A 56,832-nucleotide genomic window follows, 5' to 3' on the forward strand; every position below is an offset into this window, starting at 1 on the left:
GTTACCTAGGTCCGGTCGGAAATCGGACTGATAGTGCAATGGCAAAAGGTAGCTTAACTGCGAGACCAACAAGTCGAGCAGGTGCGAAAGCAGGACATAGTGATCCGGTGGTTCTGTATGGAAGGGCCATCGCTCAACGGATAAAAGGTACTCCGGGGATAACAGGCTGATTCCGCCCAAGAGTTCATATCGACGGCGGAGTTTGGCACCTCGATGTCGGCTCATCACATCCTGGGGCTGTAGTCGGTCCCAAGGGTATGGCTGTTCGCCATTTAAAGTGGTACGTGAGCTGGGTTTAAAACGTCGTGAGACAGTTTGGTCCCTATCTGCAGTGGGCGTTGGAAATTTGACGGGGGCTGCTCCTAGTACGAGAGGACCGGAGTGGACGAACCTCTGGTGTACCGGTTGTCACGCCAGTGGCATAGCCGGGTAGCTAAGTTCGGAAGAGATAAACGCTGAAAGCATCTAAGCGTGAAACTCGCCTGAAGATGAGATTTCCCTTGTGGTTTAACCACACTAAAGAGTCGTTCGAGACCAGGACGTTGATAGGTGGGGTGTGGAAGAGCGGTAACGCTTGAAGCTAACCCATACTAATTGCTCGTGAGGCTTGACTCTATCATTTGAAGAACTTCAATGATAATGCTTACTACATAAAGCATACAATTATTACCCAGTTGATTAAGATTGAAATAGACAGTATAATACAGCCCTATTTCAAAGCTCTGTAATACAGACGGCTTTCTGATTTTAAAGTTTATGTTTGACGACCATAGCGAGTTGGTCCCACGCCTTCCCATCCCGAACAGGACCGTGAAACGACTTAGCGCCGATGATAGTGTGGATTACCCATGTGAAAGTAGGTCATCGTCAAACGCCCCATTCTAAAGCCCTGATGCAAACGCATCAGGGCTTTATTCATTCTTAAAGATAGTTTTAAATATAATACACATTCATATAAACAAGCGTCCTGTAAACTTTACAGGACGCTTTTAATCATCAACGCTGGATTATTCAATCACAATTTTTGGAAAAGCATTGCTGAAATCTTTGCCCATGTCTGAGATTTTTAAGATGATTTGCCATGTTGCTTGTTGGTACAAATTGGCAATGGCCGTTTCAGTTTGCTGTAACTCTACGCCTTGACCTTGGTCCATGGCTTGGCGAATTGGCAAGCTGAGTGGTAATTGAGCCAATAATGGGACATTCAAGTTTTCAGACAACATTTTGCCACCATCTGAGCCAAAAATGGCTTCGGCATGACCGCACTGAGAACAAATATGGGTTGCCATATTTTCGATGATACCCAAAATAGGAATATTGACTTTGGCAAACATGTCGACTGCTTTTCTAGCATCCAGTAATGCAATGTCTTGCGGCGTGGTGACGATGACAGAGGCGGTCACTGGAATTTTTTGGGATAGCGTCAATTGGACATCACCTGTGCCTGGAGGCAAGTCTATGAACAAATAATCCACATCATCCCATTGGCTTTGGAATAATAATTGTTGCAAAGCTTGGCTAACCATGGGGCCGCGCCACACAACCGCTTGATCGGTATTGACCAAGAAGCCAATCGACATGGTTTGAATGCCAGCTGCATTGGTTACAGGAATGAATTTGCCATCTTTTTGTTCAGGTTGTAAATCAGAGACGCCTAACATGGTTGGTTGGCTTGGACCATAAATATCAGCATCCAAGACACCAACACGCGCACCCATTTTGCTTAAAGCGATGGCTAAGTTGGTAGTGGTCGTGGATTTGCCTACACCGCCTTTGCCTGAAGCAATGGCAATGATGTTTTTGACGCCTTTAATGGTATTCACGCCTTGCTGCACTTTGTGTGTGACAATTTTGTTTTCTAGCGTCAGATGAATATTGGAGGCAGGAGTATCTGTTGCTTGAGCAATGGCTTGAATGAAAGCGTCCTGTAAGTGTGCAACAGGGTAGGCAAAGCGCAATGTCACATGAATGTTACCGTCTTGTTGTGTGAGTTTGGTAAGGGCTTTTTCTGATGCAATGGTACGGTTGCTATTGGGCAAGACAATGGCTTCAATCGCGGTTTGAATCTGTTCCACGGAAAATCCTTTTTTGGGTTGCTGTTTGAGTTTGGGTTGCTGTTTGAGTGGGATATTGTTGGAATAAATGGGGTCAGATGTGGCAGATGCAATCTTTTGCCATTGTAAACTTTTTAGGATGCTTTTTCCTGTTTCTTCAAAAGTTTGGTATGCTTACGCCTTGTAAGAAGGAAAATGAATGATGAGTAATATTTTGGTTGTCGGTAGTATCAATATGGATTTAATCACAGTTTTGGATCGTTTTCCAAAAGTGGGTGAAACTTTGTTAGGTCAGACATTTACGACAGCTTTAGGTGGCAAAGGTGCCAATCAAGCCGTTGCAGCTGCTCGTTTGGGCGCTGATGTGGCGATGATTGGTGCGGTGGGTGATGATGCCAATGGTACTTCGGCTTTGAATATTTTAAAGCAAGAAGGCATAGACATCAGTGGGATTAGTGTTAAGCAAAGTATGAGTTCGGGTATTGCCAGTATTACCGTTGCCGAAAGTGACAATCATATTATTGTTGTGCCAGGTGCGAATTTTGCTTTGAGTATTGAGGACATTGATGCTCATACAGCTTTGTTTGAACAGGCTGATGTGGTTTTGTGTCAGTTGGAAATTCCAATGGATTGCGTATTACATGCGGCAAAATTGGCTAAAAAACATCAGGCGACATTTGTCTTGAATCCAGCACCAGCACAAAAATTATCCGCAGAATTATTGTCTTTGGTTGATGTGATGACGCCTAATCATACTGAATTGAAATTGGCATTTGCATTAGATGATACAGCTAGCGATGAGGAAATTGCTCAAATATTGCCTGTACACATGCAATTGGTGATGACTGAAGGTGCCAATGGCGCCAGTCATTATGGTATTGATGGTAAACGTCATTGGAATGCATTTAAGGTAGAAGCGGTTGATACCACAGGTGCCGGTGACACGTTTAATGCAGGCTTAGCAGTCTATTGGTCACAAGGATTGGATGTGGCTGTAGAGCGTGCCCAAGCTGCAGCAGCGTTAGCTGTGCAGCAATTGGGTGCACAAACAGCGATGCCTACCGCAGAAGCTGTGAGTGTGTTTATTCAGGCTCAAGCTTAGCTTATAAGCGAGCCAATTCGGCTTGCATGGCAGAAATATTGGCGCGTCTATCCGCAACTTGCCTTTCCCATTTAGGAATGTTTTTGCCATTTTTCTTTGCTTGGCTTAATTGATTCTCAGCCGCACGCAGTGCGGCTTTTTCACGTTGTAATTCTTGCTTCACAATGTCAGAGCGTGACAATTTTGGCTTATAAACTGCTTTGCTTGGTGCTGCTGTACGCTGATGGGTATTTTTTACCTTGCTGGTAATGGGTGCTGGGGCTTGATTGCGTAATGAAACCTGCGTATTAGGTATTGGCGTAATTGGTTTTGAGACTATTAAAATGTCATTGCGTAAGGAACCCAAAGCTTGGTCGATTGCCAAATTGTAATGAGGTGTGTTAGTTGCCGTAATCACTGAGGCTTGTGAGCGCATACAAACAGATGTCTGATGGCTAGTCCAAACTGCACATGGTAATTTCGCAAGTGAAGAGGCGTGGGCATTGGTCAAAGAACCAATGAGTAGCAAAGGTAGTAGTACTATTGATGTATGGCGGCGTAGGTTAGGTATAAACATGTACGGATATCTTTTTAATGAAACCTTTGAATTATATGTGTTTTTTTGGTTTTTATAGTTTTATGCATGCAAAGCTAAGTTAAGAGCTGCTAGTGTTTTTGTTTAGAGGGTAACCTTGCTTCTAAGTTGCGTAAATTCCTATGTTAGAATCATTACTATTGTGCGGTTTGGATAAGCTATGAAGCGTGTGACCTTTTTGTTAAGTTTTCGAGCTGTGGCTTGGATGCCTCTGATTTTATGTCCTATGGCGTTGCTTCCCAGTTCGGTATTGGCATCTCAAATTGCATCAGACAATGCTTTGTCTGATGCTTTACAGTCTAATTGGTCTGAAGTGACCGTCAGCGTACGCCCTTTTTCTATCGCCGAGCAAGAATACTTGAATGAGCAAGCCAAGGAGCGAGGCAAGAATGTAAAAGATGTCACACCGCCGAATCCATCAGAATTACAGTATGCTGTTGTTGTGGAAGTGGATAATTCTGAAGCAAAAGATATGCTAGAAGAACATTTGCCACTGATTGTGCAACAACAAATGAATTCGGATATCGATGCTGAGCAAATTCAATTTTTGGTCGATGATACACCTCAAGATGCCAAAGACATGTTGGATACCTTAGGGTATTTTAATGCTGTCGTGCGTGTGAAAACGGATTCATTGCCTTATGTGGTTCAGGTGGATTTAGGAAAGCGGGTTTTTATTACGTCTGCTCAAGTTAATTTAGATGGCCCTGTTTTAGATGATGAAAAACTGGGTGAATATTTCGCGAATGTCATGTCGGGTTGGACGGCTAAAGAAGGTGAGCCTTTTTTACAAAGTACTTGGAGTGGTAGTAAAAGTGCCGCCGTGAGTGGTATGCGTCGCAAACAATATCCTTTGGCACAAATGACGCAATCGCAAGCATTGATTGACCCTGCGGCAGCAACAGCTGTCATGACTGCGACGATTGACAGCAAAAAGCCTATTTTTTTTGGTGCATTGGATGTCAGTATCAATGAAATATCGTTACCGAATGGCGAGAAAACCAATCAAAAGCCTCGTTATCCTGAAAATATTGTGAGAAATCTGGCACCATTTCAGCAAAGTGATGTGTATGACAGTGATAAGGTGGTCGATTTTCAAAATGCTTTAGAGCAAGACAGTCATTACAGTAGTGTGATGGTGACACCACAATTCAATCGCCTACAAGACGATCAAGTGCCTGTATTGGTGACAGTACAAGAGGTGCCACGTCAAAAATTTGATGCAGGCTTGAATTTCGATTCAGAAGATGGCCATGGTATTCGTTTGGGTTATGAGCATTACAACGTTTTGAATCGAGGTTATGTTGGCAGTAGTTTTGTGTCTTATAACAAATATGAGCAAAGCTTTGGTATTGGTTTAAGCCATCCGCGTGAGTTTGGCAGTTCGTACAATATGGCATCGTTGAATTATAAGAACGGTACTGTACAGCGTGTGAAGACTGAGTCTTGGAATGCAGGGCTTTGGAATGTGAAAGAATTTGATAACAGTGAGCGTCGACTAGGTTTAGAATTTTACCGTGATGACAGTCATGTAGAAAATGGCCCAGATTTTGGCGTAAATTATGCCACGATGTTGACTGCATCATGGCGATATAACCGAGTACAAACATCGATTCGACCACAAAATGGTTATTATGTTTATGGCAAAATTGGCGCTACTTTGGGATCGGTTTTATCGAGTGCTTCGATGCAAATGGTTCGTGCTGATACGGCTTATTATTACACGCCTGAGCAAAAAAAATATGGTACTTTCATTGTCAAAGGTCGAGCCGGTGTGGTGAACGTGTCGGATGAATTAAATGCACCACAAAGTTTGTTATTCCGTACAGGTGGTGCTACTTCTGTACGTGGTTATGAGCATGAAAGCATTGGTATTACAGGTTATCAAGATGCAGTGATTGGTGGCAAAGTGATGGGTGTTGCAAGCTTGGAATACCAATACCCAATTAAAGACAATTATGCATTGGCACTGTTTCATGATATGGGCGATGTGGCCAATCGATTTGATGAATTTAAAATTCAACACGGTACAGGCATAGGTGCCCGTTGGTTTAGTCCTTTCGCACCGATTGCTTTTGACTTGGCTTATGGTCATGAAGACCAAAAAATTCGTTGGTATATCGGCTTGGGAACATCGTTTTAATCCGCGATGTACTTATCTGACCTGAATCTTGTTTTATTAACTGCGAGTATTGTGTATGCATTCCCATAATGAGACAGACGCTGCTGTCGCATTGCCTGAAACGCCTTCTAAACCACCTAAAAAGCCCCGTCGTTGGTGGTTGCGTTTTTTGGTGGCTATTTTATTGGTCGTGGTTTTGGTTGTGTCGACTTTATTTTGGCTGACGCGTACAGAGTCGGGTTTGCGTTTTACTTTATTCCGTATTCCTGCTTGGTTTGGTGTAGAAATTGAAGCGGACAAGGTATCAGGTACCGTTTGGAATGGATTCAATGGTAATAACTGGGTAGTGAAAACGGAAAGCGCCAACATTCATTTGAATCATTTGGAGTTAGATTGGGCGAGCAATGCTTTGTTTTCTAAGACCATACATGTGCGCCGTTTGGATATCGGTGAAATGCACATTGAAGTATTTGAAACGGAGCCTAGACCCAAACAAGAGGCCAAATTTCCAGAAAAATTGCGTTTGCCAGTGAATGTGCATTTGGATGAAGTGAATATTCATGCCATTACTTTTGGTAAAGAACACAGTGTTATTTTAAATCAAGCACAATTAAGCTATCACTATGAGCAAGGTCAGCCACATCGCTTGAATATTCACAGCTTGGACAGCACGTTTGGTTTGGCTGATGGCTATGTTTCTCTTAACGAAAATAAACCTTTTGCAACCGATGCCAAGTTGAATGTGATGGGTAGTCGAGATGGCATCACGGTCAAAGGCAATGCTGCTGTGGGTGGTGATTTGGACAATCTGACGGTCAATGGCAAATTCAGTGGTGAAGGTGTGATATTGAATGTAGATGGTGCGTTGCATCCATTTGCCAAAACATTAAACCAACAATTTTCTTTTTTGAATGTCAATGGCAAAGGCTTAAACCCTAAAACCATCATTCCAAGCTTGCCCGAGGCGCAAATTGAACTGGAAGTGGGTATTGAACCTATTGCTGGCACCAATGAAATGCAAGGCGTCCTGAAAGTGTTGAACAGTAAGCCGATGCATATTGATGCAAATGGTATTCCTGTTCAATCCATTGATACGCAATTTAAATTAGATCGAGAAGGGAAAGTAATTTTATCCTCATCGAATATACGGACACTGCATCAAGGTCAAGTTGCGGTGAAAGGCGTGGTGGATGCGGCGCAGTCTGTATTGGATTTGGATGTGAATGTCAGTCAACTCACGCTGGCTGATATTGTGAACAATCCGATGAAAGGCACGTTGGCAGGCGACATTGAAGTCACAGGTCAATTCGATAGCCCGCAAGCAGATTGGCGTTTGAAGACCGAACGCTTGCGTTCTTCAGGCCGCTTTAATATGTTGGTTGATCGTCAAAATGGTCAACAAAGCTTGCAGATTTCTAAAGCACATATTGCCACGCCTGATGGCGGTAGTATTGGTCTTGCAGGACAAATGAATTTGTACAAAGACCAAGCTTTTAAAATTGCGGCTGTCAGTCATCGTTTTAATCCTGCTTCATTGTCCAAAGATTATCCGCAAGGCAATGTGAATTTGGATGTGCGTGCGTTGGGAACTTTGGCAGGTGAACCTGTGGTTAAGGCTTTATTGGATTTGGGTAACAGCAGTTTGTCGGGAGCCAAACTCAGTGGCACAGGTGATGTGGTTGTCAGCAATCAACATTTAAGTCGTGCCAATTTGAGTGTGTTGCTTGATGGCAATCGCATTAAAACCGATGGCAGCATAGGCAAAGCGGGCGACAAATTGAATGTGGATATTCATGCACCGCGTTTGGATCAATTTGGTTTCGGTTTAAGTGGCTTATTGACTGCCAAAGGTCATTTGGCAGGCGACCCTAAAAAACTGGACATTCAATTGGCAGGTCAAGCACAAAATCTGCGTTTTAAAGATGCTGTGGCAGTGCAACAAGCACGTTTCGATGTGAAAGCATCGCCCACCATGAGCGCGCCTTTGAATATCAGTGTCAATGGCAATGCTTTGAAGTTTGGTACGACTTTGGTTGACCAAATCAATGTCAATGTGGCGGGAACAGGTAACAATCACAATATCAAAGCCGATGGCAGCCTGAGCTTAGATAAGCAGCCTTATCGTTTGAATTTGGCGGCACAAGGCGGCCTGAATGATGAGATGCAGTGGAAAGGAACGGTTGCCACTTTGGATATTGGCGGTGCATTCAATGCCCGTTTGAACAACCGCATGGCTTTAGAAGCAGGGGCACAGAAAGTGGCGTTGAGCAGCGCTTCTTGGGGTTTAATGGGCGGCAGTTTGAATTTGAATCATTTTATTTGGGAAGCTGGCAAAGGTCTGCAAACCAAAGGTTCGGCTTCGGGCTTGGATATTCGTGAAATTAACAATTTGGTACAAATCCCAATTGAGCAAAATGTCATTATTGGCGGTGATTGGGACATGTCTTATGGCCAAAATATGAATGGCTTTTTGCGCTTGCAGCGTCAATCTGGCGACGTGACTTTGCCGCAGCGCAATCAAAAATTAGGTTTGAGTCGTTTGCAAACCGATACGCGTTTTCAAAATGGCAGCATCAATACCAAAATTGATTTGGTGACCCAATATGCGCGTGCCAATGGTCAAATCAACATTGGTCAAGCTTATGGCAATGTTTTTGCTAATGCGCCTTTGAGTGGTACGGTGAATGTGGTGGCTGATAATTTGGCGACGGTGCGCAATTTCTTACCTGTGGGCATGGAGGTTACAGGCCGCGCTGAAGCGAATGTGAAATTAAGTGGCTCGATAGGTAAACCGCAATTGTCTGGTCCGTTTAGCGGGACCAATTTAAGCTTTTTAGATCGTTCGAGTGGTGTGTATTTGAAAAATGGTTCATTGCAATCACATTTTTCAGGACAATCTTGGATGATTGATGCTTTGACTTTCCGCGAGGGTGCGGGTACTGCGACAGTGAAGGGTCAAGTTAATTTATTGGGTTCTGATCCTGATGTGAATTTGAAATTGATTTTGAGTCGTTTTGAAGCCTTATCGAAACCGACACAGCAATTAACCGTGAGTGGTGAAGCAGATTTAACGTATTTGCCCGCAAAAGGTTTGAGTTTGGTTGGTGGCGTGAAAGTGGACAGGGCACGTTTTGATTTTCCAAAATCCAGTGCACCTTCTTTGAGTGATGATGTGGTGGTATTGGGGCGTCCTGTAAAAGAAAAAAATGCCAGCACACCGATTCATTTGAATTTGTTGTTGGATTTGAACAATGCTTTCCGTTTTAATGGTCAAGGTTTGGATGTGTTGCTGGGCGGTCAAGTGCGTTTGTTGGCGCAGCCGCGACAAGATGTGACTGCCAATGGACAGATTCAAGTGGTGCGTGGCCGTTACAAATCTTATGGACAAGATTTGGTGATACAACGCGGTTACATTACTTTTGTCGATGAGCTTTCCAATCCGACATTGAATGTACGAGCAGAGCGCAGAGCTTCGCCTGTGGGTGCAGGCGTGGAAGTCACTGGCAGTTTGTCGCGCCCTAATACGGTGTTGGTGGCAGATGAGCCTATGAGCGACAAAGACAAACTGTCTTGGTTAATTTTAGGTCGCCCATCTAACAGCGAAAGCGATGATGCTGCGATTGCGGCAGCGGCGGGTGCATGGTTGGCAGGTGGCATTAATAATAAAATTGGGGTGGTGGACAATATTGGTTTGGAAACCCGCCGCACTCGCAATACCGAAACGGGTGAAATGAATGCAGCTGAGCAAGTCATCAATGTCAGCAAGCGTTTGACCAATCAGTTGAGCTTGGGCTATGAATATGGTTTAAGCAGTGCAGAATCATCGGTAAAATTGATTTATTATATTAGCCGCTCTTTGCAAATGATTGGTCGTGTGGGCAGCTATTCCAGCGGTGGTGAATTGCGTTATAGCAAGCGTTTTGATGGCTTCAGTCAGCAAACTCAGGCCACACGTGAAGCATATGAGAAAGCGCATACTCGTCCTGTTGAAAAACAGTGATGGATTTGGATGGATTTGTTTTATAAGCGTCCTGTAAATGTTTTACAGGACGCTTTCAAGATTAAAAGGGCACGCCATGTTATTGTCGGTGTATCAAGTGTTGTGGCGTATGGCGCCCAAAATCATTCAACGTTATTTGCGCAAACGTGCTCGTATGGCGCCTGCGTATTTGGCGCATTGGGACGAGCGTTTTGGCAAACCTTTGCCCAATCCTGTACGTCAACCGATTTGGATTCATGCCGTCTCGGTTGGTGAAACCCGTGCCGCTGCACCATTGATTGCCGCTTTACAACAATATTTTCCTGATGCGCCGTTGTTGCTTACGCAAATGACGCCGACAGGACGTGAAACAGCAGAACAATTGTATCCACATGCCCAATGTCGCTATTTGCCTTATGACCGCAAAGATTATGTGGCGCAGTTTTTACAAGAGCATCAGCCCATCATGGGCATTTTGATGGAAACGGAATTGTGGCCGAATTTGATGCATGCGTGCCATCACTCTCAGATACCTTTGTTTTTGGCCAATGCGCGTTTGTCGGAAAAGTCGTTGCAAGGCTATTTGAAAGCCGCTTCTTTGTTTCAACCTGCTGTATCTCAGTTGACGGCCATTTTTGCGCAAACTCAAGTCGATGCCGAGCGTTTAAAAAGCTTGGGTGCATCGACGGTGGAAGTGTGTGGTAACAGCAAATATGATATTGAGCCGCCACAAGCTGCGATTGACTTGGGTGTTGAATTCAAGCAAAAAATCGGTTCGCGTTTGGTTTTGGTGTGTGGCAGTACGCGTGTGGACAAGCAAGGCGTGGATGAGGCGCAATTGTTATTGCAAGCATGGGCGCAACAGCCAACCGATGCTTTATTGGTTATTGTGCCGCGCCATCCTGAGCGTTTTGAGGCGGTATTTGAAGCTGCCAAAGCATTGGGATTGAAAGCTCAAAAACGCAGCGATGGACACATTGTGCGTCCTGAAACCCAAGTTTGGATTGGTGACAGCATGGGTGAATTGTTTGCTTATTACCAATGTGCGGATGTGGTGTTTGTGGGCGGTAGTTTGGTCGATACAGGCTGCCAAAATGTGATTGAACCGATTGCTTGTGGCAAGCCGACTGTATTTGGTTTTTCTACTTATAATTTTACACAAGCGTGCAGCGCTGCTTTGGAAGCTGGTGTTGCGATACAAGTACAAACTGCATCACAATGGTTGGACGTGGTCACCCATTTGTTACAGGACGATAGCAATCGGCTGGAGATGCAACAACAAGCTCAACAGTTTATACGCCACCATCAAGGTGCTAGCGATGGTATGGCTCAGCGAATTGCTGCACAAGTAAAAGGGTTAAATCGTGGTTAATCGATAGTGGATGTGATGACGCCTGCTTAAAAATCACTGCCTTGATTGAATCCTTGTCACTATCACGGTAAACTCTAAACACTTAAAAAATCGTCGCTTCGACGCCAAACATGACATTGTAAATAGAATCAGCATGAATCCATTATTTGATGTGAAATCCGCGCGCTTAGACGTATTGTCTTTGCAATTGAAAAGCAATGACTTTGTGCAATTAGAAGCCGCTTTAGAACAACGCTTGAAGCAATTGGGTGATTTTGCTTCAATGCCTTTTGTATTGGACTTGGAACAATTAGATGATCTGAGTCAATTGCCTGTCGATCAATTTATTCGGCTGTTTCGTCGTCAAGGTCTTGAGTTAGTAGGCTTGCGTCACTTTGATGAAAATACGGCACAATTGGCTGCCAAACATGGTTTGTCATTCAGTATTTTGAATGCACCGCAAGTAGAACAAAAAGTGGCGCAAGGCGTAGAGCAAATGGCAGCCGCTTTGGCACCTGAAGCTGCCGCCGTTGTAGAAACTGTAGAGTCTGTTGTAATCAATGCACCTTTAAAACAAGAGGGTGAATTGGAATTGCTCAGTGATCGCTTGGCCAAAGAGGCCAATATCACCAGTTTTTATGATAAGCCTAGTTTGGCTGAGCCTATGTCTGATAATGAGGCGAAACCGACTTTGGTTATTCGTCAACCGATACGTACAGGTCAGCAAGTGTATGCAGAAAACGCCGATTTGATTGTATTGGCGATGGTGAGTGTGGGTGCAGAGATTATTGCCGATGGGAATATTCATGTGTATGCACCGATGCGTGGTCGTGCTTTAGCAGGAGCAACAGGCAATAAAAAAGCCCGCATTTTCATTCAAAACATGCAAGCTGAATTGGTTTCAGTCGCTGGCGTATACCGAACATTTGAACGTGATTTGCCAACCGATTTAAGTAACAAAGCGATACAAGTGTATTTGGAAGACGACAAATTGGTCGTGGGCGCATTGAACGCACAATAAAACAACAAATTAATTCAATTGAAACTCAGTAAGGATAGATGACTGTGGCAAAAATTATTGTCGTAACTTCAGGTAAGGGTGGCGTGGGTAAAACCACAACAAGCGCAAGCATTGCCAGTGGCTTAGCATTGAAAGGTCATAAAACAGCAGTCATTGACTTTGACGTTGGTTTGCGTAATTTGGATTTGATTATGGGTTGTGAGCGTCGTGTGGTTTACGATTTAATCAATGTGATTCAAGAAGAAGCGACCTTAAACCAAGCCTTAATCAAAGACAAACATTGTGATAACTTGTTTATTTTGCCTGCTTCTCAAACCCGTGACAAAGATGCTTTGAACCGTGATGGCGTCGGTCGTGTGCTTAAAGAATTGACTGAGAAAATGGGTTTTGAGTATGTGGTTTGCGATTCTCCTGCGGGTATTGAGCAAGGCGCATTGATGGCTTTGTATTATGCAGATGAGGCAATCGTCACCACCAATCCAGAAGTATCGAGCGTGCGAGACTCTGACCGTATTTTGGGTATTTTATCTAGCCGCAGCCGTCGCGCTGAAATGAGTGAAGAACCAGTTAGAGAACATTTGTTGATTACCCGTTATGTGCCTGCACGCGTGGCAGCAGGGGATATGTTATCTGTAGAAGACATTACCGATATTTTGCGTATTCCATTGGTTGGTGTGATTCCTGAGTCTGGTGCCGTATTGCAAGCTTCAAATTCAGGTTCTCCTGCCATTCATTTGAACCAAACCGATGTATCTGAAGCCTATAAAGATGTGGTGGCACGCTTATTGGGTGAAAGTCGTCCGATGCGTTTTTTACAAGAAGAGAAAAAGGGCTTGTTAAAGCGCTTGTTCGGAGGATAAGGCAATGTCACTAATCGATTTATTGCTCGGTCGCAAAAAAAAGACGGCAGAAACTGCCAAGGATCGGTTACAAATCATCATTGCTCAGGAGCGTGTACAATCTCAGGCGCCTGATTATTTACCGATGTTGAAAAAAGAGTTGTTGGAAGTATTGGCAAAATACGTCAATATCTCTCCTGAGGACATTCGTATTTCACAAGAGCAACAAGGGGATATGGAAATGTTGGAATTGAACATTACTTTACCCGAATCTAAGAAAGTTTCTTCATGACGTTAACTGAGTTACGCTATATCGTGGCTGTTGCGCAAGAGCACCATTTTGGTCGTGCTGCGCAGCGTTGTTTTGTGAGCCAGCCGACTTTATCTATCGCCATTAAAAAGTTGGAAGAGGAATTAGGCGTAGCCCTGTTTGACCGCAGTAGCAATGAAATTCGACCAACAGATGCAGGCTTGCGTATTTTGGATCAAGCCCAGCGCGTGTTGGAAGAAGCCGATATGATTAAGCAATTGGCCAAAGAAGAGCAAAATGAATTGGAAGGCTCATTTAAATTGGGTCTGATTTTCACGGTTGCACCTTATTTGTTACCTAAATTGATTGTGTCTTTGCGTGATTTGGCACCGAAAATGCCATTGATGCTAGAAGAAAATCATACGGGTGCTTTGACCGATATGTTGAAAAAAGGTGAGCTAGATGCCATTGTGGTGGCTGACCCTTATCAAGAAGCGGGCGTGGTCACTGTACCTTTATATGATGAGCCGTTTTTTGTCATCACGCCCAAAGGCCATGCATTTGAAGAAATGGATGAAATCACGACCAATGAGTTGGCAGATGAGCAAGTATTGTTATTGACTGAAGGCAATTGCATGCGTGACCAAGTCTTGGACAGTTGCGTGGAGTTGGCGAGCCGTCAGCGTATTAAAGGTTTGACCAATACTTTGCAAGGCAGCTCCATCAATACCGTTCGCCATATGGTGGCATCGGGTTTGGGTATCAGTGTGTTGCCAGCGACTTCTTTGACTGAAAATGATCACATGTTGTTCAGCATCATTCCTTTCAAATATCCAGCGCCAGAGCGCCGAGTAATGTTGGCAGCGCGCCGTCATTTTGTGCGCCAAAAAGCGCTTGAAACCATCAAAACAGCGATTTTCCATTCACAATTGGCAGGTGTGCGTTTTGTGAAGCCAGAAGAATCTACGGAAGATTGAAAATAATTGAATAAAGTACTTGGCGTAGGGGTATGAAAACGGTTATAGTTACACCTCTGACGCGGGGTGGAGCAGCATGGTAGCTCGTCGGGCTCATAACCCGAAGGTCGTAGGTTCAAATCCTGCCCCCGCAACCAAATACGAAAAACCAGCTTAATAGCTGGTTTTTTTGCATTTCAGGTCGCTTAAAAAGATTCAGTAAGCTTTAAAAATGGCAGAATCATTTGGTTGATGATTGGAGTATGGGCTGAATTTTTGAAAGATGAAGGCAATATTTTATTTCATTTTAGAAATGCTAAAACAGTATCGGTTAGAAGCGGTCTGAATGGGGAATTAGAAATAAGTTAACAAATGACTTGACGCAACAGCCTAGACGCGCTATAGTTACATTTCTGACGCGGGGTGGAGCAGCATGGTAGCTCGTCGGGCTCATAACCCGAAGGTCGTAGGTTCAAATCCTGCCCCCGCAACCAAATATGAAAAACCAGCTTAAATAGCTGGTTTTTTTACGTTTCAGGACGCTTTTATTGAATCACTCGGTTTACAATAGATTGATTAACCATGTTGGACAATAAAGGAGCGTTATGAATACCAGTGATCAAAATCCGTTTACTTTATGGCAGCAATTTTGGCAAAATGCCAACCCTCAAATGACCCCGTTTTTGCCGCCGATGTCGGCAGAAGATGTGCAAAAGAAAATCAGTGAGTTACAAAGCGTGGAGCTTTGGTTGAGTTTCAACTTGCAAATGGTGCAATCGCAATTGGCAGTGCTGGAACAGCAAAAACTGTTTTTTGCATCTTTAAGCCAAATGGGCGAAAATCTCGCTAGCAACAAAGATTAATCAAACTAGGCGACTTCAGGTCGCCTTTATTAGGTATCTCTCATGACATTCCCCCGTTATATCCCACTTCGTATGCACACAGAGTTTTCCATTGAAGATGGAATGATACGCATCAAAGAAGTGGTCAAACATGCTGCTGCGCAAGGTTTTGCGGCTTTAGGTGTGTCTGATTTGATGAATTTGTTTGGTATGGTCAAGTTTTACAAAGCTTGCCGTAGCAATGGCATTAAGCCGATTATTGGCGTGGATGTATGGGTGGAAGATGATGTCGGTGAGAGCAAAGATTACCGTTTGTTGTTGATTGCTCGCGATGCCGATGGTTTTCGTCGTTTGAGCGAATTGATCACGCGTGCTTATGTTGATGAAGAGCGCAATCGTATGGATTACCGTATCCAAGCATCGTGGTTGGCTGATGGTGACAATACGGGTTTGATTTGTTTGTCAGGCGCACATTTGGGCAATATTGGTCAAAGTTTGCTTACAGGCCGCTTGGAAGAGGCTAAAGCACAAGCACAAGCTTTGGCTGCTTTGTTTCCGAATCGTTTTTATTTGGAATTGCAACGTTTGCCTGAAAAGCCCGAATGGGAAGTGGCAGTGACAGGCAGTTTGCAATTGGCACAGGATTTGGATTTGCCGATTGTGGCGACCCATCCTGCCCAATTTTTGAACAAAGATGATTTTCAAGCCCACGAAGCGCGAGTGTGTATTTCTTCGGGTTATGTGTTGGCAGACACGCGCCGTCCTAAGAATTTTCAGCCTTCACAGTATTTTGTCGCAGCGGATGAATTTGAAGCACGTTTTGCTGATTTGCCTGAGGCTTTGCAAAACTCGGTAGCAATTGCCAAGCGTTGCAATGTGGAAATTGTATTGGGTAAAAACTTTTTGCCCCAGTTTCCAACGCCCGATAGCATGAGCTTGGATGATTATTTGGCACATTTGTCGAATGAGGGTTTGCAAGAGCGGATGGCAGTTTTGTATCCGAATGAAACCGATCGAGAAGCACGTTATCCTGAATATCAAGCACGTTTGGATTTTGAGCTTAAAACCATCATTAATATGGGTTTCCCGGGTTATTTTTTGATTGTTCAAGATTTCATCAATTGGGCGAAACAAAATGGTTGTCCTGTAGGTCCTGGTCGTGGTTCGGGTGCGGGTTCGTTGGTGGCGTATGCGCTGAAAATTACCGATTTGGATCCATTGAAATATGCTTTGCTGTTTGAACGTTTCTTAAATCCTGAACGTGTGTCTATGCCTGACTTTGACATTGACTTTTGTCAAGCCAACCGTGGTCGTGTGATTCATTATGTGCGTGACCATTATGGACATGAGGCGGTGAGTCAAATTGTCACTTTTGGCACTCTGTCATCCAAAGCAGTGATTCGAGATGTGGGTCGGGTATTGGATTTGCCGTTTGGTTTGTGTGACCGCTTGTCCAAATTGATTCCAGTGGAACAGAACAAACCTTTGGGCTTGAAAAAAGCGATGGAAGCCGAACCGCAAATTGGTGAGCTGATTGAAGCGGAAGAAGCCGAAGAGTTGATGGTTTTGGCACAAAAGCTGGAAGATTTGACTCGCGGTACGGGCATGCATGCAGGTGGTGTATTGATTGCACCGGGTAAAATCACCGATTTTTGCCCTGTCTACCAAGCGCAAGGCGATGATACGTCGCCTGTGTCGATGTTTGATAAAGACGATGTAGAGCAAGCAGGTTTGGTCAAATTTGACTTTTTGGGTCTGCGCAACTTGACCATCATCGAGATGGCACAAAATTTCATCAAAGATGGTGTGGGCGATATCGTGGATGTGAATCACATTCCATTAGACGATGCACCGACTTACAAGCATATTTTTGCGGAAGGCAATACCACAGCAGTATTTCAATTCGAGTCGGCAGGCATGCGCCGCATGTTAATGGAGGCGATGCCGAGTAAATTTGAGGAGATTATCGCCTTTGTCGCGTTGTATCGCCCAGGTCCAATGGATTTGATTCCCGATTTTATCCGCCGTATGCATGGTGAAAAATTCGAATACTTAGATCCTTTGCTTGCCAATGTTTTGGAACCAACCTACGGCATTATGGTTTACCAAGAACAAGTGATGCAGGCCGCTCAGGTTTGTGGTGGTTATACATTGGGCGGTGCAGATTTGTTGCGCCGAGCGATGGGTAAGAAAAAAGTCGAAGAAATGGTGCAACACCGTTCGATTTTTGTCGAAGGTGCTTCTAAAAATGGGATTGATGAGAAGAAAGCCAATGAAATTTTTGACTATATGGAAAAATTTGCAGGCTACGGTTTCAACAAATCTCATGCCGCAGCTTACGCCTTGGTGTCTTACCAAACCGCATGGCTCAAATACCATTATCCTGCTGAATTTATGGCAGCAACCATGTCATCGGAATTGGATAATACTGACCAATTAAAAGTGTTTTACGACGATGCTATCAGTAAAAGCAACGGCATTACTTTTTTAGCACCTTCGGTGAATCATTCGTTTTACCGTTTTCAGCCTTTGCCTCATCGCCAAATTCGTTATGCTTTGGGTGCGATTAAGGGAACGGGCGAGGCGGCTGTAAACGCCATCGTTGCCGCGCGCCAAAATGGCTTATTTACCAGTTTGTTTGATTTTTGTGAACGTGTCGGCAAACAGCATTTGAATAAGCGCACAGTAGAAGCGTTGATTCGAGGCGGTGCGTTTGATGAAATTGAACCCAATCGTGCGATGTTGCTAGCGAATGTGGGCTTGGCGATGGATTATGCTGAGCAAAAAGCCGTCAATGCCAATCAAGGTGGTTTGTTTGACATGATGGACGATGCGGCGATGCCTGAGGTTGAAATGGTATATGCTGCGCCTTGGAATGATTCTGAACAATTGGCTGAAGAGAAACAGGCCATTGGTTTTTACCTATCAGGTCACCCATTCAAGCCTTATCGTGATGTGATTCGTGGTTTTGCGAAAAAAGATTTGGCAGAATTAAAACCTGCCGATCATAAGCAATGGGTAGCGGGTTTTGTCACAGGCATTCGCATTATTATGGGTCGCCGTGGCAAAATGGCGATTGCGACAGTCGAAGATGAAACGGCTAAATTGGAAGTGGTGATTGCTGGTAACAGTTATGAGCGTTTCCAACATTTGCTCAAAGCTGACCAAGTATTGTTGTTTGAATGCAAAGTGGCACGAGATGAATACAATGGCGGCGGTGGTTTGCGTCTGAATTCGGATGGGATTTATGATTTTGATGGTGCTCGCAGTGCATTTGCTCGTAATTTGTCATTAATCACCACGCCACAAACCGATACGCATCGTTTACAAGCATTGCTACAAAGCCAGCGAGGTCAAGGCTATGTGGGTTTGCGTTTGGCTTATCAGCATCCGTTGGTGAGCGCAGAGTTGAAAACCAGCTCACAATGGCAAATTGGTTTGAACAGTGAATTATTACAACAATTAAGTCAATTATTGGGTCATGAAGCGGTCAATGTGATTTGGTAAAAACAATGGTGTTTAAAAGCGTCCTGTAAATGTTTACAGGACGCTTTTTTAGATTCAAACCATCAATCGTTTGCCCAATAAGACAATGTCTGCTTCGATGTCATCGAGTTCGCATACCCGTGGCAACAAGCCCCATTGGGCAAATCCAAATTTTTTAAACAATGCCAAGCTTGGTGTGTTGTGTCCAAAAATCACTGCCACCACATTTTTGATGTTCAATGATGGCGCAATGTCTAACATGTATTGCAACATGGTTTGTCCGAGTTTTTGACCGCGTTGGGTTTCAGACACATAAATACTGATTTCAGCCGTGATGTCGTAAGCGGCGCGAGCGTAATAATCGCTAAACGTCCCCCACGCCAAAATTTGATTGTCTGTATTGCAACATACAAGCATAGGACGATGTGGTTTTTGATGGGCTTGGAACCAATCCAATCGGAGTTATTGTCAAATCTGGTGTATGGCATTCAGGCCGCTTTCTCTGTTGATTGCTCGTCTTCCTGCTTGCCATCTTTGAAGATGACGTTGTTGACCACCAAGGTCAATAAGTTGAATCCTTGAATCCGGCGCCAACGCTTTTGGGCCGTTTCCAATAATTTGTACACCATCGCCAAAGTGGTTTCTCTGGAACCGCAGTTTTTAGCCCGCTTACTACGCAATCGTACGGTAGCAAACGTGGATTCAATCGGGTTGGTGGTGCGGATGTGCGTCCAATGCACATTTGGAAAGTCATAGAATGCCAATAACTCTTCTTCATCCTTCACCAGTTTGTTAATGGCTTTGGGGTATTTGTCACCAAAGCGAGCCACTGTTTGTTTGAAGGCTTGTTCTGCACTTTCTTTGGTTTCGGCCATCCAAATTTCTTTCAAAGCCTCTCGCAATTTGCCTTGTACCGATTTGGGTACGGCTGCCAACACATTGGCCGTTTTGTGCACCCAACAGCGCTGATGTTTGGTGTCTGGATAAGACTTGGCCATGGCATTCCAAAAGCCCAACGCACCATCGCCGACCGCCAATTTTGGACTGGTTTCCAAACCCCTCAAACGCAAGCCTATCAACACTTCTGACCAACTGACTTCAGATTCCCGATAACCATCTTCAACCGCCACCAACTCTTTATGTCCTTGATCAGTCACACCAATGATGACCAGCAAACACAGTCTATCGTCCAATCGCACATTGCTGTAAATGCCATCGGCCCACCAATACACATAGCGTTTGCCCTTTAAATCCCGCTGGCTCCATTGCCGATGTTCGTCCGTCCAATGTTGCTTCAAACGACTGATGGTATTGGCTGACAAGCCTTTGGCCTGCTCTCCCAATACAGCCGCCAAAGCTTGTTGGTGGTCACCTGTGGAAATGCCTTTCAAATACAGCCATGGCAGCAATTCTTCGATGCTTTTGGTACGTTTCAAATAAGGCGGCAACAATTGACTGTTGAAACACACACCGTCACCACTGCGATCTCGTACCTTCGGCACTTTCACCTGTACATCACCAATGCCAGTCTGCACTGTTCGTTCCGGCAAATAACCATTTCTGACCAATGCTTGGCGACCATCGGGAAGTTTCTTGGGTGAGTGTTGCTCCAGCAAAATCTGCAATTCGGTTTCAACTGCTTTGGCAATCAACTCCCTGGCTCCCTGACGCAGCAAATCGGTCAATGGGTCATTGAATGTTTGCTGTGGTTGTACGAATGCATTTGGGTTAGAATCAGTCATGGCGTATTCCTTTTGTTGGTTGAAATCTTTGGTCGGAAATCAATCAACAGGATACGCCTTCTTCATTTGTTCGTCATACACCAGAAATGACTATAGCTCATCCAATCGTTCTTCTACTGTGACTGGTTTTAAATCAGCAGTCACTTTTCGGCTGGCGATGGTGCTGTTATATATGTTAATAATTTCTTTGAGATCAGCTTCTTGAGCGATTCTGATAAGCATTTTGTATCCTTGTTACGACACTGAAGAGTGCTAAATGTGCTTAATATTTAAGATTCAGTATGGAATTTTAAAATTTCAAACACTTGTTTGAAAAAACGTGTTTCAATCAAACAGAGCCATCATATAACAAACCAATTAGGTGGTGACAATCTGAAATAGGAGTAGGAAGAAATGATGAAAAAAATTGTTTTATTGGGTATCTTGAGTTCTGCAAGTTTGCTGATGGCGCAAGATATCACAGGTAAATGGCGCACATTTGACGATAAAACCAAGCAACCTAAGTCTATTGTTCAAGTCAGTAAAGTCGGTGATGCGTATGTTGGTAGGATACTCAGTGTCGAAGCTGGTGTGAGCCCAACGTGTGAGGATTGTACCAGTAGCTTTAAAGGTAAGCCTTTGGCGGGCAGCACGATTTTGACAGGTTTGAAAGATGTCGGTCCTAATAAGTATGATAGTGGGCGTATCACCAATCCTAAGGACGGCAAAACATATAAAGCCAATGCTGAATTGACCAATAATGCCAATACTTTGCACTTGCGTGGTTATGTGGGCACGTCTATTTTAGGGCGTACGCAAATTTGGCAGCGTGTAAACTAATTGTTCAATGCAAAATTTGGTAAGACCACCGTTTAAGGTGGTCTTTTGACTTGCTTGGCATTTCTTTGCACAGGTATGATTCAACCCATGAAAAAAATTGCTTTGTGGCCTTGTGTAGGCTTATTGGTTCTGGGTTTGAGTGCTTGTCAAAGTGCAGCACCGATTCAATCGGGTCATGGTGGTTTAAGAACTGCTGTACCAGATAATGCTTCTGTGCCTGCGGGATACCATCGGGTACAAAGAGGAGAAAACTTGTACCGCATTGGTTTGCGTTATAACCAAACGGTTTCTACCTTGAGTCGTTGGAATCAATTGAGTAACCCCGGTCAAATTGAAGTGGGTCAATTATTGCGTGTGAGCAATAACGTTAGTTCAACGCCTCGTCGCAATACCACAAATACAGCGACCAATACCCGCCAAACGAATAACACCGCCAGCAAACCTGCTGTTAGTTGGAGCGCGCCTGCTACCGCAGCCAATACCACGAACGTTCGTTTAGCGCGTCCTGTAACGGGCTCGGTTTTGTCTAACTTTAATGGTGGCAGTAACAAAGGTGTGGATTTTGGTGGCAATCGTGGCGATGCCGTGAAGGCCGCGGCCGCAGGTAAAGTAGTATATGCAGGTGATGGTTTGCGTGGTTATGGTAATTTGGTGATGGTGCAACACACACCAACTTTATTGACGGTTTATGCACACAATGACCGTGTTTCAGTAAAAGAAGGCGATCAAGTCAAACAAGGTCAGCAAATTGCGACTATGGGTTCGACGGGAACAGATGGCGTGAAATTACATTTTGAAGTGCGTCAAAATGGCAAGGCTGTTAACCCTAATTCATATTGGTAGTGTGGTTTTTAACACAGTTATAAAAAAATTCAGGACGCTTGTTAGCAGCGGCCTGAATTTTTTTATGGTATTGATTGGTACTTAATTGTGCTTAAAAGAGCTTAATTGTGACAAAAATATGACAACTTTGATTTTATTTTGATTTTAAAAATCTAATAAATGGTTTTTTTGAGTTTTAAATGTGCTTTTAAATCGTTTTTTGAAGGAGTATGCTTCGGCTCCTAATAAGTAATGATTCGTATTTATATATTACTTAAATCACAAATTAATCAATACGGGTAAGCGATATGTTTTGAAAAGACGATTTTCAATGTGTCGTTGACCTTTTGTGGAAGCCTTGAGTAGATGAAAAAAAACAAACCCGCATCTAAGAAAAACGATGCCAGCCAATATGTCGCTCCTACGATGGCGGCTTTTTTATTGACCATGCCTTTTGCTACCAGTGCTTGGGCTGCAGATGTTGATGCAGATACTGAGTTAGGCGCAGTAGAGGTTTCGGTACAAAAAGCCAATCCTATGAAAGCGACTGAGTCAAATTCTAATAAATTTACTGCACCTTTGCGTGATACGCCTAAAACTGTACAAGTGATTACACGTGAAGTTTTAGACCAGCGTGGTGTGGCTAGTTTGGAAGAGGCTTTGCGTTCAACACCGGGTATTACTTTTGGTGCTGGTGAAGGTGGTAATCCGATTGGCGATCGCCCATTCATTCGTGGTATCGATTCACAACAAAGTATTTCAGTAGATGGTTTGCGTGATATTGCGGCAGGTTCGCGCGAAACATTCAATGTAGAACAAGTGGAAGTGATTAAGGGTGCGGATTCTGCATTCAATGGTCGTGGCGGTGCGGGTGGCTCGATTTCAGTAGAAACTAAACAACCTCAAACCAATGACTTTACCCACCTTGATTTGTCAGCAGGCACAGACAAATATGTGCGTGCCACAGTAGACAGCAACTGGGCAACTGACCAAGGTGTGGCATTGCGTTTGAATGCAATGGGTCAAAAAAATGACTTACCAGGTCGCAATGGTCCTGAAAACAAACATTGGGGTTTTGCACCATCGTTGGCATTTGGTTTGGATACAGATACCCGTTTGATTTTGTCTTACTACCATTATCAAACAGATGATATTCCTGAAAGTGGTGCACCATTTTACTGGCCAGCAGCCAAAGACCGTCCAACTTCAGGTACACATACTTACCATCCAACCACTGGCGGCAATCGTGATAATTGGTATGGTTTGGTAGACCGTGATTTCCGCAAGGAAAAAACCGACCAAGGTAGCATTACATTTGAACATGATTTCAATGATGATTTGAAAATTCGCAACGTATTCCGTGCTGCAAAATCCAGCCAACAATATGTGTGGACACAGCCAGATGACAGCCAAGGCAATGTGGCCAATGGTTTGGTATGGCGACGTTCTAATACCCGTGATAGCGATGTCAACACTTACCAAAATGTGACCGATTTAACGGGCAAATTTGAAACGGGTGCATTGAAACACAGCTTTAATGTGGGCTTGGAATTGTCACATGAAAAAGCTGCTGTCAGCAGCATTGCTTTAAATCCTGCTCATGGTAGTGGTAGCGTATGTAAAAATGGTGTGGGTGCGGCAAGTGGTTATATGTGTACCAGCTTGAACAACCCAAATCCAAACGATCCATGGAATGGTACTTATACTGTGGGTGATGCAACCAATTACCGCACTAAAACCACTTCTGTGTATGCGTTTGATACCATTGAATTCAACCCACAATGGTTGTTGAATGCAGGTGTGCGTTTTGACCATTATGATTCGAGCGTGCAAGCACCTGGTAAAGAGCGTTTTAGTCGTACCGACAATTTGTGGAATTACCAATTGGGCTTGGTATACAAACCGATGCCAAATGGTAGCATTTATGCCAACTTTGCCACAGCCTCAACACCAGGTAACTCATTCTTGGGTCAAGGCATGGAAGACCAAGGTATCGATCCGACTTCAGGCCGCTCACCTGTTGCCAATGCCAATGAATTGTCACCAGAAAAAACCCGCTCGTATGAAGTGGGTACCAAATGGGATTTGTTGAACGATCGCTTGTCTTTGACTGGTGCGGTGTTCCGCAATGAAATCACCAATGCTCGTATTGTTGAAAACGGCGTTGCTCGCATGGCGGGTGAGAAAGTGGTTGATGGTTTTGAATTGGGTTTCAATGGTCAAATCACCGACCAATGGAATGTGTATGGCGGTTATACTTTCATGTCTAGCGAACAGAAAAAATTGGCGAAAAATGCCAATGGTTCTGATAACGTGGCTCAAGGCAAAGACTTCTTCAATACGCCTCGTCACAGTGGTAGCTTGTGGACCAGTTATGCATTCACACCTAAATTGACAGCAGGTGTCGGTTTGTATGCACAAAGCAGCGCAGTGGGCAGTTACACACAAAATGGTGATGCGGTCTTGATCAAAGGCATTCCAGGCTACACGCGTTATGATGCGATGGTGTCTTACCAAATCAATAAAATGGCCAAAGCCCAGTTGAATGTGTATAACTTGACTGACAAAGAATATTACAGCTCAACTTATTCAACCCATTACGCTTCCATCGGTGCAGGTCGCTCTGCGGTTGCGAGCTTGAAATTAGCATTCTAAATCTTGATTAAGATGCATTGAAACAGCCCCATCTTCGGTTATGATGATGGGGCTTTTTGTCTGGAGCATACTTATGTTATTACGTATTCCCGAATTGCTGAATGCTGAAGAAGTCAGTGTTTGCCGTGAGTTATTATTGCAACAACCTTGGCAAGATGGGCACTTGACGGCAGGACACATTGCCGCCCAAGTGAAAACCAACCATCAGTTGCCACGGGATAATATGATTGCGCAACAAATCGGACAGTTGATTTTAGACAAGCTCGGGCGCAGTTCTATGTTTATGGCTGCTGCTTTGCCGCTGAAAGTCTTGCCGCCGCTGTTTAATCGCTATGAAAACGGCACCGCGTATGGCAATCACATCGACAATGCCATTTTCACCATGCCCAATGCTGATATGAAAGTGCGCAGCGATGTGTCGACGACGGTGTTTTTGAGCGAACCTGATGAGTACGAAGGTGGTGAATTGGTCATCAGTACGGCATATGGCGAAAACCGTGTCAAATTGGCAGCAGGTGATGCGATTGTGTATCCTGCCAACAGTTTGCATCGGGTGGAGCCTGTGACGCAAGGCGTGCGTTTGGGGGCATTTTTTTGGACGCAAAGCTTGGTCGCTTCCAGTGAGCAGCGACAAATTTTGTATGATTTGGATGGTTCGATACAAAAGGTTTTAGCCACAGATGCACACAGTGAAGCCGCGCGTAGCTTGAGCGGTGTTTATCATAATTTATTGCGTATGTGGTCGCAAACATGAGCCATTCTCATATTTTACAGGCCGCTTTGAATCAAATTCCCATAACGCTGCAATGTTTGCGTGATTATGAAATCACGGCTCAAGATTTTGTGCGTTCAGATATTTGGCAATACATTCAGCAAGGCAGTGATCAAAATATCAGTGTGGCAGCCAATCGCCGTGCGTTCGATGATTATGGTTTGCGCCCACGTATTTTGCGAGATGTACATCATGGTGGCGTGGCTGTGCAGATTTTGAATGAAACATGGCAAGTGCCGATAGCATTGGCACCTGTGGCTTATCATGGTTTGGTGCATCCTGAAGCAGAGTTGGCAACGGTGCGTGCAGCCGTGGCGATGCAAACACCGATGGTGGTCAGCACTTTGTCCAGTTGCCGTTTTCAAGACATACGTTTGGCAGCAGAGGCGGCGGCGCAAGAATTGAAGCGGCCTGTACCGCCCCTTTGGTTGCAATTGTACAGTCAAGCGAGTCAACAACAGACGCAGCAAGTGTTACAGGACGCTTTAGATGCACAATTTAGTGCGGTTATGTGGACGGTAGATGCACATTACAAACGCTCGTCTTTGGCTTTGCCTGAGGGCGTGAGTGCGGTCAATATTGATGCTGATGCGCAGTACAAGCACACCAGCCATTTGTTGGATGAGCAATTGGTCTTTGGTTCTTGGTTTACCGAACATGCGCCAACGTGGGACGATTTGGCGTGGTTGCGTGAACAAACGCATTTGCCTTTGTGGCTTAAAGGCGTGAGCCATCCTGAGGATGCCAAGATGGCGCTTGAGTACGGCATCGATGGTTTGGTGGTTTCCAATCATGGTGGACGGGTTTTGGATGGCATGGCAGCGTCTTTGCATGTTTTGCCTGAAATCAAAGCTGCCACTGGCGCAGCTGTGCCGATTTTATTAGATGGTGGTATCCGACATGGTACTGACATTGTCAAAGCTTTGGCTTTGGGCGCTGATGCAGTCATGATTGGTCGTCCGCAAATGCATGCTTTGGCTGTGGCTGGTATGTTGGGCGTGGCGCATATATTGCATTTGTTGCGTATGGAGTTGGAGTTGGCTCTGGCGCAAATGGGATGTGCACAGATCAAAGAGATACATTCTGAATGTTTGGTACGTTGGTAACAAAGCTTACAGGACGCTTATTAGACTTCACCTTAGAAAATGCTATGATGTTTCTTTTTATGGAATGATGAAGATGGCAGAAACATTGCATCAAATCGATGGTGACAAACCCGCTCAATACGACGGCTTGTTGCCACAAATTGTCGCTTTAATCAGTGATGAACGTGATTTTGTTGCCAATATGGCGAATATTGCAGCGGTATTGAAAACACAGTTTGACTGGTTGTGGGTGGGTTTTTATTTGGTCAAAGATGCGCAATTGGTTTTGGGTCCGTTTCAAGGTCCGATTGCTTGTACACGCATTGCCAAAAACAAAGGTGTTTGCGGCACTGCATGGGCGCAAGAACGAACCATTGTGGTTGAGGATGTGAATCAATTTGCAGGACATATTGCATGTAGCAGCTTGTCGCAATCTGAAATCGTGGTGCCGATGATGAAAGATGGTCGCTGCGTGGGTGTGTTGGATGTGGACAGTGATGTCATTGCAACGTTTGATCAAGTGGATGCGGATTATTTAGAACAAGTGGTTGCCACGTTGATGGCTGCATCGGATGTGGATTAAAGTCAGACGAGGTTGATACAAATGGGTTGAAGCTGATGGCTTCAGCCTATTTTTTTTGAGTAGGTATGAATATGCAATACATAAATCATAGGCAAAAAAATAACCGCTAATGCGGTTTATTTTCCTAAATCTGTGGTGCCCAGGGTCGGACTCGAACCGACACACCTTGCGGCGGGGGATTATGAGTCATTTTTATTTTTTAATAATGATAGATAATGACAGGTTAAAACATTTATAAATCAAGCATTGGCATTACATTGCTTATCATTACCTGTCATTATCTATCATTTTTCAATCACGCTCAGACCGTCTATAATTCTGAAAAACTACCACATCTTTTAAAACTATAGACGGTCATTAAAATGAACGAGCGTGAACGTATTTTAGCAGGTGAGCTGCAAAAATGGGTATCTGTACGCAAGATATTCCCATGTGGCACACTTGAATCAAAACGAGGTGCCAAGGGCATCGTATTTTATTTCAGGGCTTATGTTGGTGGAAAAACCAACCGATTTGCAGTGGGCAGTTTTGATGAGCAATTGCCACGCAATGCTATTGCACCATCTCGCAAAGGTTACAGTATTGAGGGCGCTGCAAGGGCAGCGGCAGCTATGGCTGACAAGCACCAAGAGTATTTGGAAAAAGGAGGTTATGCAGCCTACTTGAAAGAAGTCAGCATTGAAAAAGAAGCTATCCGAATTGCTGAGCAATTGGAAACTGAAAGATTCAAAATTAATGGTGGCACGCTCAATGGATTGATGGACGCTTATATTGATTATTTGACGGCAAATGGTCGTGCAAGTGCTCAATCCGTATGCATGGCCATACGCAAACATATCATCGATGCACATCCAGAATTGATTGCGAAATTTGCCAAAGATATTTCATCTGACGATATTGCCAATATCATCAGACCCATTCATTTGGATGGTAAAGGTCGTACAGCCAACAAAATCCGCTCTTATTTGCATGCAGCATTCCAAATTGCGCTCGAGGCCAAATACAATCCAAGTTTGCCACAGCAGTTGATTGCGTTTGAATTGACCATTAACCCAGTGTCTATTGTAGGTCAAAACAGTGATGCCAATCGTGCAGATAAAAATCCGCTTGATGGTGGTGAAATGAAGCAATATTGGCAATTGCTTAATCATGTGGCCCACCCGCGTAAACAAGCTGCATTGAAGCTGCATTTGCTTTTGGGTGCACCTCGAATCATTCAATTGGTACGCTTAAATCATAAGGATGTTCGTGAAGAATATTTGATTTTGCAGGATCTAAAAGGCAAAAGTCGGGCACCAAGACCATATTATTTGCCTATTACCGATTTAATTCGTGAGCAGCTGGATATATTACAAGGTGATTCAGATCAGTGGGTTTTATCTACAGATGAAGTCAATCATTTGGAACCAACGACATTAAGCCATTGGGCAAAATTTGCGGTAGGGGATGAAATTGAGAACTTTACTTTGAAGCGCACCAGGTCAGGAGTAGAAACCTTGCTGGCAAGCCTCAAAATCAGTGGGGAGATTCGTGGATATTTGCAAAGCCATGGCATTGGTGGCGTGCAAGATAAGCATTATAACGCTTATGATTTTCTGGATGAAAAGCGAGATGCTTTGTTGAAATTAGAGCGATTTTTAACTGCTTAGGCGTATTACTTCTGCTTCAAGTGCTGCCTTCACGGCAGCATAAGAATACCAACGTCGTCCTTCTTTATAAATAGGCTCAGGAAATTCGCCTGCTGCAATTCGTTTTTTAAGTGTGTTCACACTCTTAATATCGGCAATCTCCATCGCCGTTTTTTGTTTGATCAAAACAGGTTCAATTTTAATCATGATTTTTCCAATTATGTTTTTGATGTAACGAGTTTGTGAATGACCTTAGCAGCGATGATTGCGGCCTGAATTTCAATGTGTACGCTTTTAATGATTTTTTCTCGCCAACTTTCATCATCTAATTGTTCTTTGATTGCTCTGTCTTGAATGAGCTGATAAAACAATGCGGTGATGATGTGTAACAACTCTTGGTTATCACAATGCCAATTTGCTGAAATGGATTTTCCATCTTCGAAAACAGTGATAAATCTTGCGGGATTGGTGGTTGATAACCTGCAGTCTGCTCTTTGTTGAATAAAGTGTTCTGCGACATCCAAGGCCAACAAGATTTGCTCATCAGCATGCTCAATACGCTTGTGCACGATGCCTAAAGCTGCAGTTACCAAAGCCCACAAATCAGCGCCAACTACATCGCGCTTAAAAAAAACAGCCCCGCTAGAGGCCTTGCCAATTGTGAAAAATGCCACTGATTTACTCCAAAAAAATACCCACCAATCAAGGTGGGTTATTTCATAAACACAATCCAGTGCGTATCGCTTCGCTTTCCTGACACATGACCATAAAGCGGCTTATGCGGTGTGAGCTTCAAAACATCATAAAAATTTAGGCGGCGTGATTGGTTGCCAGCAGATAATTCGTTTTGAATGCTTATGAACTGACAAGGCTGGAATTGACTGCAATACCCCTTCTTTCTCAAATAACACATTCACTATCAATGAATCATCCAGCTGAGATGGCGGCAAATCCCCATCGGCAACATAAAACCAGCCATCGCCGCGTTGGTCGCCGATGTATTCGTAAAAGTAACAGCCTGCATCCGACACCCTGCCTTGTTCATCTATAAAGCAATTTCGCAGAGGCAGCCCATCTCTATCGAAATCTCGACTACGACCAAAACCGCATGTGTATGTGTGCGTCTGTGATTTACCACATCGCCATAATTCCCATTCACGCATTGGTTTCATTGAACCATCATGATTGAATCTGTTTACCCAAACTTTTTTCATTGGAATGTTCCTTAAGCCACTGCAGGCAGAGGGTTGTCAATAAATGATGGGAAACCGTACATTGCCGCATTTTGAATCACGACTTGTTCGCAATTTTGGCAGCATGCGTAAATGGCTTTGGCTGCTTTGGCCAATGCCAGTTTGTGCTTTCGGATGTCGCCAAAGGTGGCGTTTTCATCCAGAACCCAATCGACTTCTTTGTGGTGCATGCGATTGAGTGCCACTGCAATGCTGATGACTTCCAATTTGGTGGCGTTTTCAGTTTGACCGACTCGCTTACTCAATCGCGTTAAACCCAAGCCATCTAAAAACTCAATGAAATATGGCAAGACAGGCAAGTTCATGACTTGGCGACCGTAGTACGAAGTCAAATAACAATCGGCGTGGCTTTCAGCGACGGTCAATACCAACTCAGGCGTGATTTGCAAATCAGCACTGAACCAATCAATCAATTTGGTCAAAGCTTTGCATTTCATTTTGCGTGCATTCTTGGAATTGATTTCAGTGATTTGTTTCAGCTCATCGAATGCTTGATTGCACAACTCTGCCAAATCAGTCTCTTGGTAAAGACGTGCCAAAAAGTGGTTCATTTCAATCAAGATGTCTAATTGGAAGCGTCCCCAAACGCTGTTGCTTTGGATGACTTGTGATAAGGCAAGGTGGTATTTCAAGGCTGTGTTCAGTTGTTGCTCATCGCTCAAGCGATGGGTAACGTGCGGGCCCGTCCAAGTCATTTTTTCACGATGTATTTCAGCAAAATTGGCGTTGGTACCTGAATATGTTTTGAATGGGCGAGTACGTCCCTTTTTATCTTGTGCCGCTTTTTGTTTGGATTTACGTTCAGCCTCCAATTGCTTTTTGGCTTCTCGCTGTGCAGCAAGGCGTTCTGATAAAGTAAGCATGAAACAAGCGTCCTGTAAAAAATTAAGCCGCTTATTAGGCGGCTTATTTGGTAGGTGGCGTGGGTTATTTAACGCAGCGATTCACACTGCCGCTTCGGTTGTGATAGCAATACTGCCCACGTTGGTGATTCCAACGGTACTCACCAAGTTCACCAGGATAAGATGGTGCATCGATGTAGACATTCACACTACCATTCATTGGACGACCTGAACGTACTGCAGCATCGTATTCCAATTGATCACGTTGCTGTTGGTTGTAAGCGCGGGACAAATCACGAGCGATACGGCATTTGGCAGGTTCACCACGTTGGGCGCATTGGCGGTTGGCAAATTCAACATCTTGTTGAGACACTGCCCATGCTTGTACGGACAGAGTAGCTACAACTGCAGCAACAATCATGTGTATTTTCATCTTCATTCCTTTGGATAAAAACAGATGGATAAAAACAGATATCTTTTGATTTTGAATAGATGTTATTGAGTTTTAAAGCATTAAGCAATTTTTTTAGAGTGCTTACTGAAATTGTGTCTGCTTTAGATACTATTGGCTTTGCGGTGAGGTAAAGTAGCTGGCATGGCCGCCAATAAATCAACCAATAAATCTTGAGTTGGATTTTTTGGCAATTGATTGGTGCACAGTCTGCAAATATCAGTACGACCATCTTTACATGATGAATCTTTTGGAAAGCTGTAAAGCTTCTTGACGGTGTCGCAAACAGCGCATTTTTTGGTGGGTGTCGGCTCATGGCCGTAAAACCAACCGCCTTGACCAATACCATAGGCATTGCCATTTCGTTTAATGATGCCTTGGGTGAAGAGCTTGGATAAAACAGCGCTGACAGATTTGGTTGCCATGTTAGAGAAGAAGTGGCTTATTTCAGCACAGCTTAGAAACTCGTTTGGATGGTCATTTAAAAATGCCATGATTTGTTCAGATTGGCTTTTTTGGGTCATGATGGCTCACTCGCAGCAAAAGACACATTCATGGCTTTGGAAAGAATGAAAGCCTGATACTTCATCACGATAACTTTCCCCAAACATCATTTTGGTGCCATTGCATTGTTCACAAACAGGCTCTTGGTACGGAAACAGGCTCCAAAACGGTTGGCTGGCACGGGCCATCATGGCGAAGTCTTCAAAAGCCATGCCAAATTTGTAATCTAACAAAGCATCAATATCACCATTAAATGTTTTGGCTTGTTCTTCGGTCAAGCCACACGCCAACAAAGCGAGGGTCAAAAGTTGCAAATCTTGTATCATGTTGTTTCCTTTTTGTTTGGTCGGTTCTTGGTTTTGATAATCCAGTAGCCATTGCTGTAAATCAACCGCATCCACATCACCACGCTTGGCAGGCAAAACGCATTGGACAATTGGCATGCCATTGTTCAGCACCACCCCTGATATGGGGGCGTGGCGGTACTGAGCTGCCATCATTTCTTTGACGATGACCAAAGCGATTGTGGCCAACGGATGTCTTGGTGTGATGCTGAATGTTTTTAAGCACTGAAATTCAAGTGCAATTGGTGTTTGTGGTGCCATATTTGCTCTTTGGTGGCGTGGTTGAGTTTTGAGAATTGGTAGTACAGGACGCTTTCATTGTCTGAAAAGTACACTTTGGCAATCCAACCGCAATTGTGACTGTGTGAGGCTTCCAAAACAGTGCCCAAGCGTCCTGAAGAAGTAGTGACAAAACCATCGGGCTTGAAGCTTTTCATGAGCATCCACCTTTTTTTGATTTGGCTTTGTGTTTGAGATAAAAAACAGGCAGCGTGATGACTGCCCATGTCAGACCTAATAAACATACCCAAATAGATGGTCGCTTATTCATATTGCGCCAACTTTTCTTCAAGTTGAGCAATGGTATTTTCAAGCTTGTTTATTTCTTCAAAAGCATTGTTGAATGAAGCACCCACCAAACCTTTTTCAAAAGAAACAGTGGAAAGTTTTTCAAAATCAGGATGCTCGTCATCGTAAACCAAGGTGACAAAGTTACTCATATTCATATACCTCACCGTAATCACCTGATGCATTGCGTGCCATCATGGCATTGTGAGCGGCTTCTGCGTAGGCAGTGTGCTCAGCGTCTTGCTTTGCCAACACATCTTGGAATGCTTTTTGAGCAGCAATTTCTTGCAAGTGGTTGTCGTGACGGTCTGAAGTATTGGCAACAGTAAACATTGCCATGATGGCAACTGCTACCAATACACTTCGAATGGCGTATTTCATGTTGGTTTTCCCATTAAAAAAGCCACCTTGGCGGTGGTGTTGGTCAATCGGCAATGTCTTCTTTGTAGTAGATGCCTGTTGAATATTTGATGCGGTTAGCGTGAAAAGCTTTGTCTTTGGCAGTGGTTTTGCGTTCGCTATCCAAGCCTTTGAAAAGCTTTGTTTGGTGAATTTCCCAACTTTGGCGTAATCGAGCCTCATGTGGATGAATCAAATCACGCTTGGCCATTGCGTTCACCTTCTTCGATGAGTTTTGCCAACACAATGAAATCTGAACGTGTGGCACCAGCTTGTTGCATATAATGCAGAAACTTCAAATCCATCTTGCTCTCCTTGGTTGCGTTGAAAAACAGCAAAACAAAAGCCACTGCATTTGCAATGGCCAGAGTTTTGTTGCCTTTATTGGTCTTTAAAGCCCATTTCTTCGGCTTGGATGTAACCACGAGCATACTGTTCAAATGGCACACCGAAAGCTTTTGATTCTTCGTAAATGGTTTGGATTTGTACATCAATGTTCATCTGTAAAGCCTTTCAAGTCATTAAAATAAAGTGTTGGTTGTCAGTGTCGCGTCGATAAGGAGTCAACTCGACCACACTGCGTCATGGTTTTTTGGCTGAGTTCAAAGCCCATCATTGTCACTCATGACTGACACAATGATGCCATCTTGCACTTGCACATTTATGGAAAGTGGCTAGCCCATATGCCAGCTTCAAACTGACGAGGGGTGAAGCGGCAAAACCAACCACCTTCCACAAACATGCAAAAAAATACCGCCCACTTGGGGGCGGTTGATAGTTAAGATTACTATATTTAAATTGATGCTATACTTAGATTTAGAGAATTGGTATCTGTATTATTATTAGATTCATTACCATATACTTTATAATCGTATGCACATAAGATACGTTTATAATTTGAATCATTCCTATCATCAGAATAGTTAATTAGGTAATTTTTTACTTCTTCTAAATCAAGTATGTCATGCCAAACTCCCCTAAAAATATAATCTAATTTATAAGTTCGTGCTATTTCATTAGAATTTAATATTTCAGAAATATGCTTATATTGTTTTATACTATTATTTCTTTCAGGAGTCTTATCACTACAAACACAGAGTTTTTGATATACAGATATTTTAAAACTTTGTGCCTTATCTAAATTAGGACAAATTTTAGAAAAGCCAAATATAGGGATAAATTGGTCTTTATTTGTACTTTGATTATCTATTAATTTAATTAGTTGGTGATTTCCTTCTTCCATAACGGAAAAGTAAGATGAAATTAATTCAGATATTGTTTTGAATTCATATCGAATTGTTTTATTTGAACCAATAGCTAAAACTTTGTCTTTATTACTTAAATCATCTATATTTTCTGTAATTAAAACTTTTATAGAGCCGCCACTAACGATATCTTTAAAGACATTCTGTACTTTTCGAATATCTAGAGCAGATACAGGAAGATTCAACTTTGCAATTGCCTCATAAATTCTAATGTAGTTATCAGTTTTAATTTTATTAATACTAATTATTTTAGAATCGAGATTTAAATCATATTCAAAAACCATATCTGAATCAGAGTTTTCAGCCCATTCTATTAATAAAAAATTTTTCCTTATTTTTTCAGCCTGTTCGGAATTAGGTTGAACGTATGTAAAAATTGTTTTTAATAATAATTTAATATTTTCATCTGAAATGCTATATCCAATAAAAATAATGGGATTATGAATAAATAATGATAGTAATTGAGCTTTAATTAATTCGTATCTTTGATGAAATTGACTGTAATCATTCGTGGTTAAAATGATATTCTCTGGTGATTTTACACAGCCATGTATTTTATAAACTGAGCCGTAAGGATTACTTAATAAAATATGGTTTCCAACCAAAGCATCAAATTGGAAAACTTCCTCTACCAGCGTATCGTAATTAGTTGTAATAATAGAACTAATATTTTTTCTCGCTTGTTTTAGTACAGCTATTTCTTGCTTTATTAAATCAGATTGCCTGTACTGTAACTCACCAAGTCTATGAGCAATATAAAGTTTTAATCGGCTTGTTGGATTTTTAATTTTTAAATTCTGATAAAATAAATCATTTACTATATCAGCTACATCATATTGAATATCTTCGGCATTATTATCAAAATGTTCTTCAATAATCTGTCCAATTATTTCAAAATTAGATGGATATTTATACATTAAATCTAAATATTTTTTCTTATCTCCATATGCTACTTCTGCAAGATGTTCAAGTAATCCACTCCAAGTGAAAGAATTAGATAAATAGCGCTGACTAAAGCCTGAACCAATAAATAATATTGGATGTATTTTATAGTTACCAATAAATTCACTAATATTCATGGCTCGTCCTTCCATTTTAGATAAAGTCTTATTATCGAGAATATCCATAGTTAAATCCACCATGACAATTAAATATAAAAAATAAAAATTAGTAATTAGTGTCGGCCTCTCACCAACCTGCCCATTTTGTCAATATGGGTAAACGCATTTTTGAATTCGGTGCTCGTCTTTCCGAGCTGTCATGTTTGTGTTCGTCCAAACAAGGCGCCTTGGCTTTGTGGCAATACATCGCTTCAGGTCATCAAATGGTAATTTATGCGTTAAGGGGTTCCACGCCCAAGTCTTGTGCGGCTAAGTAAGATGATGAACACCCGCACGCTCCTCGCTCCCTGCTCAATGACCGCTTGCCGTCATGTCTTGCTCTGCGTGCTCATCAAATAAAAATCTAAAAAGTTCTATGTACTTCTACTTGCTTAATTTCTAGCCAGCTTCGCCGAGTGTGGGTCGTCCACACCAAAGAACACTTCACTCACCATCGTCTTTTATCGTTTAAGGCGAACATCGCCCCCAGTCTTTGCATCCCTGCTCTTGGGTGTACCAGCTTACATGGGCAAAAATGCTATTGAACATTTGTTGTGGTTCCCAATACTCACCTGACCCAACTGCAATCAGATGTCGCCGTATCTGTGCTTCGTGATTCGATGTGTGAATATTAAGCAATGCCTAACAATATGTAAATAGGCATTGCTTAATATTTTTAAGTATTACTTAATAATTTGTTGATTTTTTTATGAATTTATATTTTTTAAAAATAGGCATCGCATAATATTTTATTAGACATACGTGAATTTAAATTTAAACGAGTAGTTAATAGACAACAAAAAAACCGCCACGAAGGGCGGTTTGAAAATTAAATAATTATTTAAAAGATAATAATTTAATCTGTAACAACATCAAAAACATGTATTTTGACAATATCACCACCTTTGACGCCAGCTTTGCCAATGATTGTGATGGGCGTGTTTTTGTCAAAAGCATTTATATAAGGATTATTTACATCTTCAAGTAGAGGGTCGTGAATAACTGCTGTAGTCCTATCGGTTGGCTCATCATCTAAAAAATAAATCTTTGCGGTTTTCTTGAGTTTATCAAGACTTGTAATAAAGATGGTAAATTCACGCATTCCTGTAATTTCATCAGGTGTAAGAGCGTTGATTTCAGCTTTATCTTCTTCGTTGATGATTGTAGGAGTTTTTGATTCACACCTTTTCCCAGTGCTGACAGTGATAGTGCTACATGTATTACCTATTGGTTCAACAGCTTGTCTACTTGCTGGACGCAAGTCGTCAGCCATCTTTTCGATAACTTTTAATAAGCCATCAATAGTTTGTCTATCTTTATTCCCTAATGCTTCGATGGCTTTATCTAGAGACTCTTTTAAGTATTTCATTTCCTGCTTTTTATTAGCATTTTTAGTAAGTATATAGGGTATTAAAGCCGCTAGTAATGCCCCAAAAGACCCTGATAATATTTGGTTTTGTTGTACCCATGTTAGTGCTCCTAAAATAGTAAAGCAGTTAGCTTTTGTTTCCGTAGCACATACTTTTACAACTTGGGAGGTGGTCTTTTTAGAATATTGCTGAGTAATGGCGAAGTGCGCAGCAGTAGATATAATTCTTGCAAACCCTTGTATTGATATGCCTAAGGAGTTTAATTCTATTTCATGACTTTCTGCATCTAGTCCATCGTACCTTAAAATAATCTCATAGTCAGTAATTTCCAATCTATTCCCCTTGCCTTAAAAAATTTTTAACAGTTAGTGACTAGTATTATTATTTTCTTATCTAAGCCGCCATGTTTTCTCAAAAACCACACCAACAATTGTCGCATTCTCATTGACTTCAATGATGCGATCAGGCCAATCGGGATTGAGTGCAATTAGATATTTTTTCTCACCTTCAATCACCAATTTTTTAAATGTGGCTTCATTTGCATCATCCAATCGGACAATGACGTAATCACCATTTCTCGGCTCCATTTCAGGATCAACTAAAATGGTTTCACCCTCTTGAAATGACACTCTCCCTGTTGGGTCACACATACTTTGACCACGCACTCTTAGGCCAAAAGCATTGGCGCTGTGCTTTCTTGTTGTATGAGCCCAAGCATCCCTATCTTGAACACTTGGCAATATTTCCTCCGTTATCCCTGCAAAACAACCAGCAGCTACCCAACAAATAATCGGAATAGGTGCTTGAATATCATTAGTAGGTTCAACATTACTTTCAGTGATTTTGTTATATAGCCGCTCTAGCCCAAAGTGCTCAGGCGATACGACATCTGAAAAGTAATCAACCAATTTTTCTATGTGTTCTTTGCCAATGCGCCCAGTTTTAATCCAACTGTTAACCGATGGAGGTTTAATACCAAAGTGCTCGGCAACTTTAACTTTGGTCACACCTTTTAACTTTATTGCCTCGTCAATTGCGCGACCCAGCTCTTCACCTTTAAGCATCTCTAATCCATTCAACATTAAGCATTGTCTAAAAATATCAGTTTCAATATCAATTAAGCAATGCCTTGCATATACTTAGACAATACCTTATCATTTAGTCGTTACAAAAAAAGGCAATGCCTAATATATGAAAAACAATTCCAATAAAGACAAAACCATTTTGGTGATTAATAAGGCAATTCATTTTTTTGGGAGTGCAACTGCTTTAGCAAGAGCAGTTGGTGTAACACCTCCAACCGTAAACAGTTGGAAAACAGGCAGTCGTCCTGTCTCAGAAAAAAAGTGCGTTTTAATTGAGCAAAAGACAAATGGTGAGATTACAAGGCAGCAATTACGACCATTTGACTATGCCGAGATATGGCCAGAAATCCATTAATTAGTCCCGTATGAACTAGGCTGATTAGATGAATTAAGTCAGTAAAGATTTTGATAGCAGTAGTAAAAATACCAAAAGAAAAACCACTGCGGTAACAGTGGCTTCTCAGGTTTCCAAAAAAGTTTGAGACCCAATTGGAGTAATCATTATGGAACAAGTCTGTATGAATAGCAATAGCAATCAAGCATCAACAAGCCACACCAAAGCCATCTTGGCATACATGCAACAAGGTCATGCATTGACCTCTTTGGATGCGTTGAGATTGTTTGGCTGCTTGCGTTTGGCGGCTCGCATTGCTGACATCAAAGCATTGGGTTATCCAGTGCACACTCGCAAAATCAAAGTTGGCGGCAAAACTGTTGCTCAATATTCCTTGTTTTCGGGGGAATGAGCCATGTCCATCAAACTGATGTCCCAAGTTTGGGATTTGCCGCGTGAAACCCTGAATCAAGGCCAAAAATTGATTTTGTTGGCTTTGTGTGATTACGCCAACGATGATGGTGAATGCTACCCAAGTCAGTACAAATTGGCAGACCGCTGTAGCTGTACTGAACGAGCGGTTCGCAATCACCTTGCTTGGTTCAAAGAATTGGGTGTGTTGGATCAAAGCCGCCGCCAAAAAGGTGGTCGTCGTTTGTCTGATTTTTATGTGATTGACTTGTCTCCATTGACTACCCAAAACACCCAAAGCGAAGCGGAAAATTTTTCCTCTAAGCAAAAAGCGAAGCGGAAAATTTCGACAGTTGAAGCGGAAAATTTTTCCTCTTCCTATATAAGTGGAACCCCCAATAGAACCGTCAAAGATATAGATATAGGCGCACCTGTATTTTCTTCGTCTGAAAACCAAAACCCAAACACGCCACCTGCCATCATTTCTGCAGACACAAACCTGACGGCTGAGCAAGTGATTGGGCTGATGACTGCCATTGGTTGGAAGCAAGACACCTATGCCCACCACCCAAGCTTGGTGGCGTCTGTTGAGTTGGGCGTGTTGCAGGAGGATTTGTCTTGTGCGTTGTCAAAAATGCAAGCGCATGGTGCTGCCAATTGGGATTACTTCTGCAAAACACTCAAAACCACAGTGGCCGCTCGCATCAAAGACAGCCAAGCACTGCCAGTACCTGCCACAGCAAACGCCACCGAAACCAAGCGTCCTGAGCGCAAACGCCGCGACACCACTGCTGCTGACATTGATTTGTTGGTTGCTGAAGGTGTGGCTGCTGATTTGGCGGCACAGTGGGTGACATTTCGTGCATCTAGGAACATAGGCATGTTGACGCAAGCATTTTTAGACGAATTGAAACGCCAAGGCAAGTTGCTAGGCTTAGACATGGATTTGAATGCTGTGGTGGATGTTTGCTTGAAGAAAAGCTGGTGTGGCTTTGAAGCGGCTTGGATTGTGAAAGCTCAAGACAAACAACAAGCACCGCAAGGCGTGGCATACAAACCATTTGAACCTGAGCAGCCCGTACCGGCTGAAACCAAGCGTGAACGCTTCGAAAATGGCAAAAGTCGCGCTAAAGAACTGTTGGCTTTGACCAAGCGTGTAACGGCAGGCAAGTGATATGGAACTGACCCACAAAAACCTTTGTGATTTGGCTGTGCGATGGTTGCAACGCCCAAACTCAAGAAATGGACACGGATGCTGCTTTGCTGTGTCTGAGGTTGCCACAGGCTATGCAGGTGAAATACCTGATGCAATTGGCTTTCGTGCAAGTGAATGGGATTGTGCAGGCAGTGTATTGGTTGAGGTGAAAACAAGCCGCTCAGATTTCCTTGCGGACAAAAAGAAAGCGCATCGCATTGAAGGTGGCGTCGGTGATTGGCGGTATTACATGGCACCTACAGGATTAATCCAAATTGATGAGTTGCCACCACAGTGGGGATTGGTTGAGGTGAATGGTCGTGGGCATATCAACGTTGTGCATGGTCCTGCCAAAGTTGCCAAAAACTTCATGAGTTACCGCAGCCAATTAGAAGAATTTAAACATGACGCCAACAAGAGCCGTGAGTTTTTCTTGCTTGTGAAATTGCTAACTAGGCTTGGCAATCCCGAAGAGTTGAATCAAAGGCTTCGTAAGTTTTACCGAGATGTAAATTCGATATGAAAGGCAGGGAAATGATGAATTGGCGTGAGTGGTTGGACTCTTTGGCTTTGGTGATGGCAATGGTCTGTTTTCACAGTTTGATGAAAACGATTGATGTGGTGGCACCTGCTTTGCCGCTTCTTTGGCACCATAACCAATGGCATTTGATGTGGGATGGTTTGTCTTTGGTTATTGGCTTAATTTTGGTGTTGGTTTGGTGTGTATGGGTGATTACCAAAAGGATGGATAAGTGATGGTTGCTAACGTTGCTTCTGCCGCACTCAATATGCTGGACATTATCACTGCTGCATCTCAATCAGGTGGCGTAGTGGTGGTGCTGAATATGGACCATGAAAAGCAGGTTCATGCATTGGCCAAAATACATGGCATTAAGTTCAGTGGTCGCCAAGTGCTGACTTATAAAAGTTTGCTTAAGTACGGTCTGACAGGGCGCAATGCAACTGCAGTTTATTTTGACAGTTGGAATGATCGTATTGGTACTGATGAAGAAATTCATGCTGCTTGTGGTGGTGTTCCTGTTGCGATGAAAGTGGCTGTTGAAAATGATTGATGTGGTGGTATGTAAGGCTGTTTTGGCTTTGACCTTTTGTGTTTGGCGAGTAACTGAAAGAATGGATGGGCAATAATGAATTCAATGGAAAATGTGGAAAATGACGTGGCTTCTATGCAGGCCGTACTGGTGCAACTTAATCAAGCTTTGGCAGCAGGATACTTGCGTGGTGAAGAGTTCAATACACTTGCTGAACAATCGCCTGATTTACTGTATTCAATTGCCGCACTGATTGGCGTTAGTGTCGGTCAATTGCGCCAGATGGCAAACCGAGGTTTGTTGACTTCTGATGTGGTGTGCAAAGCATTGGGTTTGATTTTTCAGGTTTCGGCTTCTCAGGACGCTTCCAAAAATACAAAAGTGTATGTGGCCGTCACCCAAAACTCTTGTGATGGTGGGCATGAAATCCGTGGTGTGTTCAATACCAAAGCACAAGCTGCAGGTGCCATGATTGTGGCGGTCAATGGCATGGTCGAATGGGCTGAATCACAAGGACACGATGTTGATGATTACTTCTATGGCCAATACTGCAGCGTACTTGAAGTTGAGTCTGGCAGCGTGTTGGTTGAAGACAAAGCCATTCGCAATGAGTTGGCTACCAATTCACGCGAAGGTGTAGATGCCTTTTTGCGTGAGTTAAGAGAAATTGTGGCAAAGGATAGCAAATGAAAATAGGCATTATTGGCGTAGCAGGTAGTGGCAAAGATACTGTGGCTTCCATCATTCAGCAGCGCTTCAACCAAATGGGTGTGCAAGCAGAGGTTTGTCGTTTTGCCGAACCCATCAAGGCTATTGCCCGTGAGGTGTTTGGTCCTGAGTTTGATAATCGTGACGTGAAAGAAGAGTTGGTACCTTTTACCCATGACATGAAGTTTTTGGCAGAAGGTGTCTTGTGGGATGCAGGTGCTCGATTGTTGCAGCATTTGAAATGTCATTGGCGTACCAAGTTTGAAACCTTGCTCAACCGCTTGCTTGTGAAAGATGAAATATCACCACGCATTTTTCAACAATATGTGGGCACTGACTTGTTTCGTGCCATTGATTCAAATGTGTGGGTTAACGCCACCGAAATCCAAGCCAGCAAGTTTGAGGTGGCGTTGTTGCCTGATGTGCGCTTTGTAGATGAAGCGGCGGTGTGTGATGTACTCATTGTGGTTAATCGCCCTGGTGTTGTTGCTGTGGCTGAGCATCCATCAGAAGTTTTGGCTAATACTTTACTGCAGGCTTCATTCCCGAAACTAATCACTTCAACTGGCGAAATTAAAAACCACGAGCCATTGGAGCTCACTTTAAGTGTGGAAAACTACCGCCGTTGTACTGTGGGTGAATTACGCAATACCAGTTGCTTGGGTGAATTTGATTTGTTTGAAGGCAAGCCACAATGGTTTTTCTCAGTGTTCAACCATTATTCAATTGAACGCCTTGAATTTATGTTGGATGAAGTTGTAATGCCAGCTTTAAATTTTATGCGGGGTGGAAATGGTTGATTGGTTTTTATATGTAGTAGCCATGATTGTGGTGGTGGCGTGTAGTGCGGCAATTGAGGTTTGGGCTGAGAGACAAAAAGGTGGTGAATGATGGCAATAGTAATTGGAATTGATACAGGTGTGAACACTGGCGTGGCAGTCAAACGTAATGACGCATATCAAGATGTGGGTTGTATGAAAATACACCAAGCCATGTTCTTGGTTTTGGAATGGCAAGAGGCCGCTCAAGAAGCAGGCATTGATTTCAAAGTATATGTGGAAGATGCACGCCAGCGTAAATGGTTTGGCAATCAGAGCCAAGCCAAGATTGCAGCCAAAGCCCAAGGTGCAGGCAGTGTGAAGCGTGACGCCACCATCTGGAAAGATTTTCTCAAGGACCACCAAATACCGTTTGAGATGGTGCCGCCTCGTGCCGGTGCCACCAAACTGCCAAATGAGCGTTTTCAGATGTTGACCAAATGGGCAAAGAAAACTAATGAGCATGCACGAGATGCAGCCATGTTGATTTTGAATCGTCATAAGTAAGGGGAAAACGTGCAGTTATTGAGTGATGAACAGTTTCGATTGTTAGACAAAGTTTTGAAGTCTTATGCATACCATGACAGTGATCATGTGCCACACGCCACCTGTGGTGGCGTTGAGCGCTTATACAACCAAAACCGTGAATTGAGTGAGGCTGAGCAACAAGCGAAATGGCGACAAGCGCAAAATCAAGAAGTGTGGATTGATGTACCAGCACCTTTACCAAATGATGCGTTGGTTGTATTGCGCTTGGCTTTGCGTAGCATGAATGCTCGTATTACTGAGGTTTTGCATTCTGAATATGGTTTTCGTGGCTTTTTCAAAAAGAAGCCATCACCACAGCAATTGATGCGTCGTCGTGGTAGTCGCTACAACCCAACGCTTTGGACATTAGAAGTCAATCGTGCAATGAGCGTGTTGTGGTCGCAATTGAAGCACCATGCCGGTGATAAATTTGATGTTTGGTTTGGTGGTTAATCTTCAAAACATTAAAGAATTTGATATCTTATAACCTTGTATTTTTAAATAGAATGATTATAATTGCACTCAAGAATGAGTCCGCTTCTGTAAACCCAAGTAGCAGAAGTGCGTCTTAAAAATATAGCCCATCAAATGATGGGCTTTTTTAATTGAATAAATTAATTCTAAATCGAAGTGTGAATTTCCCACTTCGATCTTCTGCACTTTGAATGATTTGTTTACAGCGTATACATACCAATCAAACGTGTACAAAAAAGCACGAAATTTAAACATTACCCCGTCAGTTTTGACGGGTTTTTTTGTGGGTGCTTTATGTGCAATTGCAATCAAACTAAAACTGAAAGCTTTGGCACTGCCGTTGTCAATGTAGTTAAAGATGCCATTGGTGGCAAGCCTATAAAAGCATCTCAAGTTGTTTTAAGCCAACGCTTGACCGCTTGCAGTCATTGCGAAAGATTGAAGCGCTACTACTCAGGCATGCCTGATGGTGTTGCCATTATTGGTGGTGACAAATGTTTGGAATGTGGCTGTAGAGTAAAGCTGAAAGCCTCGGTTGCAAGTCAACACTGTCCGCTTGGCAAATGGGATGATACTCATGAAAATGCATAAACCTGTCATTCCTATGCATCAACCAACAACAGTAAAGGCCATCACGCCCAAAGCCAGTGTTAAATCAGATTCAAAACAGTCATGGCGACGTGGTACTGAGTCATCAACAAAACGCGGTTATGGATACAAGTGGCAGCAACGACGCAAACAATTTTTGCAGCGTCCTGAAAATGTTTGTTGTGTGTATTGTGCCCGCTTGGGATTGACTGTGGTGGCTACTGTAGTGGATCACATCAAGCCACATCGTGGTGACCAAGACTTGTTTTGGGATGAAAGCAATTGGCAGTCGTTATGTTCTTCATGCCATAGCGGCATTAAGCAACGTGAAGAGTCGCATCAGCGATGACTCTAACATTTAATTAATATATTTTGATGGGCATTTAGGCCTTGGATTACTTCCAAATGGGTGGGGGGTGGTCAAAAGTCTAAATGCCTGATTTTTCTAGACCGCACAGTTTACCCATTTGCAAAAAAAATTCTGTTTTTTAGTCTCATGTTGACATTTCATGTTGACAATTTAAATTCATATATTAATGAAATAAGGAAGGGATATGGAAATCAATGAAAAACACCATATCTTTGCCAAAGCTAAAGCTGGCGGGGCTTCTAGTAAAGATGCGGCACTTGCGGCAGGCTATACAGAAAGTAGCGCACGCCAACAAGGTTCACGTTTAGCATTACACGCAGAAATCAAAGCACTGATTGAGCATTACCAACAGCAGAAAGTTGTCGCACAGTCACCATCTAAAATTTTGCCGCCACCAACAGGGCACGATATTGATGCAGTTCAACAAAGATTTGACGATGAGGGGGGTGTGAGTGGCTCATCGCCATTGGATGACATCAACGCAACTGATCCACTTGATTGGTTACTTGGCGTGATGTTGTGTAAAGGCTTGGATGAAGGTATGCGGGTTGATGCTGCCAAAGCTGCTTTGCCTTATAAGCATGCCAAACTTGGCGCACAAGGTAAGAAAGAAGGCAAAGAAGAATTGGCCAAGCAAATTTCAAGGCAAGGCGGCTTATCAGAGCGCATGAAGGCACTCAAACAAATCAAATAGACGCTTAAGCGTCTTTTTTTATGGCATCAATTATGGAATGGACCACTGCTTGCCCTGATTGGGAGAAAAGAATTGTGGCGGGCGAGTCCTTGATTCCACCGCCTTTGTTTCCTGATGTTGCTGAGGTAGCATTGGAAGTATTTGGCAATTTGATTGTGCCAGATATGGTGGGTCGCCCAAGGATGCGTGATGTCATGCCGCCTTGGGTGATGGATTACGTTGCTGCCATTTTTGGCGCATTGGATTTTGAAACCAACAGGCGTTTAATCAAAGATTTTTTGCTGCTTATCAGCAAGAAAAACGGTAAATCCACCATTGCTGCAGGCATCATGTTGACCGCTTTGGAATTAAACGAACGGGATATGGCCGAGGCTGTGATTTTAGCGCCGACCAAAGAGGTGGCAGACAACGCTTTTAAGCCTGCGATGGGCATGATTGAGTTTGATGATGAGATGAAACTCAAATACACGGTGTCTGCGCATACGCGCACGATTACGCACATTGCATCAAAGTCAACGCTTAAAGTATTGGCGGCAGATGACAAAGCAGCAGGTGGAGCCAAGGCCGCTTATGTGTTGATTGATGAGTTGCACTTGTTTGGTGCGATGGGTTCTGCAGAGTCGATTATTACCGAAGCCACAGGCGGTTTGATGTCCAAAACCGATGGCTTTTGCATCAAATTGACCACACAATCGACCCAGCCGCCCACAGGTGTGTTCAAAACCGAATTGGATTATGCGCGGGATGTACGTGACGGCAAGGTTGCTGACAAACATTATTTGCCTGTTCTCTATGAGTTTCCACAACACATGCTTGACGATGAAGAGCATCTGCAAAGCAAAAACTTTTACGTCACCAACCCAAGCTTGGGCTATTCGGTCGATGAACAATATTTGGTCAGTCAATACCAAAAAGCACTGCTCAAAGGCGAAACCGAAAAACAAGAGTTTTTAGCCAAGTTTCTGAATGTCGAAGTGGGTTTGAACCTAAGGTCAAACCGCTGGCCTGGTGCTGACGTTTGGCTCAATTATGGCTCTTCTGAGTTGACTTTGGATGTGTTGATTGAACAAAGCGATGTCATCACCATTGGTGGGGATGGCGGTGGTTCTGATGACTTACTGGGGATGGCTGTTGTTGGTCGACATGCGCAAACACGCAAATGGCTGATTTGGAACCGTGCTTGGTGTACACAAGGCGCTTTGAACGCTCGCAAAAGCATTGCACCAAAGCTTCTTGAAATGGAACGAGCAGGCGAATTGGTGATTGTGCCGCAATTGGGTCCTGATACCGCTGAGTTTGGGCGCATTTGCAAGAAAATTCACGATAGCGGTAAATTGAATTTGGTTGGCCTTGATCCATTGAAATTGGGTAATTTGAAAGAAGGCATCATTGCTGGCGGTTTACCTGAGGAATTGTTGGTCGGTATTTCTCAAGGCATGAGTTTGATGACTTACATTGAGGCTCTTGAACGTCGCTTGAGTGAAGGCACAGTTATACATTCCGCCCAGGTATTGATGACTTGGTGTGTGAGCAATGCCAAATTAGTTAAAAAAGGCAGAGTCAATCTGATTGAAAAACAAGTTGCTGGCACCGCTAAAATTGACCCATTGATGGCAACTTTCAACGCGGTGGGATTGATGCTTGATGTGCCTGAAGTAGTTCAATCAGTTTATGAAACAAGAGGTATTCGTACCATCGGATAAATAACATGGCCAAGAAAAAACCAAAGAAAAGCAATAAAACCGCCCGAGTTCAAATGGATTCGGGCGGTTTGTCATTTAACGGGTTTGATGATCCCAAGCTGCTTGAATTTATTCGAAATGGAGTCAGTGGATTTACAACAGTAAATGGCAATAAAGCGATGGCAAATATGGCTTTGTTTCGTTGTGTGACTTTGATTTCACAATGTATTGGCATGTTGCCGCTAAATTTAATCAGTAATGATGATGCGCGCCAAGTGCAGTCTACTCACAACATTCACAAACTATTGAAAAAAAATCCCAACTCTTGGCAAACAGCATTTGAATTCAAAACTTTGTTGCAGTCATGGGTTTTGCAAGAGGGGAATGCTTACGCACGAATCATTCGCTCAGGCAAAAGAGTCTTGCAGTTGATTCCAATGCATCCTTCTTCAGTTGAGCCAGTGCAGCAAGATGATTGGTCGCTGATTTACAAATACACCAGAAAGGATGGCTCAATCATTGAGCTGGCTGCTAGTGAAGTCTTTCATCTTCGGGATTTTAGTAATGATGGATTGATTGGCGTGTCGCGAGTCAGATTGGCTAAAAAGGCACTGAATATTGCTTTTGACAGTGAAGAGGCTGCCAACCGTATTTTTAAAGATGGTGTGATGGCTGGTGGTGCATTATCAGCTCCGGGTCCTTTAAGTGATGCTGCTTATAATCGATTGAGTGAGTCTCTTTTGGATAAGCATTCAGGTGCTAAAAACGCAGGCAAATTTCTGATTTTAGAAGAAGGATTGAAGGCAGAAAAATGGGCAAACACTGCAGTAGACGCTCAGCTTCTTGAAAATCGAAACCATCAAATTGAAGAGATTGCGCGACTGTTTGGTGTCCCGAGACCACTTTTGATGATGGATGACACATCTTGGGGTTCTGGCATTAGTGAACTTGGTATTTTCTTTGTGAAATACGGCTTGTTGCCTTGGTTTACGCTGTGGGAGCAGGCAATCGAGCGCACCTTTTTATTAGACCATGAACGTGACCAATTGATGTTCAAGTTCAATCCAGGTGCCTTATTGCGTGGCTCTTTAAAAGATCAGGCCGAATTTTTCAGCAAAGCGTTGGGCGCAGGTGGTACGCAGCCTTGGATGACGCAGAACGAAGTGCGCGACATTTCAGATTTGCCGCAATCAAGCGACTCAGATGCAAACAGTCTTCGCAATCCAATGACAAGTAAAAATCAAGAGGTAAAACCAACATGAGTCTTATGCCACTTCCGCAAATCAATACATTCGGCAATCTTCCCAAGCCAGTTGCCTTTGATAAGCGTCCTGATGCTGTTCAAAAATGGCAACCAGAAGTTAAAGCCAAGTCTGATAATGACAGCAATACCATCACCATTTATGACGACATTGGCGAAAGTTGGTACAGCGAAGGCGTAACCGCCAACCGCATCGCTGCAGCTTTGCGCTCCATTGGCGAGCAAGATGTGGTGGTCAACATCAATTCACCAGGTGGTGATTATTTTGAAGGTATCAGCATTTATAACTTATTGGCACAACACCGAGCCAAAGTTACCGTTCAAATTGTGGGACTAGCCGCATCTGCCGCCTCAGTCATTGCTATGGCAGGTGATGAAATCCTGATGGGTGATGGCGCCTTTTTCATGATTCATAACGCATGGTCAATGTCGATTGGCAATCGTCATGACTTACGCAGCAGTGCAGATGTACTTGGGCAAATTGACGACACAATGGCTGATTTATATGCCAAGCGCAGTGGTTTAAGCAAGGCTGAAATCGAAGGCATGATGGACCGTGAAAGCTGGTTAGGGCGTGAATTAGCTTTAAACAACGGTTTTGCAACAGGCAGCTTGGAGTCTTCCATTATTGAAGGTAGCGAAGACTCTGAGCGTAAGAAATCCAAAGCATTGGTTGATGCTGCGATGGCGCAGCAAGGATTAACACGCTCTCAGCGTCGTGAAGTATTTCAAAGTTTATTTTCAGGCATGCCCAGCGCTGCCAATCCAACCGCCAAGCCCAGCGCTGGTGATGCTGATGTGGTTAATCAGATTCAAGAGTTAAACAATTTATTTAAAGGGTATTGAATTATGCAAAAAGCAATGATTTTGAGCGCGCCAGTGACGCGTTCTGTGAAGGGTATGGCATTGGCCATGGCGGCGGGAACTCATGTGATGAAACGTGGCATGGTCACTGCGCCTCGTGCTGACAGTGACGTAGCTGCTGTTTTGAAAGACATGAAAGACAGTTTTAAAGCTTTCAAAGAAGACCAAGACAAGCGAATTCATGAGTTGGAAAAATCAGCTGCTACGCCTGCAGACATTGTAGCAGCCAAAAAAGAATCGGCAGATTTGGTGAATGCTTTACAAACCACTGTTGATGATTTGGTGCTGCAATTGGCGGCAGGTCAAATGAATGGCGGCGGTCGTAGCCCAGAAGCGAAGGCCAATGCAGAAGCGATGGTGGCATTCATGCGCACAGAAGAAATTCGTGCTGATTTGAAGAAATCACCAGATAGCAATGGTGGTTATTTGGTACCAACCGAATGGGATCGTACCATTACCGACAAATTGCATGAAATCTCACCATTGCGTCAGATTTTTCGCGTTGTTCCAACTTCCAAGGCAACTTTTTCACGTTTGTACAATTTAAAAGGTACTGGCGCTGGTTGGGTGGGTGAGGAAGATACTCGTGGTAAAACAAATACTGCAACATTTGGTAGTTTAGAATTTGCCACAGGCGAAATGTATGCCAATCCTGCTGCCACTCAGCAGATGTTGGATGACGCTGAGACCGATTTGGAAGCATGGTTGGCAGAAGAAGTTCAAGAAACTTTTTCAACTACCGAAAATGCGGCATTTATTGCTGGTGATGGTGCCAAAGGTAAGCCATTTGGTTTATTGACGTATGCCACAGGTGCTGCCAATGCCACCAAGCATCCATTTGGTGCGATTTTGACTATTAATTCCGAATCGGCTGCAGACATTACTGCCGATGCTATTATTGATGTGGTTTATGATTTGCCAGCTTCTTTTAGTAGTGGAGCCTCATTTATCATGAACCGCAAAACCTTGCGCAAAGTTCGTAAGATGAAAGATGGTGATGGTAATTACTTGTGGGAAAAATCATTCCAAGCTGGTCAGCCTTCAACGATTTTGGGCTATCCTGTGTATGAAGTGGCTGAAATGCCCGATGTCGCAGCCAATGCCCTACCAATTGCTTTTGGCGACTTCAAGCGCGGCTATTTGATTGTGGATCGCAAAGGTGTCGTTATTTTGCGTGATCCATACACCAACAAACCTTACGTTCAGTTCTATACCACTAAGCGTTTGGGTGGTGGTGTGGACAATCCAGAAGCGATGCGTTTGTTAAAATGTGCGGTTACCGCATAACCTTCAATGCAATTAAAGCGTCCTGTAAAACCTTGCAGGACGCTTTTTATTGGGAATAAAAAAATCATGGCAAAACTGACTAAAAAATTTTATGGCGTACCCAATGGCGAAGTTTATCCAATTGAGTACCAAAAAGGCGATGAGTGTCCTGACGAGCTGATGGCAGCAGCGATTGAATTGGGAGCCATTTCAGCCAAAGACAAAACCGCTTGGATGGAAGCCGAGGCTGAGCGCGCAGCGCAAGATGACAAGTCTGGCGATTCAACACAAGAACTGAAGGATAACGAGTAATGATTACTGCCGAACAAGTAAAGTCACAATGCCGAATTGATTTTGATGACGAAGATGGGTATTTGCCTTTGTTGGTGAATGCTGCAATTTCTGCTTGTTTGGCTTATCTGAATCGTCCTGTATTTGAGAGTGAAGCAGATTTATTGGCGGCAATTTCAGCCAATCCTGAATTGGATCAATCTGCAATGGTGGTAACCCATGATATTCGCATGGCTATGTTGATTACAGCGGCTTTTTTATATGAAAACCGTGAAGGCAATACAAATTTGCCTTTGGCCGCTACTTCATTATTGCGGCAACATCGTAAGCGTCCTGGAGTGTGACATGCAAGCGGGTAAATTGAACCAAATCATTACCATTGAAAGCTCAGCCGAAGTCAAAGATGTGTTTGGTGGGGTTAGTTTTCAATGGACGCAAGTTTGCCGACCTTATTGTCATGTTCGTTTCATAAATGGGCGTGAGTTTGCCAAGCAAGGCATCCAATTGGCTGAATTGACAGTGTCGTTTCGCATCCGCCAACGCAAAGGCATTGACCACTTGATGCGTGTGAAATTCGATGGCGAGATTTACCAGATCATTGCTGTTTTGCCAGATGCCCAAGGTAAAGCTTATATGGATTTGGCATGCAAGAAATGGATTGAGCATGAAAGCTAGTGTGAAATTGAAAGGATTGCGCGCAGCTCTCAAAGCCTTGGAACAATTGGGCAGTAAGTCAGAAGTGGGGTTGTCAGCGGTTAAAGCTACTGCGAAGGCGGGAGTGTTTTTGCGTGACAAAGCCAAATCACGCGCTTATGTCGCACAAGCACCTTATAAAGTGTATTACCAAGGCCGCTTAGTGACATTGACGCCTGGCTCTTTGGGTGACCAATTGATTGTGAAGCGTATGACCAAATCCGAATCAAAGGGTTATGGTGCCACAGCAATGCATGTTGTGACGGTGCGTCAGAAAAATGATGCGGCAGCGAATATTGGCAAAATTTCCAATATTTATGAGGCTCGTCACCCATTTATCAGACCGACAGCGCAAGCCGATGGACCAAAAGCTCAAAAAATAGCCATTAAATCCTTGATTGAAGATGTCAGACGAAAAGGGAGGGTTTTTTGATGAGTAGCGTTTATGTCACCTTGAATGCGTTTTTGAGTCCTTTGGTGAACGGTAAAGCTTACGCTGATGTGGTACCCAATGGCACACAGGCACCGTATTTAAAATTTCGACAAATTGGTGGGCGCATTCGTAATACTAATTGTAAAACCACATCAGCAAGACGTGGTGAAGTGCCTTTGATCCAAATTGACGTTCATGGCAAAAATGCAGTCGAACGTGATGAAATCTTGCAGGCCATTGATGCGGCCATCACCACCAATTTACAAAACAATGCCATGCCACGTTTGCAAACATTTGACCACCCTGAATTGGATTATGACGAAAACACCAAAACATATTGGGCGATGCTCACTTATCAAGTGACCGCTTTTTAATTTTATTCAAACAGCGTTAGACCTTACACCACCTTCATTGGTGGTTTTTTTATTTTGGAAGGCAATCAATATGACACAACCCGTTTTTGGTACGATGGTTCGTTTTTCGACCGATGGTCGAGGTACAACCGCAAAATCCATGACAGCAATCACCACAGTTGAAAATCCTGTGGTCACTGCCTCAGCACATAGCCTCAAAGATGGTGATGTGATTGAGATTAGTGGCTCAAGTTACAAAGATTTGAACCGCATGCACACGATTGCTGTTGTCGATGAAAATTCGTTCATTTTGGCAGGTTTCGACTTGTCCAAATCTCAAGCAATCTTGATTCCAGGCTCGTTCAAAACCGTGACCATGATGCAATTTTGTGATGTCACTGGTTTTGACTTCAATGAATTTGAAGTCAGCAGTGAAACTAAAAACACAGTTTGCCGTAAGGCCAAAACTTTCACTGTAGAAATGGGTGGCATTTCATTAGATTTTGTTTCTGATGACGCTGATGCATTGCAAAAACACTTGCGTGAGAGCGGCAAAAAATTGAAGCCAATCATCATGCAATTTCAGCGAGAAGGTTCAAATCAATTGCGTGGTTACTTGGCACAAGTGACCAACTTCAATGAAACGGGCGAAGCCGATGGCGATTGGGAAGGCAGCATGGACACTGAATTGTTGTCATTCTCTCAAGACGTTGAAATCAGCGAATAAGTGTCCTGAAATCCAAGCGGGGTTCATTCCCCCGCTTTTTTTATTCAAATTAATCAAGAATAGGCATTAAAACATGGCTGCAAAAAATCAAAAACCTGTAATCAGCAATCCTGAAAACACTTCTGACGCTGAAAAACCGAATGTTGAATCCACTGAAGTCGCTCCTAAAGTGGCAAAAAAACTGACCAAAGCCGAGCAAATGGCAGGTTTTAAAGCCTACATGGCGCCACTGGCCGAATTGACCTTGGTGCCTAACTTGGGTGACTTGGAAATCTATGTTAAATCAACAACGTTGAATGGCTATTACCAAAAACTTGATCAATTGCGTGCATTGAAAGACAAACATGGTGCTGCATTGTTGGATGAACGCTCTTTAGCATTAGAGTTGTTCGATGAAACGGGTGCGTACTATTTTGATTTGGATGATGAAGAGCAAATGCAGTTTTTAAAAGACATGCCATTTGCAGCACGCCAAAAATTATCATCTGCCATCGGTACAGTCAATGGTGGTTTTGACATCCCAAAGACCTTATTAACAACCGAGAGCGACTGACACAGTTTGCTTTTGAGTTGTCGTTTGAATTGAAAATGCCCATCAGCGCAATTGCAGAAATGCCGTTGCGCGATTTTTTTGGGTATTGGACGCACAGCTTGCGTTACATGATGCCGTCTCAGCGCCAAGAAGTGTATTTGGCGCAGGTGTCGTACCTGGTTGCTGCAACCATGGGCTCATACAAAGGCAGTGTCGAAGACTTTATTTTATTCAAACAAGCTGAAAACAAAAAAAGTAGTGCCAAAAAGGCGAAGAAGCCTAAGCGAGCGGCTAGTGGTGCAGATCCGTTCAAAAATTTCAGTGCTGCAAATAAAAAAAGGTAATAGCTATGGCATCAGTAAATTTACGTTTTGGGCTGAATGCTGATGATTTCATCAATGGCGTGGCATTGGTAAAGAACCAGACTACTTCAATGTCTAATGCTGTTGAACGTCAAATTGACAGTTTAAAGCGGCAGTTTAACCAGCTTAAAGGAACCACCGACGAGTTTGACCGTCTTCGAGCCTCAAGTCGAGGTGCTACACTTGAGCAGCGCAATCAAATTGAATCGATACTGCAATTGATTGATGCTGAGAAAAAAGCACAAGCTGCAGCAGCAGAACAAGCGCAAGCACAAAAACAGGCCTTGTTGGTACAACAGCAAAGAGCCAGTTCGGTTGCTAACTCTATCAGCGCGCTTGATCGTGAGGTCAAAACATTTGGCATGTCATCAAGCGAAATTCGTGTCTATGAAATGCAATTGAATGGTGCGAGTGCTGCTGAGTTGGTACATGCTTCGAATTTGAATCGCAAACTCAAAGCATTGCAAGATGCCAAAGCAGCTCAAATTGCAGCCACGCAAGCACAAAAACAAGCATTGTTGGTACAGCAACAAAGAACCGATTCGCTCAATAAATCATTGTCGAGTATTGAGCGAGAGCGCCAAGCAATTGGCAAAACCAGTATCGAATTGCGTTTGCATGAGCTGCGTTTGCAAGGTGCGACGCAAAAACAATTAGCACGCGCCGAAGCGTCCTTAAAAGCGGTTGAAGCTGATAGAAAACAACAACAATCATTGTTACAAGCCAATCAAGCGGCTGGCAATCTCAATGGTACTTATCAATCGGTGATTGGTTCATTGAAAGCCATGGCACTCGGTTATGTATCGTTGCAAGGCGCAGCCAGTTTGATGCGCGCTGCTGATGCGTATCAGGGTTTGGAAAACCGCTTACGATTGGTGACATCCTCTCAGCTTGAATTGAACCAAGCAATGCAAGACACCAAAAACATTGCATTGCAAACCTCAATGCAATGGGAAAGTGTTGCCAGTATTTATCAACGTTTTGCTCAAAACGGCGAAAAGTTGGGTTTGACGATGAAAGAAACGGCTGATTTGACCAGTACGGTTGCCAAAACAGCGATGATTTCAGGCGGCTCAATGGACTCTGTTAATGCTGCCTTGGTGCAATTTGGTCAGGCATTAGCGTCTGGGGTGCTGCGTGGCGAAGAGTTCAACTCGATTGCTGAGCAGCAGCCTGCTCTTTTGCAAGCGATAGCCAAAAGCTTGGGTGTGAACATTGGCCAATTGCGTTTTATGGCAGCAGATGGAATTTTGACTGCAGATGTCGTTGCCAAAGCTTTGCAGGACGCTGCTGCTAGTGTTGACAAAGATTTCGGTAAAATGCAGCAAACAGGTACTCAAGCATTGCAAAACTTGAGCACTCGTTGGACTGAATTCATAGGAGAAACTGGCAAAAACACCGGTGCAATGAAGGCATTCACCTCAGTAGTGGGTTTGTTGGGTGAAAATCTAGACACCGTGGCGGTAATGGCTTTTGCTTCAGGCCTTGCTTATCTTGGTAAAGCGACATGGTTGGCGATTGCCGCGTCAAAAGCCAAAATTGCGACATTGCTGGCAGAACGCCAAGCGACCATTGCATCGACTGCTGCTGCCGTCCAAGCGACTCACACTGAACGCTTGCGTGCAATGGCAGAATTAAACGCAGCGCAAGCCGCAATGGCACATGCAGTGGGTACGAACGCTCAAACCCTCGCATCTGCTAACTTGGCGGCTGCTACTGCTCGTGCCACAGCTGCCACTGTTGCTGAGACGATTGCTAGTAATGCTGCTGCAGTAGCAACCAGTCGATTGGCTGCTGCTAAAACCATGTTAATAGGTGCCATGGGTGGTCCTGCGGGTATCGTGGTTGCAGGCGTAGCAGTTGCAGGCATGTATGCGGTTTTAAGTAGCGATGCAAGTACAGCCACTTCTACATTGCAGGGACAAGTTGCGCCCATTGAGGAACTGACTGAAAAATTAAAAGGCTTGAATGAAGAAGGCAAATTGCGCTTGCGTTTGGAAATTCAAAGCAAATTGAATGCTGCTAATGAAGAATTAGATGATTTTGAAAGCAGAATAAAAAATCTAAAGCATTTGAGTTATTTGAGTTGGGAAGATGTCGGTTTAAATCCATCAGATGCTTTTACATATGACCAAGGAACGTTAGTTGAAAAGTCGTATGACCGTATCAAAGCAGGCATATCCTCTGTCGAAGAAGAGTTGTTGAGCTTGCAAAAAACGGGGGAGCTTAATGAAAATCAAATGATTTTTTTGAATAAAGCTTACGCTTCAATGTTTGAGCCTGCTCAGAAAAATGCTAAAGATTTAAATGAGCAAATGAAGTTACTTGATGGTAAAAAAGTAACTGCTACTGTTGACCTCAAAACCAATACTGATGACAAAAAAGCCTCGTTAACCTCTGCACAGGCATTGGATTTTGATGCCATTAAAAAAGTATCGGATGAATTTGCCTTAATGCATGCCAATCTTGGCTTGAGCAATGAAGAGCTGAAATTGGCAGCAGTGCAGCAGAATTTGGCAAACTTGGCAGCCAAAGGTGCCAGTGCTGAAACCATGCGGGCGGCAGAGTTAAATGCCCAATTGATGGACCGACATTACATTGAGATGCAAACCAAAAAGCAACTCAATGAATTGCGTGAAGCCGAAGCAAGGCTTCTTGAGCAAAATCATAAGTTTGTGGCTGATGAGCTTGGTAAGCGTGAGCAACAAATTTGGCAATTGGGCAAAACAACCGAGCAATTGACTGCAATGTCGTTGGCAGCAAAAGGCGCAACAGAGGCAGAACAGCGCAAAGCAATGGCAATGGATCGCCTCATCAGTGAATATGAACGTCAGCGCAATGCTATGCAAACTTTGGAGGACATGAACAAAGAAATTGCGCGCTTGGGTAAATCTGATACCGAAGTTAAGTTGATGGACCTCAAAGACAAAGGTGCAACAGCCGAACAGTTGGCTTTGTATAAGCAGCAATTGGAATATGCTGAGCAATTCAAAGAGGCGCAAAAACTCAATGAAGCAGCAGTGAAGGCAGATGGTAAAGCTGTCACTTCGTTTACGGATGCAGTCAGGACGTTTGATCAGTCGGTGAAAAATCAGGCGGATTTGGAAAAACTAAGCAGATATGAGCGCAACAAACAGCAATGGGCGCAAATACGAGCAGAGGAACAATCCAAAAACCAAATGACGTATTATGGTCCGAGCGCTTGGTATTCACCGCAAACCGATGAAACAGGCAAAAAAACCACACCTTCGACATATCCCAACACTGCGCTACCTAAACAGTTTACTGAACAGGTAAGCAAAATGAGTAATGAGTTAAACAGCTTAGGCGTCCT

General features: G+C 43.4%; 62 protein-coding genes, 2 tRNA genes and 2 rRNA genes (2 of these 66 running past the window's edge). 47 read left to right on the forward strand and 19 right to left on the reverse strand.

From position 1 onward, the window contains the following. A 23S ribosomal RNA gene (locus ADP71_RS11810) occupies window positions 1-615 on the forward strand (it extends 2,276 nt beyond the left edge of the window). 144 nt (window positions 616-759) lie between these two features. After that, window positions 760-873 (forward strand): 5S ribosomal RNA (rrf, locus tag ADP71_RS11815). Window positions 874-1,007: 134 nt separating this feature from the next. On the opposite strand, the gene apbC is transcribed toward rrf, so the two are convergent. Then, on the reverse strand, window positions 1,008-2,129 hold the full coding sequence (gene apbC, locus ADP71_RS11820; protein ID WP_171461223.1) for an iron-sulfur cluster carrier protein ApbC: 1,122 nt from the start codon (window positions 2,127-2,129) through the stop codon (window positions 1,008-1,010). 124 nt (window positions 2,130-2,253) lie between these two features. On the opposite strand from apbC, the gene rbsK reads away from it, so the two are divergent. Next, on the forward strand, window positions 2,254-3,156 hold the full coding sequence (rbsK, locus tag ADP71_RS11825) for a ribokinase (protein WP_336234323.1): 903 nt from the start codon (window positions 2,254-2,256) through the stop codon (window positions 3,154-3,156). 1 nt (window position 3,157) lies between these two features. On the opposite strand, the gene ADP71_RS11830 is transcribed toward rbsK, so the two are convergent. Continuing rightward, window positions 3,158-3,571, reverse strand: a complete 414-nt coding sequence (locus tag ADP71_RS11830) for a hypothetical protein (protein WP_019959360.1) — start codon at window positions 3,569-3,571, stop codon at window positions 3,158-3,160. A gap of 319 nt (window positions 3,572-3,890) precedes the next feature. On the opposite strand from ADP71_RS11830, the gene ADP71_RS11835 reads away from it, so the two are divergent. The 11 genes from ADP71_RS11835 (at window position 3,891) to dnaE (ending at window position 18,597) form a co-directional block, all read left to right on the forward strand. Continuing rightward, entirely contained in the window at window positions 3,891-5,873 is a 1,983-nt protein-coding gene (locus ADP71_RS11835; protein ID WP_104932247.1) for an autotransporter assembly complex protein TamA, read from the forward strand. Window positions 5,874-5,928: 55 nt separating this feature from the next. Beyond that, window positions 5,929-9,852: a translocation/assembly module TamB domain-containing protein gene (locus ADP71_RS11840; RefSeq protein ID WP_171461174.1), complete on the forward strand. Its 3,924-nt coding sequence runs from the start codon at window positions 5,929-5,931 to the stop codon at window positions 9,850-9,852. A gap of 76 nt (window positions 9,853-9,928) precedes the next feature. After that, the gene (gene waaA, locus ADP71_RS11845) at window positions 9,929-11,203 is read left to right on the forward strand and encodes a lipid IV(A) 3-deoxy-D-manno-octulosonic acid transferase (RefSeq protein ID WP_104932250.1); all 1,275 of its coding nucleotides are present in this window, start codon (window positions 9,929-9,931) and stop codon (window positions 11,201-11,203) included. 133 nt (window positions 11,204-11,336) lie between these two features. Continuing rightward, entirely contained in the window at window positions 11,337-12,203 is an 867-nt protein-coding gene (gene minC, locus ADP71_RS11850) for a septum site-determining protein MinC (RefSeq protein ID WP_019959356.1), read from the forward strand. A 44-nt stretch (window positions 12,204-12,247) separates the two neighbouring features. After that, a complete protein-coding gene (gene minD, locus ADP71_RS11855; protein ID WP_026353695.1) occupies window positions 12,248-13,063 on the forward strand; it encodes a septum site-determining protein MinD in 816 nt (271 codons plus the stop codon). Window positions 13,064-13,067: 4 nt separating this feature from the next. Next, window positions 13,068-13,334 carry a cell division topological specificity factor MinE gene (gene minE, locus ADP71_RS11860; RefSeq protein WP_019959354.1) on the forward strand — a complete coding sequence of 89 codons (267 nt, stop codon included), beginning with the start codon at window positions 13,068-13,070 and terminating at the stop codon, window positions 13,332-13,334. Then, window positions 13,331-14,269: a LysR substrate-binding domain-containing protein gene (locus ADP71_RS11865; RefSeq protein WP_019959353.1), complete on the forward strand. Its 939-nt coding sequence runs from the start codon at window positions 13,331-13,333 to the stop codon at window positions 14,267-14,269. Before minE ends, ADP71_RS11865 begins: the two co-directional genes overlap by 4 nt. 60 nt (window positions 14,270-14,329) lie before the next feature. After that, a tRNA-Met gene (locus tag ADP71_RS11870) sits at window positions 14,330-14,406 on the forward strand. A 259-nt stretch (window positions 14,407-14,665) separates the two neighbouring features. Then, window positions 14,666-14,742: transfer RNA gene (locus ADP71_RS11875), tRNA-Met, on the forward strand. A gap of 111 nt (window positions 14,743-14,853) precedes the next feature. Further along, window positions 14,854-15,111 (forward strand): PhaM family polyhydroxyalkanoate granule multifunctional regulatory protein, encoded by a 258-nt coding sequence (locus tag ADP71_RS11880; RefSeq protein WP_019959352.1) that lies wholly within the window; start codon window positions 14,854-14,856, stop codon window positions 15,109-15,111. A 42-nt stretch (window positions 15,112-15,153) separates the two neighbouring features. Further along, window positions 15,154-18,597 carry a DNA polymerase III subunit alpha gene (dnaE, locus tag ADP71_RS11885; RefSeq protein WP_026353694.1) on the forward strand — a complete coding sequence of 1,148 codons (3,444 nt, stop codon included), beginning with the start codon at window positions 15,154-15,156 and terminating at the stop codon, window positions 18,595-18,597. A 54-nt stretch (window positions 18,598-18,651) separates the two neighbouring features. Here dnaE and ADP71_RS11890 read toward each other — a convergent pair whose 3' ends face one another. The 3 genes from ADP71_RS11890 to ADP71_RS13145 form a co-directional block, all read right to left on the reverse strand. Continuing rightward, a complete protein-coding gene (locus tag ADP71_RS11890; RefSeq protein WP_237343020.1) occupies window positions 18,652-19,032 on the reverse strand; it encodes a GNAT family N-acetyltransferase in 381 nt (126 codons plus the stop codon). A 32-nt stretch (window positions 19,033-19,064) separates the two neighbouring features. Next, on the reverse strand, window positions 19,065-20,318 hold the full coding sequence (locus ADP71_RS11895; RefSeq protein ID WP_104931213.1) for an IS256 family transposase: 1,254 nt from the start codon (window positions 20,316-20,318) through the stop codon (window positions 19,065-19,067). A gap of 90 nt (window positions 20,319-20,408) precedes the next feature. After that, window positions 20,409-20,540, reverse strand: coding sequence for a GNAT family N-acetyltransferase (locus ADP71_RS13145; RefSeq protein WP_257793066.1), 132 nt, complete (start codon window positions 20,538-20,540; stop codon window positions 20,409-20,411). A gap of 171 nt (window positions 20,541-20,711) precedes the next feature. On the opposite strand from ADP71_RS13145, the gene ADP71_RS11905 reads away from it, so the two are divergent. The 7 genes from ADP71_RS11905 to ADP71_RS11935 all read left to right on the forward strand — a co-directional run bounded on the left by ADP71_RS11905 (window position 20,712) and on the right by ADP71_RS11935 (window position 28,703). Then, the gene (locus tag ADP71_RS11905; protein WP_104932251.1) at window positions 20,712-21,137 is read left to right on the forward strand and encodes a DUF2147 domain-containing protein; all 426 of its coding nucleotides are present in this window, start codon (window positions 20,712-20,714) and stop codon (window positions 21,135-21,137) included. Window positions 21,138-21,224: 87 nt separating this feature from the next. Then, complete coding sequence (locus tag ADP71_RS11910) at window positions 21,225-21,980, forward strand: peptidoglycan DD-metalloendopeptidase family protein (protein WP_019959348.1); 756 nt, start codon at window positions 21,225-21,227, stop codon at window positions 21,978-21,980. Between the two features lie 345 nt (window positions 21,981-22,325). Beyond that, entirely contained in the window at window positions 22,326-24,614 is a 2,289-nt protein-coding gene (locus tag ADP71_RS11915) for a TonB-dependent receptor (RefSeq protein ID WP_237343021.1), read from the forward strand. 73 nt (window positions 24,615-24,687) lie between these two features. Beyond that, complete coding sequence (locus ADP71_RS11920) at window positions 24,688-25,368, forward strand: Fe2+-dependent dioxygenase (RefSeq protein ID WP_019959346.1); 681 nt, start codon at window positions 24,688-24,690, stop codon at window positions 25,366-25,368. Further along, on the forward strand, window positions 25,365-26,492 hold the full coding sequence (locus ADP71_RS11925; protein WP_104932252.1) for an alpha-hydroxy acid oxidase: 1,128 nt from the start codon (window positions 25,365-25,367) through the stop codon (window positions 26,490-26,492). The genes ADP71_RS11920 and ADP71_RS11925 overlap by 4 nt, the downstream gene beginning before the upstream one ends. Window positions 26,493-26,565: 73 nt before the next feature. Then, window positions 26,566-27,054, forward strand: coding sequence for a GAF domain-containing protein (locus ADP71_RS11930; RefSeq protein ID WP_104932253.1), 489 nt, complete (start codon window positions 26,566-26,568; stop codon window positions 27,052-27,054). A gap of 362 nt (window positions 27,055-27,416) precedes the next feature. Next, window positions 27,417-28,703 carry an integrase gene (locus tag ADP71_RS11935; protein ID WP_104932254.1) on the forward strand — a complete coding sequence of 429 codons (1,287 nt, stop codon included), beginning with the start codon at window positions 27,417-27,419 and terminating at the stop codon, window positions 28,701-28,703. Here ADP71_RS11935 and ADP71_RS11940 read toward each other — a convergent pair. From ADP71_RS11940 to ADP71_RS12005, 14 genes are all read right to left on the reverse strand, one after another. Further along, window positions 28,692-28,889 carry a hypothetical protein gene (locus ADP71_RS11940; RefSeq protein ID WP_104932255.1) on the reverse strand — a complete coding sequence of 66 codons (198 nt, stop codon included), beginning with the start codon at window positions 28,887-28,889 and terminating at the stop codon, window positions 28,692-28,694. The genes ADP71_RS11935 and ADP71_RS11940 overlap by 12 nt on opposite strands. 11 nt (window positions 28,890-28,900) lie before the next feature. Next, window positions 28,901-29,356, reverse strand: a complete 456-nt coding sequence (locus ADP71_RS11945; RefSeq protein ID WP_104932256.1) for a hypothetical protein — start codon at window positions 29,354-29,356, stop codon at window positions 28,901-28,903. 126 nt (window positions 29,357-29,482) lie between these two features. After that, window positions 29,483-29,896 carry a hypothetical protein gene (locus ADP71_RS11950; protein ID WP_158667277.1) on the reverse strand — a complete coding sequence of 138 codons (414 nt, stop codon included), beginning with the start codon at window positions 29,894-29,896 and terminating at the stop codon, window positions 29,483-29,485. Between the two features lie 11 nt (window positions 29,897-29,907). Next, window positions 29,908-30,798: a hypothetical protein gene (locus tag ADP71_RS11955; RefSeq protein WP_104932257.1), complete on the reverse strand. Its 891-nt coding sequence runs from the start codon at window positions 30,796-30,798 to the stop codon at window positions 29,908-29,910. Between the two features lie 64 nt (window positions 30,799-30,862). Beyond that, window positions 30,863-31,210 (reverse strand): hypothetical protein, encoded by a 348-nt coding sequence (locus ADP71_RS11960; RefSeq protein WP_104932258.1) that lies wholly within the window; start codon window positions 31,208-31,210, stop codon window positions 30,863-30,865. 122 nt (window positions 31,211-31,332) lie between these two features. Further along, a complete protein-coding gene (locus ADP71_RS11965) occupies window positions 31,333-31,752 on the reverse strand; it encodes a hypothetical protein (RefSeq protein ID WP_104932259.1) in 420 nt (139 codons plus the stop codon). A 6-nt stretch (window positions 31,753-31,758) separates the two neighbouring features. After that, window positions 31,759-32,337 carry a hypothetical protein gene (locus ADP71_RS11970; RefSeq protein ID WP_171461175.1) on the reverse strand — a complete coding sequence of 193 codons (579 nt, stop codon included), beginning with the start codon at window positions 32,335-32,337 and terminating at the stop codon, window positions 31,759-31,761. Continuing rightward, window positions 32,295-32,513 (reverse strand): hypothetical protein, encoded by a 219-nt coding sequence (locus tag ADP71_RS11975; protein WP_104932261.1) that lies wholly within the window; start codon window positions 32,511-32,513, stop codon window positions 32,295-32,297. The genes ADP71_RS11970 and ADP71_RS11975 overlap by 43 nt, the downstream gene beginning before the upstream one ends. Before the next feature lie 105 nt (window positions 32,514-32,618). Next, the gene (locus tag ADP71_RS11980) at window positions 32,619-32,801 is read right to left on the reverse strand and encodes a hypothetical protein (protein WP_104932262.1); all 183 of its coding nucleotides are present in this window, start codon (window positions 32,799-32,801) and stop codon (window positions 32,619-32,621) included. Continuing rightward, window positions 32,788-33,024 (reverse strand): hypothetical protein, encoded by a 237-nt coding sequence (locus ADP71_RS11985; RefSeq protein ID WP_171461176.1) that lies wholly within the window; start codon window positions 33,022-33,024, stop codon window positions 32,788-32,790. Before ADP71_RS11985 ends, ADP71_RS11980 begins: the two co-directional genes overlap by 14 nt. 43 nt (window positions 33,025-33,067) lie before the next feature. Then, window positions 33,068-33,253, reverse strand: a complete 186-nt coding sequence (locus ADP71_RS11990; RefSeq protein WP_104932264.1) for a hypothetical protein — start codon at window positions 33,251-33,253, stop codon at window positions 33,068-33,070. Window positions 33,254-33,835: 582 nt separating this feature from the next. Further along, on the reverse strand, window positions 33,836-35,386 hold the full coding sequence (locus ADP71_RS11995; protein ID WP_104932426.1) for an SIR2 family protein: 1,551 nt from the start codon (window positions 35,384-35,386) through the stop codon (window positions 33,836-33,838). A gap of 877 nt (window positions 35,387-36,263) precedes the next feature. Then, window positions 36,264-37,109, reverse strand: coding sequence for a DUF7946 domain-containing protein (locus tag ADP71_RS12000; RefSeq protein ID WP_104932265.1), 846 nt, complete (start codon window positions 37,107-37,109; stop codon window positions 36,264-36,266). Between the two features lie 57 nt (window positions 37,110-37,166). Next, window positions 37,167-37,841 carry a LexA family protein gene (locus ADP71_RS12005; RefSeq protein WP_158667279.1) on the reverse strand — a complete coding sequence of 225 codons (675 nt, stop codon included), beginning with the start codon at window positions 37,839-37,841 and terminating at the stop codon, window positions 37,167-37,169. A gap of 127 nt (window positions 37,842-37,968) precedes the next feature. Between ADP71_RS12005 and ADP71_RS12010 the strand changes: the two genes are divergently transcribed. From ADP71_RS12010 to ADP71_RS12135, 26 genes are all read left to right on the forward strand, one after another. Next, on the forward strand, window positions 37,969-38,217 hold the full coding sequence (locus ADP71_RS12010) for a transcriptional regulator (protein ID WP_104932267.1): 249 nt from the start codon (window positions 37,969-37,971) through the stop codon (window positions 38,215-38,217). A gap of 163 nt (window positions 38,218-38,380) precedes the next feature. Next, window positions 38,381-38,608 carry a helix-turn-helix domain-containing protein gene (locus ADP71_RS12015; protein ID WP_104932268.1) on the forward strand — a complete coding sequence of 76 codons (228 nt, stop codon included), beginning with the start codon at window positions 38,381-38,383 and terminating at the stop codon, window positions 38,606-38,608. A gap of 3 nt (window positions 38,609-38,611) precedes the next feature. Next, window positions 38,612-39,781, forward strand: coding sequence for a helix-turn-helix domain-containing protein (locus ADP71_RS12020; protein ID WP_104932269.1), 1,170 nt, complete (start codon window positions 38,612-38,614; stop codon window positions 39,779-39,781). Between the two features lies 1 nt (window position 39,782). After that, entirely contained in the window at window positions 39,783-40,325 is a 543-nt protein-coding gene (locus ADP71_RS12025) for an adenylosuccinate synthase (protein ID WP_171461177.1), read from the forward strand. 11 nt (window positions 40,326-40,336) lie between these two features. After that, complete coding sequence (locus tag ADP71_RS12030) at window positions 40,337-40,558, forward strand: hypothetical protein (protein ID WP_104932271.1); 222 nt, start codon at window positions 40,337-40,339, stop codon at window positions 40,556-40,558. Beyond that, window positions 40,558-40,875, forward strand: a complete 318-nt coding sequence (locus tag ADP71_RS12035) for a hypothetical protein (RefSeq protein ID WP_104932272.1) — start codon at window positions 40,558-40,560, stop codon at window positions 40,873-40,875. Before ADP71_RS12030 ends, ADP71_RS12035 begins: the two co-directional genes overlap by 1 nt. A gap of 75 nt (window positions 40,876-40,950) precedes the next feature. Next, complete coding sequence (locus ADP71_RS12040; RefSeq protein ID WP_104932273.1) at window positions 40,951-41,544, forward strand: tape measure protein; 594 nt, start codon at window positions 40,951-40,953, stop codon at window positions 41,542-41,544. Further along, window positions 41,541-42,362 carry a hypothetical protein gene (locus ADP71_RS12045; RefSeq protein WP_171461178.1) on the forward strand — a complete coding sequence of 274 codons (822 nt, stop codon included), beginning with the start codon at window positions 41,541-41,543 and terminating at the stop codon, window positions 42,360-42,362. Before ADP71_RS12040 ends, ADP71_RS12045 begins: the two co-directional genes overlap by 4 nt. An 87-nt stretch (window positions 42,363-42,449) precedes the next feature. Next, window positions 42,450-42,887 (forward strand): hypothetical protein, encoded by a 438-nt coding sequence (locus ADP71_RS12050; RefSeq protein ID WP_216604015.1) that lies wholly within the window; start codon window positions 42,450-42,452, stop codon window positions 42,885-42,887. A 9-nt stretch (window positions 42,888-42,896) separates the two neighbouring features. After that, window positions 42,897-43,361: a hypothetical protein gene (locus tag ADP71_RS12055; protein WP_104932277.1), complete on the forward strand. Its 465-nt coding sequence runs from the start codon at window positions 42,897-42,899 to the stop codon at window positions 43,359-43,361. Between the two features lie 315 nt (window positions 43,362-43,676). After that, on the forward strand, window positions 43,677-43,973 hold the full coding sequence (locus tag ADP71_RS12060; protein ID WP_104932278.1) for a hypothetical protein: 297 nt from the start codon (window positions 43,677-43,679) through the stop codon (window positions 43,971-43,973). Next, complete coding sequence (locus ADP71_RS12065) at window positions 43,960-44,319, forward strand: HNH endonuclease (RefSeq protein WP_237343022.1); 360 nt, start codon at window positions 43,960-43,962, stop codon at window positions 44,317-44,319. The genes ADP71_RS12060 and ADP71_RS12065 overlap by 14 nt, the downstream gene beginning before the upstream one ends. Window positions 44,320-44,524: 205 nt before the next feature. After that, the gene (locus ADP71_RS12070) at window positions 44,525-45,034 is read left to right on the forward strand and encodes a terminase small subunit (protein ID WP_171461179.1); all 510 of its coding nucleotides are present in this window, start codon (window positions 44,525-44,527) and stop codon (window positions 45,032-45,034) included. A 32-nt stretch (window positions 45,035-45,066) separates the two neighbouring features. After that, complete coding sequence (locus ADP71_RS12075) at window positions 45,067-46,737, forward strand: terminase large subunit domain-containing protein (RefSeq protein WP_216604017.1); 1,671 nt, start codon at window positions 45,067-45,069, stop codon at window positions 46,735-46,737. A 5-nt stretch (window positions 46,738-46,742) separates the two neighbouring features. Beyond that, window positions 46,743-47,978 (forward strand): phage portal protein, encoded by a 1,236-nt coding sequence (locus tag ADP71_RS12080; RefSeq protein WP_171461181.1) that lies wholly within the window; start codon window positions 46,743-46,745, stop codon window positions 47,976-47,978. A gap of 5 nt (window positions 47,979-47,983) precedes the next feature. Further along, window positions 47,984-48,823 carry a head maturation protease, ClpP-related gene (locus ADP71_RS12085; RefSeq protein ID WP_237343023.1) on the forward strand — a complete coding sequence of 280 codons (840 nt, stop codon included), beginning with the start codon at window positions 47,984-47,986 and terminating at the stop codon, window positions 48,821-48,823. A gap of 3 nt (window positions 48,824-48,826) precedes the next feature. Next, window positions 48,827-50,128 (forward strand): phage major capsid protein, encoded by a 1,302-nt coding sequence (locus tag ADP71_RS12090; protein ID WP_237343024.1) that lies wholly within the window; start codon window positions 48,827-48,829, stop codon window positions 50,126-50,128. A 66-nt stretch (window positions 50,129-50,194) separates the two neighbouring features. Then, entirely contained in the window at window positions 50,195-50,419 is a 225-nt protein-coding gene (locus ADP71_RS12095) for a hypothetical protein (RefSeq protein ID WP_104932283.1), read from the forward strand. Beyond that, the gene (locus tag ADP71_RS12100) at window positions 50,419-50,742 is read left to right on the forward strand and encodes a head-tail connector protein (RefSeq protein ID WP_104932284.1); all 324 of its coding nucleotides are present in this window, start codon (window positions 50,419-50,421) and stop codon (window positions 50,740-50,742) included. Before ADP71_RS12095 ends, ADP71_RS12100 begins: the two co-directional genes overlap by 1 nt. 1 nt (window position 50,743) lies before the next feature. Beyond that, the gene (locus tag ADP71_RS12105; RefSeq protein WP_158667281.1) at window positions 50,744-51,073 is read left to right on the forward strand and encodes a phage head closure protein; all 330 of its coding nucleotides are present in this window, start codon (window positions 50,744-50,746) and stop codon (window positions 51,071-51,073) included. After that, window positions 51,063-51,524: a hypothetical protein gene (locus tag ADP71_RS12110; RefSeq protein WP_104932286.1), complete on the forward strand. Its 462-nt coding sequence runs from the start codon at window positions 51,063-51,065 to the stop codon at window positions 51,522-51,524. Before ADP71_RS12105 ends, ADP71_RS12110 begins: the two co-directional genes overlap by 11 nt. Further along, on the forward strand, window positions 51,524-51,898 hold the full coding sequence (gp17, locus tag ADP71_RS12115) for a tail completion protein gp17 (RefSeq protein WP_104932287.1): 375 nt from the start codon (window positions 51,524-51,526) through the stop codon (window positions 51,896-51,898). Before ADP71_RS12110 ends, gp17 begins: the two co-directional genes overlap by 1 nt. Before the next feature lie 70 nt (window positions 51,899-51,968). Further along, window positions 51,969-52,604: a hypothetical protein gene (locus ADP71_RS12120; protein WP_104932288.1), complete on the forward strand. Its 636-nt coding sequence runs from the start codon at window positions 51,969-51,971 to the stop codon at window positions 52,602-52,604. Between the two features lie 73 nt (window positions 52,605-52,677). Continuing rightward, entirely contained in the window at window positions 52,678-53,157 is a 480-nt protein-coding gene (locus ADP71_RS12125) for a hypothetical protein (protein ID WP_171461182.1), read from the forward strand. A 29-nt stretch (window positions 53,158-53,186) separates the two neighbouring features. Further along, window positions 53,187-53,480 (forward strand): hypothetical protein, encoded by a 294-nt coding sequence (locus tag ADP71_RS12130; protein WP_171461183.1) that lies wholly within the window; start codon window positions 53,187-53,189, stop codon window positions 53,478-53,480. 5 nt (window positions 53,481-53,485) lie between these two features. Beyond that, window positions 53,486-56,832, forward strand: the 5' portion of a protein-coding gene (locus ADP71_RS12135) for a tape measure protein (RefSeq protein WP_171461184.1). The gene runs 136 nt beyond the window's last position; 3,347 of the gene's 3,483 nt are visible here — the first part of the coding sequence; it begins with the start codon at window positions 53,486-53,488; its stop codon lies beyond the right edge, outside the window.

This window comes from Vitreoscilla sp. C1 (assembly GCF_002951955.2).
Classification (GTDB): Bacteria; Pseudomonadota; Gammaproteobacteria; order Burkholderiales; family Neisseriaceae; genus Vitreoscilla; species Vitreoscilla stercoraria.

Bases quoted from the DNA above. Each gene is read 5' to 3' on its own strand.
- ADP71_RS12040 (WP_104932273.1), top strand. From the start codon at position 40,951: ATGAATTCAATGGAAAATGTGGAAAATGACGTGGCTTCTATGCAGGCC.
- ADP71_RS12060 (WP_104932278.1), top strand. From the start codon at position 43,677: ATGTGCAATTGCAATCAAACTAAAACTGAAAGCTTTGGCACTGCCGTT.
- ADP71_RS11840 (WP_171461174.1), top strand. From the start codon at position 5,929: ATGCATTCCCATAATGAGACAGACGCTGCTGTCGCATTGCCTGAAACG.
- ADP71_RS11970 (WP_171461175.1), bottom strand. From the start codon at position 32,337: ATGGCACCACAAACACCAATTGCACTTGAATTTCAGTGCTTAAAAACA.
- ADP71_RS12095 (WP_104932283.1), top strand. From the start codon at position 50,195: ATGGCAAAACTGACTAAAAAATTTTATGGCGTACCCAATGGCGAAGTT.
- ADP71_RS11905 (WP_104932251.1), top strand. From the start codon at position 20,712: ATGATGAAAAAAATTGTTTTATTGGGTATCTTGAGTTCTGCAAGTTTG.
- ADP71_RS12030 (WP_104932271.1), top strand. From the start codon at position 40,337: ATGATGAATTGGCGTGAGTGGTTGGACTCTTTGGCTTTGGTGATGGCA.
- ADP71_RS12020 (WP_104932269.1), top strand. From the start codon at position 38,612: ATGTCCATCAAACTGATGTCCCAAGTTTGGGATTTGCCGCGTGAAACC.
- ADP71_RS11965 (WP_104932259.1), bottom strand. From the start codon at position 31,752: ATGACCCAAAAAAGCCAATCTGAACAAATCATGGCATTTTTAAATGAC.
- ADP71_RS11880 (WP_019959352.1), top strand. From the start codon at position 14,854: ATGAATACCAGTGATCAAAATCCGTTTACTTTATGGCAGCAATTTTGG.
- ADP71_RS12035 (WP_104932272.1), top strand. From the start codon at position 40,558: ATGGTTGCTAACGTTGCTTCTGCCGCACTCAATATGCTGGACATTATC.
- ADP71_RS12110 (WP_104932286.1), top strand. From the start codon at position 51,063: ATGAAAGCTAGTGTGAAATTGAAAGGATTGCGCGCAGCTCTCAAAGCC.
- ADP71_RS11990 (WP_104932264.1), bottom strand. From the start codon at position 33,253: ATGGCCAAGCGTGATTTGATTCATCCACATGAGGCTCGATTACGCCAA.
- ADP71_RS12045 (WP_171461178.1), top strand. From the start codon at position 41,541: ATGAAAATAGGCATTATTGGCGTAGCAGGTAGTGGCAAAGATACTGTG.
- ADP71_RS11865 (WP_019959353.1), top strand. From the start codon at position 13,331: ATGACGTTAACTGAGTTACGCTATATCGTGGCTGTTGCGCAAGAGCAC.
- ADP71_RS12050 (WP_216604015.1), top strand. From the start codon at position 42,450: ATGATGGCAATAGTAATTGGAATTGATACAGGTGTGAACACTGGCGTG.
- ADP71_RS11975 (WP_104932261.1), bottom strand. From the start codon at position 32,513: ATGAAAAGCTTCAAGCCCGATGGTTTTGTCACTACTTCTTCAGGACGC.
- ADP71_RS12010 (WP_104932267.1), top strand. From the start codon at position 37,969: ATGAAAAACAATTCCAATAAAGACAAAACCATTTTGGTGATTAATAAG.
- ADP71_RS11960 (WP_104932258.1), bottom strand. From the start codon at position 31,210: ATGAAAATACACATGATTGTTGCTGCAGTTGTAGCTACTCTGTCCGTA.
- ADP71_RS12125 (WP_171461182.1), top strand. From the start codon at position 52,678: ATGGCTGCAAAAAATCAAAAACCTGTAATCAGCAATCCTGAAAACACT.
- ADP71_RS12005 (WP_158667279.1), bottom strand. From the start codon at position 37,841: ATGCTTAAAGGTGAAGAGCTGGGTCGCGCAATTGACGAGGCAATAAAG.
- ADP71_RS12080 (WP_171461181.1), top strand. From the start codon at position 46,743: ATGGCCAAGAAAAAACCAAAGAAAAGCAATAAAACCGCCCGAGTTCAA.
- ADP71_RS11910 (WP_019959348.1), top strand. From the start codon at position 21,225: ATGAAAAAAATTGCTTTGTGGCCTTGTGTAGGCTTATTGGTTCTGGGT.
- ADP71_RS11935 (WP_104932254.1), top strand. From the start codon at position 27,417: ATGAACGAGCGTGAACGTATTTTAGCAGGTGAGCTGCAAAAATGGGTA.
- ADP71_RS12025 (WP_171461177.1), top strand. From the start codon at position 39,783: ATGGAACTGACCCACAAAAACCTTTGTGATTTGGCTGTGCGATGGTTG.
- ADP71_RS12070 (WP_171461179.1), top strand. From the start codon at position 44,525: ATGGAAATCAATGAAAAACACCATATCTTTGCCAAAGCTAAAGCTGGC.
- ADP71_RS11930 (WP_104932253.1), top strand. From the start codon at position 26,566: ATGGCAGAAACATTGCATCAAATCGATGGTGACAAACCCGCTCAATAC.
- minE (WP_019959354.1), top strand. From the start codon at position 13,068: ATGTCACTAATCGATTTATTGCTCGGTCGCAAAAAAAAGACGGCAGAA.
- ADP71_RS11985 (WP_171461176.1), bottom strand. From the start codon at position 33,024: ATGAAATACGCCATTCGAAGTGTATTGGTAGCAGTTGCCATCATGGCA.
- ADP71_RS11925 (WP_104932252.1), top strand. From the start codon at position 25,365: ATGAGCCATTCTCATATTTTACAGGCCGCTTTGAATCAAATTCCCATA.
- ADP71_RS11940 (WP_104932255.1), bottom strand. From the start codon at position 28,889: ATGATTAAAATTGAACCTGTTTTGATCAAACAAAAAACGGCGATGGAG.
- ADP71_RS13145 (WP_257793066.1), bottom strand. From the start codon at position 20,540: ATGCTTATCAGAATCGCTCAAGAAGCTGATCTCAAAGAAATTATTAAC.
- ADP71_RS11955 (WP_104932257.1), bottom strand. From the start codon at position 30,798: ATGCTTACTTTATCAGAACGCCTTGCTGCACAGCGAGAAGCCAAAAAG.
- dnaE (WP_026353694.1), top strand. From the start codon at position 15,154: ATGACATTCCCCCGTTATATCCCACTTCGTATGCACACAGAGTTTTCC.
- rbsK (WP_336234323.1), top strand. From the start codon at position 2,254: ATGATGAGTAATATTTTGGTTGTCGGTAGTATCAATATGGATTTAATC.
- ADP71_RS11915 (WP_237343021.1), top strand. From the start codon at position 22,326: ATGAAAAAAAACAAACCCGCATCTAAGAAAAACGATGCCAGCCAATAT.
- ADP71_RS12090 (WP_237343024.1), top strand. From the start codon at position 48,827: ATGCAAAAAGCAATGATTTTGAGCGCGCCAGTGACGCGTTCTGTGAAG.
- gp17 (WP_104932287.1), top strand. From the start codon at position 51,524: ATGAGTAGCGTTTATGTCACCTTGAATGCGTTTTTGAGTCCTTTGGTG.
- ADP71_RS12120 (WP_104932288.1), top strand. From the start codon at position 51,969: ATGACACAACCCGTTTTTGGTACGATGGTTCGTTTTTCGACCGATGGT.
- ADP71_RS11835 (WP_104932247.1), top strand. From the start codon at position 3,891: ATGAAGCGTGTGACCTTTTTGTTAAGTTTTCGAGCTGTGGCTTGGATG.
- ADP71_RS12105 (WP_158667281.1), top strand. From the start codon at position 50,744: ATGCAAGCGGGTAAATTGAACCAAATCATTACCATTGAAAGCTCAGCC.
- ADP71_RS11995 (WP_104932426.1), bottom strand. From the start codon at position 35,386: ATGAATATTAGTGAATTTATTGGTAACTATAAAATACATCCAATATTA.
- ADP71_RS12075 (WP_216604017.1), top strand. From the start codon at position 45,067: ATGGAATGGACCACTGCTTGCCCTGATTGGGAGAAAAGAATTGTGGCG.
- ADP71_RS12065 (WP_237343022.1), top strand. From the start codon at position 43,960: ATGAAAATGCATAAACCTGTCATTCCTATGCATCAACCAACAACAGTA.
- ADP71_RS11980 (WP_104932262.1), bottom strand. From the start codon at position 32,801: ATGAATATGAGTAACTTTGTCACCTTGGTTTACGATGACGAGCATCCT.
- ADP71_RS11895 (WP_104931213.1), bottom strand. From the start codon at position 20,318: ATGACTGATTCTAACCCAAATGCATTCGTACAACCACAGCAAACATTC.
- ADP71_RS12015 (WP_104932268.1), top strand. From the start codon at position 38,381: ATGAATAGCAATAGCAATCAAGCATCAACAAGCCACACCAAAGCCATC.
- waaA (WP_104932250.1), top strand. From the start codon at position 9,929: ATGTTATTGTCGGTGTATCAAGTGTTGTGGCGTATGGCGCCCAAAATC.
- ADP71_RS11830 (WP_019959360.1), bottom strand. From the start codon at position 3,571: ATGCGCTCACAAGCCTCAGTGATTACGGCAACTAACACACCTCATTAC.
- ADP71_RS12100 (WP_104932284.1), top strand. From the start codon at position 50,419: ATGATTACTGCCGAACAAGTAAAGTCACAATGCCGAATTGATTTTGAT.
- ADP71_RS12085 (WP_237343023.1), top strand. From the start codon at position 47,984: ATGCCACTTCCGCAAATCAATACATTCGGCAATCTTCCCAAGCCAGTT.
- ADP71_RS11920 (WP_019959346.1), top strand. From the start codon at position 24,688: ATGTTATTACGTATTCCCGAATTGCTGAATGCTGAAGAAGTCAGTGTT.
- ADP71_RS11950 (WP_158667277.1), bottom strand. From the start codon at position 29,896: ATGAAAAAAGTTTGGGTAAACAGATTCAATCATGATGGTTCAATGAAA.
- minC (WP_019959356.1), top strand. From the start codon at position 11,337: ATGAATCCATTATTTGATGTGAAATCCGCGCGCTTAGACGTATTGTCT.